The following is a 52,899-nucleotide window of genomic DNA, read 5'->3' as shown; positions in this document are numbered from 1 at the left end:
CCTCGCGGGTGTTCCGCCAGATCTCCATCGGGTCGTGCTCGACCCAGCCGGCCTTGGGGAAGATCTGCTCGTGCTCGAGCTGGCCCGTGGCCACGATCGAACCCTTCTTGTCGAAGATGATCGCGCGCGAGCTGGTGGTGCCCTGGTCGATCGCCAGGATGTAGTCGGCCATGTCGGATTCGTACCTCTCTGTACCGTTGCGGAGTCGTTCGGCGAAGCGGATGTCGCGCCGGTTCGGCGGACGGGGAAGCGCCGAGGGGCCGGTCGCCGACCGACCCCTCGACGAACTCAGAACTCGATCGGGAGCAGCGGGATCGCCGCCCAGCCGGCCAGGACGCCGCCGATGATCGGGCCCACGATCGGCACCCACGAGTAGGCCCAGTCCGAGCCGCCCTTGCCCCTGATCGGGAGGATCGCGTGGGCGATGCGCGGGCCGAGGTCGCGAGCCGGGTTGATCGCGTACCCGGTCGGGCCACCGAGCGAGGCGCCGATGCCGACGACCAGCAGCGCCACGGGCAGGGCGCCGAGGGCCGCCAGGCCCGAGGCGTCGCCGTTGCGGCCGAAGCCGATCACGACGAACACGAGCACGAACGTGCCGATGATCTCGGTCACGAGATTCCAGCCGTACGAGCGGATCGCCGGACCGGTCGAGAACACGCCGAGCTTGGCGGCGGGCTCCGGCTCGTCGTCGAAGTGCTGCTTGTACGCCAGCCAGCAGAACACGGCGCCGAGGATCGCGCCGACGAGCTGGCCGGCGATGTAGGTGAGTACGCTGATCGGCCCGACCTCGACCGTGGTGCCGACCGCAGCGTTGCCGAACTCCGTCACGCCGTTCGCGACGAGGCCGAGCGTCACCGCCGGGTTGATGTGCGCACCCGAGGCGAACGCGACGATCACACCAGCGAAGACCGCGAAGCCCCAGCCGAAGTTCACCAGCAGGAAGCCGCCGCCGAAGCCCTTCGTCTTCGCCAGGGCGACGTTGGCGACCACACCGCAACCGAGGAGCACGAGCATGGCCGTGCCGACCAGTTCGGCGAGGAACAACACACCGAGATTGTCCACGTTGACCTTCCATCCTTTCGCCGTGCCCCGATGGGCCGCGCCCAGGGGCGGATCTGCGCCCACCCTACCCGCGCGCCGGACAAGCGGGGAAGGGCTTCCGCCTTTTCCGCCGAAGCCCTTTCACGCGCGGTGTCGGCAGGGGTAGCTTGACGGGGGAGTGCTGCGTCGGCGCCGACGGGCGAGGGGCCCCGGCGTGCGCAGCCGAGGGGAAAGGGACGCTTCGTGAAGAAGATCATCAACGACCCGAAGCGCGTCGTCGACGAGTCCGTCGCCGGATTCGCGCTCGCGCACGCCGACCTGGTCACGGTCGCGACCGACCCGATCCACGTGGTGCGCGCCGACGCACCCGTGCAGGGCAAGGTCGGCATCGTCTCAGGCGGAGGCAGCGGCCACGAGCCGCTCCACGCGGGATACGTCGGCCACGGCATGCTCGACGCCGCGGTGCCGGGCGCGGTCTTCACCTCGCCGACGCCCGACCCGATCCTCAACGCGACCAAGGCGGTCGACGGCGGCAAGGGCGTCCTCCACATCGTGAAGAACTACACGGGCGACGTCCTGAACTTCGAGACGGCCGCCGACCTCGCGGCCGCCGACGGCATCGAGGTCCGCGCCGTGGTGACCAACGACGACGTCGCGGTGAAGGACTCGCTCTACACCGCCGGTCGGCGCGGCGTCGCCGGCACCGTGCTCGTCGAGAAGATCGCCGGCGCGGCCGCGGAGCGCGGCGACTCGCTCGACCAGGTCGCCGAGATCGCCGAGCGCGTGAACGCGAACGCCCGCTCGATGGGCATGGCGCTCACGCCCTGCACGGTTCCGCACGCGGGCGAGCCCAGCTTCACCCTCGCCGAGGACGAGGTGGAGATCGGCATCGGCATCCACGGCGAGCCGGGACGCGAGCGCATCAAGATCGAGCCGGCCGACTCGCTCGTCGACCGCCTCATCACGCCCGTGATCGAGGACCTGCCCTTCTCCTCGGGCGACCGGGTCCTCCTCTTCGTCAACGGCATGGGCGGGACGCCGCAGGTCGAGCTCTACCTCGCGTACCGCCGCGCGGCCGAGGTGCTCGAGGAACGCGGCATCCGCATCGAGCGCTCGCTGGTCGGCAACTACATCACCTCACTGGAGATGCAGGGGTTCTCGATCACGCTGCTCAAGCTCGACGACGAGATGATCGAACTCTGGGACGCGCCCGTGCACACCGCCGCACTGCGGTGGGGCCGCTAGGAGGCGCGGGGTGGGACTCGACATCACCTGGGCGGTCGACTGGGTCCGACGCAGCGCCGAATCCATGTCGGAGCACCGAGTGGAGCTCATCAACCTCGACCGCGAGATCGGCGACGGCGACCACGGCGAGAACATGGACCGAGGGTTCCAGGCCGTGCTGCCGAAGCTCGACGACCTCCCTGCCGGCTCGACGCCGTCCGACGTCCTGAAGCTCCTGGCGACGACGCTGATCTCCACGGTGGGCGGCGCCGCGGGCCCGCTCTACGGCACCGCCTATCTCAAGGCGTCGGGCGCGGTCGGCGGCGAGGTCTCGCTCGATGCGGAGGCGGTCGTGCGGATGCTCGAGGCGGCGCGCGACGGCATCGTGCTCCGGGGCAAGGCCGAGCTCGGTGACAAGACCATGGTCGACGCCTGGTCGCCCGCGGTCGAGGCGGCGCGCGGTGCCGCCGAATCGGGCGCGACCGCCGCGACGACCCTGCAGGCGGCAGCGGATGCCGCAGCGGAGGGCGCCGTCGCGACGGAACCCCTCGTGGCACGCAAGGGCCGGGCCAGCTACCTCGGCGAACGTTCGGCGGGACACCGGGATCCCGGTGCGCAGTCGACGGCCTATCTCCTCGCCGCCGGCGCGGCGGCGGCCTCGAACGGGACCAGTGCCTGAGCCGGCGGCCGACCGCGTGGGAGTGGTCTTCGTCTCGCACTCGGAGCGCCTCGCCGAGGGACTCGTCGAGCTCGCGCGCCAGATGGCGCCCACGGTGCGGCTCGAGGCGGCGGGCGGTACCGACGACGGACGGATCGGCACGAGCTTCGACAAGGTGACGGCGGCCATCTCGGCCGCGGACGCCGGCGCCGGCGCCGTGGTGCTCTGCGACCTCGGCTCGGCCATCATGACCGCCGAGACGGCACTGGAGTTCCTCGACGACGACCAGCGGGCGCGGGTCCGGATCGCCTCCGCGCCGCTCGTCGAGGGTGGCGTCGCGGCATCCGTCGCCGCCGAGTCGGGCGACGCGCTCGATGCGGTGGTCCGAGCCGCCGAGTCCGCCGGCGGCCCGGGGGAGACCGGCACCGAAGCCGGTGCGACCGCGGGGGAGGAGCCCGCTGCTGACGAGGGCGAGGCGACCCGCATCAGCCGGCGGGTGACGCTGACCAACGCCGACGGGCTCCACGCCCGTCCCGCGGCGGAGCTCGTCAAGCTCGCGAGCTCGTTCCCGCAGCGCGTGACCGTCAACGGCATCGACGCGAAGAGCCTGCTCTCGATCATGGGTCTCGGCCTGACCAAGGGCGCCGAGGTCGAGATCGCCTCGGACGACCCGGAGGGCGCCGCAGCGGTGGAGGCGATCGTCGCCCTCGCCGAGTCGGGCTTCGGCGAGCACTGAGACGGATGCCGCGACCGGCCCGGTCGCGGCATCCGCTCGTGTCACTCGTCGACGGCGTGGCTCAGGCGTCGGCGACGGATGCCGCGCAGGACCACCAGGGTCGCCGCGACGGCGGCGCCGGACCACAGGATGGCCGTCGTGCCCGCGATCGCGGCGCTCGGCGCGACGATCGACTCGCCCATGAGGGCCTGCACCGTGACGGTCGCCGTGGTCGCCGCCGCGAGGGCCGTGGCGATGGCGACGAGGCCGAACCGCACGCGAACGTCGGCGAGCACCGCGACACGCCTCGCCGCCCACTCGAGCGCCATCACGAAGAGCACCAGCGCCTGCAGCGCATGCATGCCGACGAAGTGCGGGATGCGGAGGTCGCCGGCCACCGTGCTCCACCCGAGCACCGGGATACCGGGCCCGCCGTCGGCGACGCCCACCGAGTGCGCACCGGCGATGCCGCGGAAGTCGGCGACCTGGGCTGCCGTCGGGCTCGTCATGAGGAACGCGAGGGCCATGCCGGCGAGGGCCAGGATCGACCCGGCGCGGATGGCGAGGCTGCGTGCCGGATCGCCGAGCGGTGCGCGGAACAGGGCGAACGCGACGACCAACGTGGCGATCCAGACGACCACGATGGAGCCCGCCATCACCGACCAGAGCACGGACGCAAGCGGCGTCGACACGTTGAAGTGACTGGTGGTGCCCGCGACGACGGCGCCGACGATGACGACCATCTCGATGACGAGCGCGACCGTGCTCACGGTTCCCGCCCACCAGGACACGCGTCGCAACCGGCCACGGGTCAGGGTGATGAGCCAGGCGAGCGTGACCGCGTAGATGGCGATGGACAGGGCGAACTTCAGGGGCTTCGCCCAGATGGGCTGGCCGAGCAGCGTCCGTTCGTCGACCAGGAGCCCGACGACGCTCGCGACGGCGAGCGCGACCATGGCGGCGGTCAGGACGAGCAGCGGGCGATGCCAGGTCCGGGCGCCCGTCGCGCCGCCGGGTGCCGGCCGGTCCGGCGTGGGGGTCGGGGCTTCCGTGGAGATGGTCTGGATGGTCATGGCGTGCTCCTCGCGCGTCGGATCTCGTCGGCACGCTCGGGCTCGTACCTGGTGGTGGAGACGTGCTCCTGGGCCGCACGGCGGAGCGCCGCGAACAGCGCGTCGCCGAGCGCCGTGCCCACGACGACGGTCTCGGCCTTCTCGTCGCGCGTGACACGCCGCTCGACCGTGTCGAGGTCGGCCTCCGCGACGATGAGCGCGGCCTCGACGTAGCGCCGTGACCAGTCGTCGGCGTTCCGCTGGCCGACCGCGTCGAATGCTTCGAGCACGGCGGCCGCGGCGATGCGTCCGGGGTTCTCGGGGTGGATCGCGAAGCCGTCGAGCAGGGCGTCGACCCGCTCGAGCGCCGCGGCGTCGACCGCCCGATCGTCGACGCGAACGGATGCCGCGCGCTGGGCCACGCCGAAGACGTGGGGGAGCGGCAGGTCGGAGTCGATCGCGGCGATCACCTCGCGCGCGGTGGCGACGTCGAGCCCGCCGGGTCCGAGCAGCGCTCGGATGAGACGGATGCGACGGACGTGCTCGTCGTCGTACTGGGCCTGGTTGGGGCTCGTACGCCGGCCGGGCGGCAGGAGCCCTTCGCGCAGGTAGTACTTGACCGTGGGGACGGGGGTCTCGGTGATCCGGCTGAGTTCCGACATCCGCATACGGATACTGTAACTATCGATAGTTCTACTGTCTATAGTGGAACTCGCCGCGACGGCGATTGCGGGAGTACCATCACGGCATGGCACGCGACGAAGCGGGCCCAGACACTCGCAACGCCTTCACGAGGTTCTTCGACCGGGTGGACCGGATCATGAGCCCGGCGTTCGAGTCGCCCAAGGTGGCCCAGGAAGAGCCCGCGGACAGCGGTCCGTCGGGGGAGAAGCCGTGTCCGATCTGCGGACACCCGATGTTCGAGCACTACATCGACGAGTCCACGTCGAACGTGCTGCTCGAATGCCCGACCGACGAACGCCTGCCCGAGCCGGCGGCCAGCGGTCCACTCAACGAATTCGGCATGCCGGCGAGCGACGAGCGCCTGGCGAGGATGCGACGGCGCGCGGAGAAGCGCGGATAGCACTGCATCGTGCACCCGCTCCATCGTGAAGCGGCTTCAGCGGTTCCGGCCGTGGTCGCGATGGGGCGGGGAGGCCGTGCCGTGTGATCGGACATAATGTGCATTATCGGCGACTCAGACTTCGCCGTGATCGGGCGGCATGGCGTCGCAACGCCCTGCCGTCGTCGGGGCGCGTCCGACTTCAGCGGACGGCCTTCTTCACGAGTTCGACGATCGTCTGCTCGGCGCGCGGCGTGAGTTCCGTCAACGCGAACGTCGTCGGCCACATCTCGCCGTCATCGAGGTTCGCGATGTCGTTGAACCCGAAGGTCGCGTATCGCGAGTCGAACTTGCCGGCCGCCTGGAAGAAGCAGAGCACCTTGCCGTCCTTCGCGTAGGCCGGCATGCCGTACCACGTCTTCGGTGCGAGCTCGGGCGCCGCCTCGGTGATGAGCGCGTGCAGCCGCTCGGCGATCGCTCGGTCGGCGTCGCCCATCTCGGAGATCTTCTCGAGCAGGTCCGCCGTGCCGTCCTTCTTCTTCCCGCGGACCTCTCGCGCGCGCTCCTTCATCGCGGCGCGCTCCTCGGCGGTGAAGCCCTCGACCTCCTCGTCGCGGGCGGCCTTCTTCGTCGCAGCCATGGCGGCTCCTTTCGGTTCGTGGTTCGGATCAGGGCGTGGGAACGCCGGTCAGGCGCCGACGTAGTCGGCCAGGTGCTGGCCGGTCAGGGTCGAACGGGCGGCGACGAGGTCGGCCGGCGTGCCCTCGAAGACGACCCGACCGCCGTCATGTCCGGCGCCGGGCCCGAGGTCGATGATCCAGTCGGCATGGGCCATGACCGCCTGGTGGTGCTCGATGACGATCACCGACCGACCGGAGTCGACGAGTCGATCGAGGAGCCCGAGCAGCTGCTCCACATCGGCGAGGTGCAGTCCCGTGGTGGGCTCGTCGAGCACGTACACCTGGCCCTGCTCCCCCATGTGCGACGCGAGCTTGAGGCGCTGCCGCTCGCCGCCCGAGAGCGTCGTGAGCGGTTGGCCCACGGCGACGTAGCCGAGACCCACGTCCACCAGCCGCTGCAGGATCGCGTGCGCGGCCGGGAGGCGCGCCTCGCCGGCCCCGAAGAACGCCTCGGCCTCGGCGACGGGCATCTCGAGCACCTGGCTGATGTCGCGTCCGCCGAGCCGGTAGTCGAGGACCGACGCGTCGAAGCGGCGTCCCTCGCAGACCTCGCACGTGCTCGCCACGCTCGCCATGGGACCGAGGTCGGTGTACACCACGCCGGCGCCGTTGCAGTTCGGGCACGCGCCCTCGGAGTTCGCGCTGAACAGCGCCGGCTTCACGCCGTTCGCCTTCGCGAACGCCTTGCGGATCGGCTCGAGCAGGCCGGTGTAGGTCGCGGGGTTGCTCCTGCGCGAGCCCCGGATCGCACCCTGGTCGATCGAGACCACGCCCTCGCGGCCGGCGACGGAACCGTGGATGAGCGAACTCTTGCCCGAACCGGCCACGCCCGTGACCACCGTCAATACGCCCAGCGGGATGTCGACGTCCACGTCACGCAGGTTGTTCTCGTTCGCACCGCGGACCTCGAGCGCGCCGGTGGCGGTCCGCGTGGAGGTCTTCAGCCGCGCCCGGTCGTCGAGGTGGCGACCGGTGAGGGTGCCACTCCCCCGCAGCCCGTCCACGGTGCCCTCGAAGACGACCTCGCCGCCGGCCGATCCGGCGCCCGGCCCGAGGTCGACGACGTGGTCGGCGATGGCGATCGCCTCCGGCTTGTGCTCGACGACGAGCACCGTGTTCCCCTTGTCGCGCAGTTGCACGAGCAGGCGGTTCATGCGCTGGATGTCGTGCGGGTGCAGGCCCACCGTGGGCTCGTCGAAGACGTACGTGACATCCGTCAACGACGAGCCGAGGTGCCGGATCATCTTCGTGCGCTGCGCCTCACCACCGGAGAGCGTGCCCGACGGGCGCTCCAGCGCGAGGTAGCCCAGGCCGATCTCGACGAACGAGTCGAGGATCTGGCCCAGGCTCGCCAGCAACGGGGCCACGGACGGCTCGTCGATGCCGCGGACCCACTCGGCGAGGTCGCTGATCTGCATGGCGCACGCGTCGGCGATGCTCAGGCCGCGGATCTTCGAGGATCGGGCGCCTTCGTTCAGGCGCGTTCCGCCGCATTCCGGGCACGGCGTGAAGGTGACGGCGCGCTCGACGAACGCGCGGATGTGCGGCTGCATCGCATCGCGATCCTTCGACAGGAAGGACTTCTGGATCTTCGGGATCAGTCCCTCGTAGGTCATGTTCATCGACTGCAGGCGGACCTTGGTCGGCTCCTTGTGGAGGAAATCGTGGAGCTCGGTCTCGGTGTAGTCGCGGATCGGCTTGCCGGGGTCGAGGAAGCCGGACTCGCTGAAGATCCGCACCATCCAGCCGTCGACGTTGTAGCCCGGCACGGTCAGGGCACCTGCGGCAAGGGATTTCCGGTCGTCGTACAGCTGCGTCACGTCGATGTCGGACACCGTGCCCATCCCCTCGCAGCGCGGGCACATGCCGCCGAGCTGGCTGAACTCGGCGGTCACCGACTTCCCGTCGCCGCGGTCGACGCTGATGGAGCCGCTCCCCCGCACCGTCGGGATGTTGAACGAGAACGCCTGCGGCGACCCGAGGTGCGGGCGTCCGAGCCGGCTGAACAGGATCCGCAGCATCGCGTTCGCATCGGTGACGGTGCCGACGGTGGAGCGGGCGTTCGCCCCCATTCGCTCCTGGTCGACGAGGATCGCCGTGGTGAGACCGTCGAGCACGTCGACGTCGGGGCGCGCCAGGCTGGGCATGAACCCCTGCACGAACGCGCTGTACGTCTCGTTGATCATGCGCTGCGACTCGGCCGCGATGGTGTCGAAGACCAGCGAGCTCTTGCCCGACCCGGACACGCCCGTGAAGACCGTGAGCCGGCGCTTCGGGATCTCGACGTCGACGTCCTTCAGGTTGTTCTCCCGCGCCCCCCTGACGCGGATCAGGTCGTGCCGGTCGGCAGGGTGCATGGCGGATGCCGCGCGGTCGGTCGACGCCGTGGTCATGTTCAGCTGGGCTCCTGGATGCGGACCATGTTGCCGGCGGGGTCGCGGAACGCGCAGTCGCGCACCCCGTACGGCTGGTCGATGGGTTCCTGCGCGACCTCGGCGCCGCTGGCCTGGACCTGCTCGAACACGCCGTCGACGTCGGTCGTCGCCAGGACGATGCTCGCGTAGGTGCCCTTGGCCATCATCTCGGCGATCGTCCGGCGCTCGTCCTCGGTCACTCCGGGGTCGGCGGCCGGCGGGTGCAGCACGACCGACGTGCCCGGCTGCCCGGCGGGCCCGACGGTGATCCACCGCATGCCGTCGTAGCCGACGTCGTTGCGCACTTCGAAGCCGAGGACGTCGCGATAGAACGCCAGTGAGGCGTCCGGGTCGCTGTGCGGGAGGAAGGTGTACTGAATCGTGATGTCCATGCGGGCCACGCTACTTCCGTGCCGCTCGCGCGGCTTCTCGATTCCTGACCGGTCTCACGACGCGCTTGGCGACCACGCTCGGTACGCCCTCCAGCGGATGCTGGGCGGTGCGCCGGTAGGTGCTCGGCGGCACCCCGACGAGCTCCGTGAAGCGCGTGCTGAACGTGCCCAGCGACGAGCACCCGACGGCGAAGCAGACGTCGGTCACGCTGAGGTCGCCGCGCTGCAGGAGCGCCATCGCGCGCTCGATCCGCCGGGTCATGAGGTAGGAGTACGGCGACTCGCCGTACGCGCGCCGGAATTCCCGGCTCAGGTGCCCGGCCGACATCCCCACCGATCGCGCCAGGGCGTCGACGTCGAGCGGCTGCGCGTAGTCGCGGTCCATCCGGTCGCGCACGCGCCGGAGTCGTGCGAGGTCTCGCAGGCGCTGCTCCTCGGTCGGACTGGTGGTCACGAGCGCGATGCTGCCACCTCGCCCCTGACCGTGTCCAGCAGCATGCTTGGATCCCCGATCAGGACGCGGTCAGCAGGTCCCCCTCGCGCACGGCCTCGAGCGAGAGCACGCGGTAGCCCTCCTCCTCGAAGAACACGGTGAGGCGGTCCGACTCGACGCTCATGACACGGCCGTCGCCCCACTCCCGGTGCCGGACGGACTGGTCGAGCCGGTACTCCCCGGCGACCTCCGGCTCGGCCTCCTCGAAGGCGGACCCGCGATCGCAGGTGTCGCAGTTCCCGCACGGTTCCGGCACCTCGGCGCCGAAGTACTCGACGACGAACGCCCGCCGGCACCGGCTGGTCTCCGCGTAGCGGCGGACCATCGCGCGCCGCGATTCGTCCACGCGCCGGCGGCGATCGACGGCCTCGTCGACGACGTCGACCGCGTGGCCCGGGTCGACGGGTCCGCGCAGGGTGAAGCCCTGATCGTCCGAGGTCGCGGCATCCGCTTCGACGAGGAGGTTCAGGATCATCGTGACCGACCGGGTGGGCAGGTCCAGCTCGTCCGCGAGCGTCCTCGCCGTGCGCCGGCCGTCGGCCGCGGCCAGGGCCGCCGCCACCGCGCGGACGCGCTCGGCCTTCGGTCGACCCGAGGCGAAGAAGGCCCGCAGGCCCAGGTCCTCGGCGCGGTAGTGCAGGGTCGCCGACGCCGGCCGGCCGTCACGACCGCTCCGGCCGACCTCCTGGACGTAGGCGTCGAGCGACTCGGTGATGTCGCCGTGGACGACGAACCGGACGTCGGGCTTGTCGACGCCCATGCCGAACGCGCTCGTCGCCACGACGACGTCCAGCTCGCCGGCGAGGAAGGCCTCGTGCACGTCCCGCCTCGCGCGCGCCCCGAGGCCGCCGTGGTACGCCGCCGCCCGGAGCCCCGACTGCCGCAGCTCCTCGGCGAACCGCTCGGTGTCCGCCCGCGTGGCCACGTACACGAGCCCGGGCTTCGCCGCGTCGAGGGTGGTCTCGACGACCGCGCGTCGCTTCGCGTCCGCATCCTCGTGTCGCACGACGGAGAGATGGATGTTCGGCCGATCGAACCCGCCGACCAGCACCCGGGGAGCACGCAGGCCCAGGCGCTCGACGATCTCATCGCGGACCGGCGCCGAGCCCGTCGCGGTCAGGGCGACCACGGGGGGCCGCCCCAGCGCGTCGATCGCGGCACCGAGCCGGAGGTAGTCCGGCCGGAAGTCGTGGCCCCAGGAGGACACGCAATGGGCCTCGTCCACCACGACGAGCCCGACGTCGAGCGCGGCGAGCTCGTCGACGACCTCCTGCCGGGCGAGCTGCTCCGGCGCGAGGAAGACGAACTCGGCGTCGCCGGCCGCGACGGATTCCCAGGCGCGCGCGTTCGCCCCGTCGCTGTGCGCCGAGTTCACGGCGACCGCGGTGCCTTCGCCGCCGGCGCGATCGAGGTGCCGCACCTGGTCGGCCTGCAACGCGATGAGCGGGGAGATCACCACGGTGGGCCCGTCGAGCAGGTGGGCGGCGACCTGGTAGACCGCCGACTTGCCGTAGCCGGTCGGCATCACGACCAGCACGTCGCGGCCGCCGACGAGCTCCTCGATCGCCTCCTCCTGCCCCGGCTTCAGCGTCGTCCAGCCGAACCGCTCCTCGGCGATCCGACGCATCCTGTCCCTCGTCCGGCCCACGCGACCCCTTCCTCACGAGCGTTCCAGTCTGGTCGAGGCGGCGAGTCCGCGCCGGGGGCTTGCGCCGACGGGCCGAGTGCGAGAATGCTGCCATGACCGCGAAGGTGGCGTTCGTGCTCGGCGGTGGCGGCGTCCTGGGCGCCGTGCAGGTGGGCATGCTCCGCGCGGTGCTCGAGCGCGGCATCCGGCCCGACCTCGTCGTGGGGACGTCGATCGGCGCGATCAACGGCGCGATCGTCGCCGCCGACCCCGACCGGTGCATCGACCGACTGGACCACGCCTGGACGTCGAGGGACGCCCGGGTCCTCACGACCGGGCTCGGGGTGCGGCCCGGCCGCGCGCACGTGATGTCGCGCGGGCCGCTCGTGCGGCTCCTCGAGGGTGCTCTCCCCCGCGTCCGCACGTTCGCCGACCTCGAGGTCGAATTCCGGTGCTGCGCAGCGAGCATCGAGCGGGCGGCCGAGCACTGGTTCGCCGAAGGGCCGCTCGTGCCCGCGGTCCTCGCCTCGGCGGCGCTGCCCGGCGTGTTCCCGGCCGTGCGCATCGGCGACGAGCACTTCGTCGACGGCGGCATCGTGAACTCGATCCCGATCAGCGAAGCCGCGGCCGCGGGAGCCACCGACATCTACGTGATGCAGGTGGGGCGGATCGAGCACCCGCTCTCGGCGCCCCGGAACCAGTTCGACAACGCCCGCGTCGCCTTCGAGATCTCGCGCCGCCATCGGTTCGCGCGCGACCGGGCCGCGCTGCCGCCCACGACGCGCCTGCACCTGCTTCCCACGGGCACCGCGAGCGAGCGCGACAACCGCATCGCCCGCAACCTCTCCCCCGTCGCCGTTCGCCGACGGATGGAGCGGGCCCATCAGGCGGCGTCCGATCACCTCGACACGGAGGCCGCGGCGCCCCACGCGAGCCGCCGGTCGTCGTCCTGACATGCGCGTCCCGCCGAGATGGGTCCGGCGTCTCGTCCTGGCGCCGGCGGTGGTCGTCGCCGCGATCGCGGTCACGGCGCTGCTCCCCCTCTGGCTCGTGGTCGCCGTCGCCGTCTCGTTGCTCCTCGAGACCAGGTTGCGGACGCCCCGGCTGCTGTGGATGGGCAACCTCTACCTGCTGTGGGATGCCGCGGCCCTGATCGGGCTGTTCGCACTCTGGGTCGCGTCCGGGTTCGGGCTTCGCATCCACTCACCCACCTTCCGGAGAGCGCACTATCGTTTCGTGGCTCGAATGCTCGAGTTCCTGTTCTGGAACGGACGATGGGTCCTCCGCCTGGACATCGACGTGCGCGTGCCGGCAGGATTCCACGACGACGACGGGCCGAGGGTCATCGCCAGCCGCCACGCCGGCCCGGGCGACTCGTTCATCCTCGTGCACGCGGTGTTCGACTGGTTCGAGCGATCGCCGCGGATCGTCCTAAAGGACACGATGCAGTGGGATCCGGCCATCGACGTGGTCCTCAACCGCCTGCCGAACCGGTTCCTGGCGCCGGAGCCGGCCCCGGATGCGCACCGCCCCGTCGACCACCTCCTCCTCGACCGGATCCGCGACCTCGCCACCGACATGGGGCCGCGCGACGCGCTCGTCATCTTCCCGGAGGGCGGGAACTTCACCGAACGGCGGCGCACCCGCGCGATCGAGCGGCTGCGCGCCGCGGGGCTCCACGCAGCCGCAGACCGGGCTGCGCGCCTGCAGAACGTCATGGCCCCGCGACCCGGCGGCTTCTTCGCCGCGCTGGACGCCGCGCCCGATGCCGACGTCTACTTCGTGGCCCACACCGGACTCGAACGGATCCGGACCATCACGGACGTCTGGCGCGAGCTCCCGACCGACAAGACCATCGTCATGCGGTTCTGGCGAGTGCCGCGGAACGAGATCCCGACCGCCCGCGAGGAACGGTTCGACTGGCTCCTCCAGGAGTGGGAGGACATCGACGACTGGATCGGCCAGCACCGGCGACAGGACCGCGACACGCCGGGGAGCACGCGGTTTCCTCCGCGCTCCGAAGGACCCGCGGGCATACGCTGAGCGCGAGCACGCAACCCCGCGCGTGCCGGAAGGAGTCGTCGTCATGTCGTCCCCGCAGTCCAGCAGCGGCTTCGCCGCATTCGCGTTCGATTCCGCCGACCTGACGAGATCGGCCGTCAGCACCATCCGCGTCGCCCTCGGCATCACCGGCGTCCTCGCGTTGATCGCCGGGATCTTCATCACGTTCTGGCCGAAGAACTCCGCGATCGTGCTCACGGTCCTGATCGGGATCTACTTCCTCATCGCCGGCCTCGCCTACGTCGGACTCGGCATCTTCTCGAAGGGACTCTCCGGCGGCGCGAGGGCGCTCGACATCATCCTCGGCGTGCTCTTCGTGATCGGCGGCATCCTCATGCTCACGAGCCCCAGCGAGAGCGCCGTGGTGCTGGGGATCTTCCTCGGCGTGCTCGTCGGCATCCTCTGGATCGTCGAAGGTGCGGTCGCCCTCGCCCAGGCCGGCAACTCGGCGTCCAAGGGCTGGTCGATCTTCTTCGGCCTGCTCAGCGTCATCGCCGGCATCGTGCTGCTCTTCTCGCCGCTGTGGGGCGCCGTCATCCTCTTCTGGGTGACCGGCATCTCGCTGATCATCCTCGGCATCATGCAGATCGTGCGGGCGTTCACGTTCGGTCGCGATCTCCAGTTGTCCGCCTGAGTCGGGGGGCTGCAGGGCGGACTGCGGGGCCGGTCGTCTCGGATTCGACCGGCCCCGCCTCTCCTGCTAGCGCTCGGGCGAGAAGCCGGAGACGTCGCCGACGTAGCGCGTGTGGTCGTCCGGGACCGGGTCGACGGCGGCGGCCGCGACCTCGGCGGCGAACTCCGCGACGTTGTACAGCTTGCCCGCGTCCTCCTTGCGCGCGGCGATGGCACCCGGGTTCGCGCGCTCGAGCAGCGTCGCGGTGATGGTGCCCTCGATCATGTCGCCGGAGACGACGACGAACTCGACGCCCTTCGCGTCGAGCTCCGGCAGCTTCGCCCGGAGTGCGTCCTCACCGGCTCGCTTCGAGAGTGCGACCGGCTCGTACTCCGGCATCGTCGGCGTCGTACGGATGAAGTGCGCCTGGTGGCTGGTGACGAACACGATCCGCGAGTGCTCGGCGAGGTGCGGCAGCGCGTTCTCGACGACATTGACCTGCGCGTCGCGGTTCAGGCGCATCGCGTAGTCCTCACCCATGCCGGACTCCATGCCGCCCGAGGCATTGAGCACGAGGAGGTTGATCGGCCCGAACTCGTCGACGGCGCGCTCGAACATCGCCCGGACCGACGCGGCATCCGTCAGGTCGGCGCCGACCGCGATCGCCCGACCGCCCGCGGCGGTGATCTCGCCGACGATCTTCTCGGCTCGCGGCGCCTTGCTGCGGTAGTTGATCACGACGGCGGCGCCCGCTTCGGCGAGATACCGTGCGGTGTCGGCGCCGATGCCGCGGGACGAGCCCGTGACGACGGCGACGCGACCGTCGAGCGATCCGGGGGCGAGCGGGTTGGTCACGTTGGGCTCCTCGATGCGGTGCGGGGATGGCTGGGCGCCACGCGGAGGCGCCGCCCCCGAGACTACCAACTCCCCCACCGGCGTCCCGCGCGCTGATAGGTTCGAGGTAGCCCGAAGGAGTCGAAGTGGATGTGCTGACGCAGTACGCGTGGATCGCCTGGCTGGTGCTGATCCTCGTGTTCGCGACCATCGAGGTGTTCACCCTCGAGATGACGTTCCTCATGCTCGCGCTCGGCAGCGTCGCGGGTCTGCTCTCCGGCCTCACCGGCATCCCCTGGTGGGCGCAGTTCATCGTGGCCGCCGTCGTCGCGGTCGCACTGCTGCTGACGCTGCGACCATCGCTGCTGCGGCTGCTGCGCCGCGGTGCGGATCCGGCGCGCAGCAACGTCGATGCGCTGATCGGCGCCGAGGGCAGCGTGGTGCGCACGGTCACCGCCGCCGGCGGCCAGGTCAAGCTGCACAACGGCGACGTCTGGACGGCGCGGCTCTCGCCCATCACCGAGCAGGCGGACGTCGCCGCGGGCGAGCGCGTGCTCGTCACCGGCATCGACGGCGCGACGGCGGTCGTCGTGCCCATTGAGAGGAGCGCCCCGGCGTGAACGACATCGGCCCCATCATCACCCTGGTCGTCGTCGCGGCGATCGCGATCTTCGCGATCGTGGTCATCGCGCGATCCATCCGGATCGTCCCGCAGGCGTACTCGGGCGTCGTCGAACGGCTCGGCCGGTACCACAAGACCCTCTCCCCCGGCCTGAACCTCCTCGTGCCCTTCATCGACCGGCTGCTGCCGCTCGTCGACATGCGCGAGCAGGTCGTCTCGTTCCCGCCGCAGCCGGTGATCACCGAGGACAACCTCGTCGTGTCGATCGACACGGTCGTCTACTTCCAGGTCACCGACGCCCGCGCGGCGACCTACGAGATCAACAACTACCTCGGCGCGGTCGAGCAGCTCACCACGACAACCCTCCGCAACGTGGTCGGCGGCCTGAACCTCGAAGAGGCGCTCACGAGCCGCGACAACATCAATGGCCAGCTCCGCATCGTGCTCGACGAGGCGACCGGCAAGTGGGGCATCCGCGTCTCCCGCGTCGAGCTCAAGGCGATCGATCCGCCCCTGTCCATCCAGGACTCGATGGAGAAGCAGATGCGCGCGGAGCGCGACCGCCGCGCCGCGATCCTCACCGCCGAGGGTACGAAGCAGTCCGCCATCCTCGAGGCCGAGGGTGCACGGCAGGCCTCGATCCTCAAGGCCGAGGGCGACGCCAAGGCCGCCGTACTCCGTGCACAGGGTGAGGCCGAGGCGATCCTCACGGTCTTCGACGCCATCCACAAGGGCGACCCCGACCCCAAGCTGCTCGGCTACCAGTACCTGCAGATGCTCCCTCAGCTCGCCGAGGGCGCGTCGAACAAGCTCTGGATCATCCCGAGCGAGCTCACCGAGGCCCTGAAGGGGATCGGCGGCGCGTTCACGCCGAAGGACGGCGCGACCGGCGCACCGGGCACCCGCACGGACCTGCCCGGCTGATCCTCCCGTGGGCTCGCCCTGGTTCGAACCGGCGGCGCCCCGCGTGCTCGCGCACCGCGGGCTGGCGCTCGACGCACCCGAGAACACGCTGCTCGCCTTCGAGCACGCCGTGCGCGCGGGTGCCGGTTACCTCGAGACCGACGTGCACCTCAGTGCCGACGGCGAGGCCGTGATCGCCCACGACCCCGAGCTCGGGCGCGTCGCACCCGGTCGGACCGAGCGGGTCGCCGACCTCACTGCGGACGCGCTGCGCCGGGTGGACCTCGGACACGGCCAGGGGTTCCCGACCCTCATCGAAGCACTGCACGCGTTCCCCGAGGCGCGATTCAACATCGACGTGAAGACGGATCCGGCGGTCGCCGCGACGTTGGAGGCCATCCGGGCTGCCGACGCCCGGGACCGGGTGCTGCTCACGGCGTTCTCCGACGCGCGGCGCCGCCGGCTCGCGGCGATGCTTCCGGGGGTCGTGACCTCGGCGGGGCGCGCGTCCGTGCTGCGGGCGCGGGCGGCATCCGTCATCGGGAACCCGGCCGTGCTGCGTCGGGCCGTGGCAGGTGCTGAGGTGCTCCAGATCCCCGAGCGCGTGGGGCGGGTCCCGCTGCTGACGCCCCGCCTGCTCGAACGTGCCCACGCGGCCGGCCTCGAAGTGCACGTGTGGACGGTCAACGCCGAGGCAGACATGCGACGGCTGCTGCGCCTCGGCGTCGACGGCATCGTCACCGACCGGGCCGACCTCGCGCTGCGGGTCGTCTCGGCAAGCTGAGAGTTCCCCGGCAAAACCCCAGCCCCCGGGAAGAATACGCCCAGCTTGATCGTCTATACCTGATTGACGATCGAGAGGAGTACGCCATGGCGGACCGGAGCCTTCGGGGCATGCGAATCGGCGCCCAGAGCCTGCAGAGCGAGGACGGCGTCGTGTTCGCCGACCGTGCCGACTACACGTACCAATGCGAGGCGTGCGGGCGCGACACGGTCATGACCTTCTCGACGGAGGCCGAGATCCCCGAGATGTGGGAATGCCGCCACTGCGGCAGCTCCGCGGTCCTCCTCGTGGACTCGAAGCCGGTCGAGATCGACCGGTCGGGCGAGAAGGTCGCCCGTACCCACTGGGACATGCTGCTCGAGCGCCGCACGCGCGCCGAGCTCGAGGAACTCCTTCAGGAGCGCCTCAACTACCTGCGGGCCCGACGCGGCCAGCAGAAGATCGGCGCCTAGACCGCCGATTCCCCGCCGTCGCCCCGCCCGGATCCCGTCCGGCGCGGGGCGTTCTGCGTCCGCCCACGCACCCCGACCGCGATGAGACCGCCGATCGCGGCGATCACCGTGAGCGTCGGGACGAATCCGCCCAACACGACCGCCGGCGTGAGTCCCCCGCGCAACTCGACGTCGGTGACCATGGCCCCGGCCTCGTACGCCGGGAGCTCGTCGACGGTGCGACCGGTGGGGTCGATGACCTGGCTGGTGCCGACCGTGGAGATGTTCACCACCGAGCGGCCGGTCTCGATCGCACGCAGCCGCGCGATCGCGAGCTGCTGCTGGTTCTCGTCGGTGCCGCGGAAGTCGGCGTTGTTGGTCTGCAGGAGGTAGACCTCCGCGCCGTCGCGCGCGCCCTCCCAGATGAGGCCGTCGTAGATGACGTCGAAGCAGATCGCGAGCCCGGCGACCGCGCCGCCCACGTCGAAGACGGGTGGTTCCGTGCCCGGCGAGTAGCCGCGCTGGATGAGGCCCGTGAGCTCGGGCACGAGGGCGTCGTAGAACCAGCGGTCGGGGATGTACTCGCCGAAGGGCACCGGGTTCCGCTTCGAGAACCGGTCGACCGCGCCGGCGCCGGACTCCCAGAGCAGCGAGGTGTTGTAGAACCGCTCCTCGTCGTCGACCGTGACCGTGTTCAGCACGACCGGCGCGCCGAGGCGTTCGCTCAGGTCGTCGAAGGTGCGTGCGGCCTCGGCGCTGCGGGTCGGGTCGACGTCCGAGCCGCCCTCGGGCCAGAGCAGCACGTCGATCCCGGGCTCGTCGAGGACCGGCTCGGTCGCGTCGAGCTGCGCTGCGAGGATGTCGCCGGGTTCGCGCTCGTCGAAGTAGCCCGACGGCCCGTTGCCCTGCACGCTCGCCACGCGGAGCTCCCCCGTCGGTGTCGTCGGCCAGGCGGGCATCGCCACGGCGACCACGAGGAGCGCGACGACCGGGACCGCGCTGCGAACGTCGCGCCACCCGCGCAACCGCACCCACTCGATGACACCGGCGGCGAGGGCGACCATGACGAGGCCCAGCCCGCTCGAGCCGACCCACGACACGACCTGCGCGAACGGGCTCTCGGACTGGCTGAGGGCCGCGCGCCCCCATGGGAATCCGCCGTAGGGGATGCTGCCCGTCGCAGTCTCGCGCACGATCCACAATCCGGCGACGAGGAGCGGCAGCAGCACGAGGCGAGCCCAGCGGGACGACGTCGCGCGCGGCAGCCACCGGTACGCCAGGGCGATGAGGACGGCTCCGCCGGCCACGAACAACGACTGGAGGATCGAGAGGGCGAGCCACGGCACGGGCCCGAGGTACAACGAGGTCCACGACACGTGCGTGAGGTAGAAGCCGAGCCCGAAGACGAGCCCGATGTGGAAGGCCGCCCAGGAGGAACGCCCGATCAGGGAGACGAGGGCCATGCCGATGCCGACGAACGCCAGCGGCCAGACGCTCGCTCCGGGGAACCCCAGGTCGTACACGACGCCGCCGAGCGCCGACACGAGCAGCGCGGCCCACAGCGGCATGACGGGCCGGGTGCGGTCAGCGGATGCCTCGGCTGCGGCATCCGTTCGCATCGGAGCGGTGCTCATGCGGCGGCACCGTACGCGACCACGCCGCGCCGGACGGCGTCGATCGCGGCGCGCGCGGTGGCGCCCAGCTCGGCGTCGGCCACGATCGAGATCTGGTCGAGGAGGTCGATGACCTGCTTGGACAGGCGCACGAAGTCGCCCGCGGCGAGCTCGGTCTCCGACAGGACGCTGCCGAGCGCCGCGCCGCGGGCCCAGGCGTGCATGGCCGCCGAGAGCGCCGGCGACGGCTGCTCGGTCCCCGGCAGGCGGTGGTCGCGCTCGACGTCGTCGAGTTCGCTCCACGCATCGGTCGTGCGATCGAACGCCGCGCGGAACGGTCCCTTCGGGAGGCGGAACTGCAGGCCGCGCTCGTCCCGACGCGGCTCGTACACGAGCGCGGCCGCCATCGCGGCGATGCCCGCGACGTCGAGGCCGGCCCACAGGTCGCGCCGGAGGGATTCGGCCACGAGCAGGTCGCGTTCGCCGTAGATGCGCTTCAGGGTGCGACCCGCCGCCGTGGAGACGAGCCCGCCCTGCCCGTCCGACTCGAGGTAGCCGAGCTGCACGAGCACCTCGGCGACCCGGTCGAACCGCTTGGCGACCTGGCCGGTCCGGGTCCGGATCTGGCGGCTGAGGTCGTCGTGGTCGCGCTTCAGGCGCCACCACCGCTCGGCCCAGCGGGCGTGCTGCTCGCGCTCGGCGCAACCGTGGCACGGGTGCGCCCGGAGGCGCTTGCGCTCGGAGGCCAGCTCCCGCTGCATCCGCTCGCGTTGGGCGTGGGTCGGGTTGCCCTTCGCCTGCTGCCGCTCGAGGTCGGCGATGCGCCGACGGATCCCCGCGTACTCGCCGAAGTCGCCCAGGTGGCACTGCATCGCGCGCTCGAAGCCGGCCATCGACTCCTCCTGCTTGCGCAGGGTCCGGGCGAGGTCGACGACCGCGCGGTCGGCCTGGAACTGCGCGAACGACAGCTCGAGCACCTGGCGGGTCCGCTCGCGGCCGAACTGGTCGACGAGGTTCACGGCCATGTTGTAGGTCGGCGAGAAGCTGGAGTTCAGCGGATAGCTGCGCCGGGACGCCAGCGAAGCCACCGCCTCGGGATCGAGCCCGTCGACCCACTGGATCACGGAATGGCCCTCGACGTCGATGCCACGCCGCCCCGCTCGACCGGTGAGCTGGGTGTACTCCCCCGGCGTGATGGGCACGCGCGCCTCGCCGTTGAACTTCTCGAGCTTCTCGAGCACGACCGAGCGAGCGGGCATGTTGACGCCGAGCGCCAGGGTCTCGGTGGCGAACACGACCTTCAGGAGCTTGCGCTGGAAGAGGTCCTCGACGATCTCCTTGAAGGTCGGCAGCATGCCCGCGTGGTGCGCCGCCACGCCTCGCTGCAGTCCCTCGAGCCACTCCCAGTAGCCGAGCACGGCCAGGTCGTCGTCGCGCAGCATCCGGGCGCGCTCCTCGACGATGGATCGGATCTCGTCGCGTTCGGCCGTGTCGGTGAGGCGGATGCCGCTGCGGAGCACCTGGCGGACCGCCTGGTCGCATCCGGCGCGCGAGAAGATGAACACGATCGCGGGCAGCAGGTGCTTGGAGTGCAGCAGGGCGACCACGTCCGGCCGGTCGATGCGCGAGGCACCATGCCCGCCCTGGTGGAACCGGCCGCGGTCGCTTCCGCGCCGCCCGCGTTCCGAACGGCCCCGGATCGACCGCCCGCCCGCGCGGGCGAGGCGCTGCAGCTCGGGATTCACCCGATGGGTGGCCGCCTGCCCCGATGAGTCGAAGAGGTCCACGAGCTTCCCGCCCGCGAGCACGTGCTGCTCGAGGGGCACCGGCCGCTGCTCGGAGACGATCACGTCCGTGTCGCCGCGCACGGCCTGGAGCCAGTCGCCGAATTCCTCGGCGTTGGACACCGTGGCACTCAGGGAGACCAGGCGCACCACCTCCGGGAGGTGGATGATGACCTCCTCCCACACCGCGCCGCGGAATCGGTCGGCGAGGTAGTGCACCTCGTCCATGACGACGTACGCGAGCCGGTCGAGCAGCGGCGAGTCGGCGTAGAGCATGTTGCGGAGGACCTCGGTGGTCATCACCACGATGCGAGCGCCGGAGTTGATGTTCGTGTCGCCGGTGAGCAGGCCGACGTTGCGGGCCCCCCAGGTGTCGACGAACTCCTGGTACTTCTGGTTCGAGAGCGCCTTGATCGGCGTCGTGTAGAACACCTTCTCGTCGCCCGACTCCATCGCGAGGTAGACCGCGTACTCCGCGACCACCGTCTTGCCCGCGCCGGTGGGTGCGGCGACCAGCACGCTCCGCCCTTCGTCGAGGGCGCCGCACGCGGCGCGCTGGAACGGGTCGAGGTCGAAGGACAGGTTCGCCGCGAACTCCTGCAGTCTCGGCTGGCGCCGTTGCTGCCGGGACAATGCGTAGCGTTCCGCCGGCGAGAGGCTCATCCCCCCAGCCTAGACAGGACTGCCGAACTCGAGCTGATTGCGCTTGGCGACGCGCTTGTCGTGCAGGTGCGCGATGCCCCACGCCGCGAAGTAGAGCCCGATCATCGGGATCGCGAGCATGAACATCGAGACGACGTCGGCCGACGGGGTGGCGATCGCGGTGAACAGCGTGATGACGAGGATGGCGACCCGCCAGCTCTTGATGATCGACGCCGCGCTGAGCACCCCGGCGAGGTTCAGCAGCACGATGAACACCGGCACGACGAACGCGATGCCGATCGCCAGGACCAGCTTCAGCACGAAGTCGTAGTACTCCTTCGCGAGGAGCAGCGACTCGCTGCCCTCCGGGACGAACCCGGTCATGAGCTTCACGATGTTCGGCAGCACGAACCACCCGGCGGCGCACCCGGCGAGGAAGAGCGGGATGGCGGAGGCCAGGAAGATGTAGGTGAAGCGGCGTTCGCGAGCGTTCAGCCCGGGGACCAGGAACGCGAAGATCTGGTACAGCCAGACCGGGCTCGAGATGACGATGCCCACCGTGAACGCGACCTGCAGCCGCAGGTCGAACGCGCTCGAGATGGTCGGGAAGATGATGCCCGACCCGTCGCCGCCGTGCGCCTCGGCGACGGCCTGGACCGGCGCCTGCAGGGCGTTCCACACGAACAGGTCGGTGAGGATCCACCCGGCGACCGCACCGACGACGATGGCGATCGCCGACGTGAAGAGGCGCTTGCGCAACTCGAGGAGGTGCGCGCCGAGCGACATCCGCTTCTCGCGGTTCGCGGTGCCGCGATCCTTCACGGCCGACACGGGCTAGGCGTTCGGGCCGGCGTCCGTGCGCTTCGCCGGATCACCGGTCGTCGACGACGCGGGCGGCGTGGTGGTCGATGCGTTCGACGCGGTCGACGTGCCCGTGACGGGCGCGTCGGTGGTCGTCGTGCCGTCGGACGCGTCGGTGCGCTCGTCGGAGTCCGACCGGACCTCGTTCTTCAGGATCTTCATCGACTGGCCCAGGCTCCGCGCGAGGGCGGGAAGCTTCGGCGCACCGAACAGCAGCAGGATCACCAGCAGGATGATCAGCGCGTGCCAACCGGTGAAGGCGTTTCCAAACATAGGTGCTCGTCCAATTCTGGCGGGATGGTCCGCTCAGTCTAACCGGTCGCCGGCGGCGTTCGCCTCACCCGTCGGCCGGCGTCGACGACGCACCGGGGTCGCCATCCGGGTAGCCGGCCAGGCCCGCCTCGGCCCACTCCGCGACCACCGCACGCGCCTCCTCCGGGGCGACGACGGTCACCAGTCCGGGCAGGCCCGCGACCAGGCGCTTGAGCCCGTGCACGTGGGCGAGGCGGAGGGTCACGCGGAGCCGCCCGCCGACCTCGGTCGTGGTCGAGTCGGCGAGGTAGTCCGCTAAAAGCGGCAGCGTCGCCGGGGCCACGTCGACGACGACCTCGAGATCGGTGTCGGACGCCTGGAAGAGCGTCTCGGGGATCGCCCGGTCGGAGTGGTCGGCGATCGGCTCGTCGGCGACCTCGAGCCCGCTCATCCGGTCGATGCGGAAGTTCCGGACCTCCTCGCGGAGGTGGTCGAATGCCTGCAGGTACCAGTCGGCGCCGAGCGAGGCGATGCGCAGGGGATCCACGCGCCGGCGTCGGCGCTCCCCTCGCGCGTTGAGGTAGTCGAACTCGAGCTGACGACCGGATGCCACGGCCCGCCGAACCACGGCGAGCGACGCATCGGCGGCCTCCTCGGCGACGGCGAGCCGGCTGGGAGCGGCGGATGCGCCCGCGCGGAGCTTCTCGGTGAGCGCGGCGAGCGAGGCGCTCCCTGCGTTCTCGGGCGACGCCGAGAGGTACTGGAGTCCGGCGATGAGCGCCGCCGCCTCGCGCGCCGACAGCCGGGGGGCGTCGTCGATCGCCACGTGGTGGACGATCACGATGACGTCGTCCTCCTCGAAGGAGTCCCAGTCGATGTCGAACAGGTCGTTCGGCTGGTAGGTCCCGGTCGCGCCCGGCAGGCCCGACGTGGCGATCAGCCGGACCGCGTCGCGGATCTCCTCCTCGCCCACCCCGAAGTGCGCGGTGGCCTCGGAGACGTCGACCACGCGCTGTTCGAGCAGGTACGGGACGAGGGCGAGCAGGAACACGAGCTTGTCGGGCCCGCGCATCCCGGCGGGCCGACGCGGCGACGCGCTCATCGATCGGCTCCCGGACGGTGGGCGGCCGCGACCGCGGCGAGCCGCTCGCGGACGGCGTCGCGCAGCGTCGAGGGCGAGAGCACACGGACCTCCGGGCCGTACGAGGCCAGTTCGTCGGCGAAGACGGCGGCATCCGTGTAGTGCAGCCGGATGACGCCCGCGTCGTCGTCGGCCTCCACCGCCCGCTTGCCGAGGCGCACCTCGGCGTCGGAGCCCGCGGTCACCGCGAGGTCGGCGATGTTGGCCTGCCGCAGCGCCCGCAGGTCGGCGAGCGCGCGGTCCTGCACGTCGGCGGGCGGCGGATCGAAGGGCCTGCCGGCCAGCGACTGCACGTCGCCGACGATGCGCGAGAGGAGGAACGTGCGCGGGGCGCCCGCCTCGACGTCACGGCCGTGCAGGTGCCAGCGACCCTCGTGGAGCACGACCGCGTGCGGTTCGACGGTGCGCAGCCTCGGCTCGCGCTCCCCCGGCTTGAGGTAGCGGAACCGGACGCGCTGCCGCTTGTCGAGCGCCTGCCGGATCGGCTCGAACGCGGCATCCCGCACCCGGAGCCGCGGCGCGTAGCCGATCACGGGCTCACGCGGCTCGATGCCGAGCGACCGGAGCTTCGTGAGCGCACGCTGCGAGTCGGAGGACAGCGAGGCCTCGCGCCAGACCTCGGCGGCGAGGCCGAGCAGGGCGAGCTCGTCGGGCGTGAACCGCACGTCGACCGGGAGGTCGTAGTCGCCCTTCGGGATCCGGTAGCGCAGCGCCTGGTTGTCGCCGGGTCGGTCGGGCGACTCGATCGTCTCGAGCGGGATGCCGAGGTCGCGGATCTCGTCCTTGTCGCGCTCGAACTGGCGCTCGAGGTTGGCGTTGCCGCCGCGATCGTCGTAGCGCTCGGCGTAGCCGCGCACCGTCGAGAGGATCTCGGACTTCAGCAGCCCGGTCTCGGTCGCGAGCAGCGCGAGGACGAGGCTGAAGAGCCGGTCCTCGACCGGGATCCTCGGCTCCCCCGAGCGCTTGGATGACGCCACGTCAGCGATCATACTGACCGGCGTGCGACGGGCGGACGACGCGCCCGCCGGTCACACCACGCCGAGGATGTCGATGACGAAGAACAGCGTCGAGCCGGCCGGGATGCCCGCCTGCTCGGCGTCGCCGTAGCCGTCCTCCGGGGCGATGACCACTCCGACCTGCGAGCCGACCTTCTGGCCGATGAGCGCCTCGGCGAACCCGGGCACGACCTGCGAGCCCTCGCCCTCGGCGACGACGAACGCCGTCGGGCCGTTGCGCTCCCAGGTGGAGTCGAAGACGGAGTTGTCGTCCCACAGCACGCCCGTGTAGTGCACGACGACCTGGTCGCCGTCCTCGACCACCGCGCCGGAGCCGGCCTTCAGCACCTCGACCTCGGTCGACTCGAAGGGCTCGGTGTCGGGCACGGTGATGCCCGGACGCCCGTCGGGCGCCGTCACCACGGCGGGGAACCCGTCGCGGGCGATCTGCGGCGCGCCGTTCGCCTTGAGCAGGAACGCGCGGTGCACGTCGAACACCATGACGAGGCTGTCGTCCGGCTCGATGCCGAGCTGGGCGTTGCCCTCCTCGCCGAAGGCGTCGGCGGGCGGGGCGACGATCACGACGCGCGAGCCCTCGCTGGCGCACGAGAGGCCCTTGCGAATGCCGGGGAGCCCGCCCTCGCTGAGGAGGATCGGCACGGGCTCCTGGTCGCCGAACCCGTTGACGTCGATCTCCTCGCCGGTCGTCCCGTTGTACACCGCGAGGCCGACGAGCGCCTGCTGGCCGGCCACGAGCCGGTCGCCTTCGCCCTCGATGATCTCGGTGCACTGCGTCTCGGCCGGGGAGACGGGCGTCGGGAAGTCGACCCGGGGCTCCTGGCCGAAGTCGCCCTCGACCTCGATGAGGTCGGACGACGCGCCGGCGGTCGCCTCGGGGTCGGGTGCCGCGGTGCAGCCGGTGAGCGTGACCGCGACGGCGGTCGCGGTGGCCAGAAGCGCGAGCGGGAGTCGCACGGGTCCTCGTTTCGTCTGGGTGGAACGGGCGCAGACAGCCTAGTCGGCGTCGGGCGCCTCGGTGTCGGGTCGGGAGTCGTCGTCGCCCCGCGAGCGGCGGGCCGCGGCATCCGCTGCGCGTGCGCGCTTGCGCAGCACCTTGTCGCTGACGTTGCGTTCGCCGAGCGCGCCGGGCGTCCACGCCTCGACGTCCTCGTCGCTGAACTCCGTCTTCGAGGGGCGGCGCTTGAGCTCGGGCAGCACGGTGCCGGGGGCGAGCCGGCGTGCGGTGAGCAGGAAGCCGGTGTGCGCGATCATGCGGTGGTCGGGCCGGACCGCGAGGCCCTGCACGTGCCATCCGCGGACCATCGTCTCGCTCGCCTGCGGCTCGGTGTACCGGCCGGTCGCACGGATCGCCTCGGCGACGCGCGAGAGCTGGGTGACCGTCGCGATGTAGCAGAGGAGCACGCCGCCTGGCTTGAGCGCGGTCGACACGGCGTCGATGCACTCCCACGGCGCGAGCATGTCGAGCACGACGCGGTCGACGGATGCCTCGGGCGCCTGCTCCGGCAGCGCCTCGGTGAGGTCGCCGAGGGTGATGGACCAGTTCTCGGGGTCCGCGCCGTGGAAGGTGGCCACGTTGCCGCGGGCGACGTCGGCGAACTCCTCGCGACGCTCGAACGACATCAGCCGGCCGTGCGCGCCGATCGCGCGGAGCAGCCACAGGGACAGCGCGCCGGAGCCCACGCCGGCCTCGACGACGGTCGCACCCGGGAAGACGTCGGCCTGCGCGAGGATCTGCGCCGCGTCCTTCGGGTACACGATCGCCGCGCCGCGCGGCATCGACATCACGAAGTCGCTGAGCAGCGGCCGGAGGGCCAGGTACTCGACACCCACCTGGTTGGCCACGACCGAGCCGTCGGGCAGGCCGATGAGGTCGTCGTGCGCGATCGCGCCCTTGTGCGAGTGGAACAGCTTGCCCGGCTCGAGGGTGATCGTGTGCAGGCGTCCCTTGGGGCCGGTCAGCTGCACGCGGTCGCCGGCGCGGAAGGGTCCGCTCGCCTCCCCGCGGCTCATGCGGTCTCCCTCGCGGATGCCACGACGCGGGCGATGTCGTCGACGGTGCGCCCGTCGAGCGAGTCCCAGATGACCTGCGCGGCGGCCGGGTCGAGGGGCACCATGTGCGGCACGCCGATCGCGACGGTGCCGGCGGATGCCGCGGAACGGAGCCCGGGCACCGAGTCCTCGATCGCGACGCAGTCGCCGATGGCCACGCCGAGCCGCTCGGCGGCCGTCAGGTACGGTTCGGGGTGGGGCTTCGGCTCGGCGACCTCGTCGCCCGTGACGAGCAGGTCGAACGCCTCGAACGGGATCGCCGCGACGATGTCCTCGGCCATCGACCGCACCGACATGGTCACGAGCGCCGTCGGGATGCCCGCGTCGCGGACGGACTTCAGCAGCGCCTGCGCGCCCGGCTGCCACGGCACGCCGTGCTGGGCGAGCTGCTCGCGAACGCGCGCGGTCAGGCGCGCGACGATCGTGTCGGCGTCGAGGTCGACCCCCGCGCGCTGGAACACGGCCGCGGCCTCCCAGAGGCCGGCGCCGACGACCTGCAGGGCGTCCTCGTCGGTCCAGCTGCCGCCGAACTCGCGGACGAGCTCGCCTTCGGCTCGCATCCAGTAGGGCTCGGTGTCGACGAGAGTGCCGTCCATGTCCCACAGGACGGCGGCGGGGAGGGCTGGGGTCACAACCGGCGATTCTATCCGCACGGCCTATTGTGGAGGTGAGCCCGGAGGTCCCGGGTTCGGGAAGCGGGGCGAACCGAGTGCAGCAGCCGACCGGGTTCCAGGGCGGACGACTCCTCATCGTCGCATTCGAGGGGTGGAACGACGCGGGCGAGGCGGCCACCGGCGCCGCCCGGCTCCTCGCGGAGCGGCTCCGCCTCGTCGAGGTCGCGGCCGTCGATCCCGAGCTCTACTTCGACTACCAGTTCACGCGCCCGACGATCCAGTCCGAGCCGGACGGCTCGCGACGGCTCTCCTGGCCCGGCGCAGCGATCCTCGGCCCGAGCGGGATCCCCGTCGAGCCCGACGAGGAGGGCGTCACCGGACCGGGCGCCGACGCGCTCCACGTGCTCCTCGGCGCCGAGCCCGCGCGCACGTGGAAGGGCTTCGCCGCCGAGCTCGTCGACGCCGCGCTGTCGGCCGACATCGAGGGCATCGTGCTGCTCGGCGCGATGCTCGCGGATGCGCCCCACACGCGCCCGCTGGCGGTCTTCGCCTCGAGCGAGAACCCCGAGGTGCGCGCCGCGCTCGGCGTCGAGCGATCGACCTACGAGGGCCCCGTCGGGATCCTCAGCGTGATCGCCGACCAGGCCGAGCGGGTCGGGATCCCGACCGTCTCGCTCTGGGCGTCCGTGCCCCACTACGTGCACAACGCGCCCTCCCCCAAGGCCGTCCTCGCGCTGCTCGGCAAGGTCGAGGAGCTCACCGGCCTCAGCATCCCGCGCGGCTCCCTCGAGGACGAGGCCCAGGCCTGGGAGGCGAGCGTGGACGCCCTCGCCTCCGATGACGACGAGATGGCCGGCTACATCCAGCAGCTCGAGCAGGCCCGCGACGCCGCCGACGCCCCCGAGGCCTCCGGCGAGGCGATCGCGCAGGAGTTCGAGCGGTACCTGCGCCGCCGCGGCGACCAGCCCGGCGGCAGCGGCCCCTGGCGCCCGCGCGACGGGGCCTGAGCGCCGGACCCCGACCGGCCGGGGCGGAAGCCGGCATGCCGCGTGCACGCCCGCGGCGCGGCATCCGCTCGCCTAGGGCTGCAGCACCCCCGTGCCGAGCAGGACGAAGATCGTGAGCCCCAGCGCGATGCGGTAGATCACGAACGGCAGGAAGCTGCGCTTCGAGATGTAGCTCATGAAGAACGCGATCACGAGGATGGCGACGACGAACGCGACCGCGGTCGCCACGGCCGTCTCGAGCGGGCCGTAGACGGCCGGCTCGCCCCAGCTCTTGAACAGCTGGTAGAAGCCCGAGCCGAACACCGCGGGGATCGCCAGCAGGAACGCGTACCGCGCCGCCGCGGCCCGCTCGTAGCCGAGCAGGAGCCCCATCGTGATCGTGCCGCCCGAGCGCGAGACGCCGGGGATCAGCGCCAGCGACTGCGCCAGCCCGAAGTAGAGGCCGTGCGGCACGGTGAGCTCGTCGAGCTTGCGGCGCTTGGCGCCTGCCCAGTCGGCGAGGCCGAGCACGATGCCGAACACGATGAGCATCGTCGCCACCACGTAGAGCGAGCGGAAGACCGTCTCGATCTGGTCCTGGAAGAGCAGGCCGAGCACCACGATCGGGATCGAGCCGACGATGATCAGCCAGCCCATGCGCGCGTCCGGGTCGTTCCGCGGCACGCGGCCGGCGAGCGAGGCGAACCAGTTGCGCACGATGCGGACGATGTCGCGCCAGAAGAAGACGACGACCGCGGCCTCGGTGCCGAGCTGCGTGATCGCGGTGAAGGCCGCACCGGGGTCGGCCGCGTTCGGCAGGAACTCGCCGAGGATCCGCAGGTGCGCGCTTGAGGAGATCGGCAGGAACTCGGTCAGGCCCTGCACGAGGCCGAGGATGATCGCTTCGATCAACTGGATGTCGCCCTTCCGCCCTCCGGACGGCGGAGGGCACGGGACCGTCGTGGTCGGAGTGTGTCGGAGCGCGCTTCGGTACGAGGACGTCAGTACGCGAGGAGCAGGTCGCGCAGGACCCGCCTACCGAAGACTAGTGCGTCGAGCGGCACGCGCTCGTCGACGCCGTGGAACATCGCCGGGAAGTCGAGTCCGTCGGGCAGGCGGAGCGGCGCGAACCCGTAGCCGGCGATGCCGAGTCGCGACAGCGACTTGTTGTCGGTGCCGCCGCTCAGCAGGTACGGGAACACGGTCGCCTCCGGATCGTGCGCGTGCAGGGCGCTCGTGACCGCATCGACGAGCGGTCCGTGCGTGGGCGCCTCGAGTCCGACGTCGCGGTGCACGGTCTGGATCTCGATGTCGGGGCCGATGAGCTCGCGGATCTCGGCGAGGACCGCCTCCTCCTCACCCGGCAGCGTCCGGATGTCGACGAGGGCCTCGGCGCGGTCGGGGATGACGTTGTGCTTGTACCCGGCGTCGAGCAGCGTCGGGTTCGACGTCGTGCGGAGCGTCGCGGTGATGAAGCCGGAGGCGGATCCGGTGGCGAGCGCCAGCTCGTCGGGCGAGACCTGCTCGGGGTCGGCGCCGATGGCCGCCGCGATCGCCGCGAGCAGTTCGCGCGTCGTGTCGGTGAGTCGCAGGGGCCATTCGCGGCGGCCGATACGGGCGATCGCCTCGGCGAGCTTCGTGACGGCGTTGTCGCCCACCAGGCGCGAACCGTGCGCGGCCGTGCCGTGCGCGACGAGGCGCACCCAGACGAGCGACTTCTCCCCCGTCTGGAGCAGGTAGGCGCGCTGCCCGCCGACCGTGATCGAGTAGCCGCCGACCTCGCTGATGGCCTCGGTGGCGCCGGCGAACAGCTCGGGGTGCTCGTCGACGAGCCAGCCCGCGCCGTAGAGGCCGCCGGCCTCCTCGTCGGCGAAGAACCCGAGCACGAGCTCGCGCTCGGGCAGTCGGCCCTCGGCGAGGATGTCGCCGACCGCCGTGAGGATCATCGCGTCCATGTCCTTCATGTCGACCGCACCGCGGCCCCAGAGCATGCCGTCGCGGATCTCGCCCGCGAACGGGTCGACGCTCCAGTTCCGCGGGTCGGCCGGCACCACGTCGAGGTGGCCGTGGAGCACCAGGGCGGGCTTGTCCGGGTTCGCGCCCGGAACCCGCGCCACGACGCTCGCGCGGCCGGGCGCGGACTCGTACACGGCCGGCTCGAGGCCCATGGCCCGCAACCGCGCCTCGACGTACTCGGCGGCCTCGCGCTCGCCGTTCGACCGGCCCTCGCCGTGGTTGGTCGTGTCGAACCGGATGAGGTCGCGGGCGATCAGCGCGGTCTCGTCGAGGCCGTCCGGAAGGCCGGCTGCGGCGCCTCCGATGGTCGGGCGGGCGTCGGTCGGGGTGGTCTCGGCCATGCGGTCCACGCTAGCGCCGGGCCGTGTTCAGTGGGCCTCGAAAACCGTGCTAATGTCTTCTACGGCCGCTGAGCGATCAGGGCCGAGACAACGCGCGGGTGGCGGAATTGGCAGACGCGCTAGCTTGAGGTGCTAGTGCCCGTATAGGGCGTGGGGGTTCAAGTCCCCCCTCGCGCACGCGTTGTCGAGAAGGCCGGATCTTCGGATCCGGCCTTCTCGCGTTTCCGGGGGTTTCGAACCCGTTTTCAGGAGTCCCCCCGGCGGGTCGCCGTCCGGCACGGCGTGTCGTCCTGAGGAACGTGCGATCCGGCCGAGATCTCCTGAGAACGGCATCCCCCGCGTCCAGGCAGCAAGGCGTCGAGGCAACCAGGTGTCGATGCATCCAGGTGTCGAGGCATCCACGTGTCGCGGCATCCCGGTGTCCGGTGTCGCGGCGTCGAGCGCCGCGGTCGGCGGGTGCGAGCGGATGCCGCGGGGTGCCGCCGCGGTCGGCGACCCCTGCACGGGGGCGCGGACGCGTGGCATCCGGGACTTGCCGTATTCGAACATGTGTTCGAACATTGAGTGGTGACGATGACCGCTCCCCGATCCGTGCCGACCGCCTCCGTCGCGGCCGCGGGCCGGGTCGAGCGGGTGGAGGAGCTCCAGGCGCGTATCCGGGGAATGCAGGCCACGCGGCTCGATTCGCGGGCGGTGCCGACGCATCCGGCGCTCGCCGCGGTGCTGCCCGGCGGCGCCCTGCGCGAGGGCGCGGTGGTGCAGGTCGAGGGATCGATCACGCTGCTCATGGCGGCGCTCGCTGGCCCGTCGCGGAGCGGGCGCTGGGTCGCGGTCTCGGGCATCCCCGAGTTCGGCGTCGAGGCGGCCTCGCGGTTCGGCATCGACCTCGAGCGGCTCGTGCTCGTGCCCGATCCCGGCCGGCAGTGGCTCACGGTCGCGGCGGCGCTCGCCGACGTCATCCCGGTGGTGGCCGTGCGCCCGGCGGGGCGCCTGGCGCCCGCCGAGGCGTCGCGGTTCGCGGCGCGGCTCCGCCAGCGCGGCGCCCTGCTGCTGGTCGACGGCGACTGGCCCGGCAGCGATGCGCGCCTCGAACTCGAGCAGAGCGACTGGACCGGGCTCGACCGCGGTCACGGGCACCTCGCAGAGCGCGAGGTCGTGGTCCGGGTCACGGGTCGCGGCGAGGTCGGCCGGGGCAGCCGACGGCGCCTGCGGCTGCCCGCGGGCGACCTCGGATTCGCGGCGGTCGACGCGACGCCCGACGCGGTCGGCCCGGGGGCGGCATCCGTCGTGCATCGCCCCGACTTCGGCGCGAGGGCGTCATGAGCGCGGCGGTGCGCACCATCGTGCTGTGGTGTCCCGACTGGCCCGTGCTCGCCGCGTGCCGCGAGCACGGCGTCGACCCCGCCCTCCCGGTGGCGCTCACCGAGAAGGGGCTCGTGCACTCGTGCTCGGCGGCCGCCCGGCGCGACGGCGTGACGCGCGGGCTGAAGCTCCGCGAGGCGCAGTACCGCTCGACCGCCCTCACGGTGCTCGAGTACGACGCCGCGCTCGACCATCGTGCGTTCGAGCCGGTGGTGCGCGGCATCGAGGCCATCGTGCCGGGCGTGCAGGTGCTGCGACCGGGCACGCTCGCGATGCGCGCCCGCGGCCCGGCACGGTACTACGGCGGCGAGGAGGCGGCGGCTCGGGCGCTGCTCGACGCGGCCGCCGGGCTCGGCGTGGTCGGCGCCCGGGTCGGGGTCGCCGACGGACCGTTCGCGGCCGAGCAGGCGGCGCGTGCGGCCTCCCGTGCCGGTTCGCGATCGCCCGTGCACCTGGTGGCGACGGGCGGGGCGGCCGCGTTCCTCGCCCCGCTGCCCGTGTCGCTCGTCGTCGACGCGCGCACGGCGACGCTGCTGCACCGGCTCGGCGTGCGCACGCTCGGCGAGTTCGCCGCGCTGCCCGACGACGACGTGCGACGGCGCTTCGGCGCGGCCGGGGCGTTCGCCCACGACCGTGCCGCAGGCCGTGAGCAGTCGCGGGTGGCTCCCCGCACTCCTCCGCCCGACTTCGAGATCGAGCAGCACTTCGAGCCGCCGCTCGACCGCATCGACCAGCTCGCGTTCGCGTTCCGCGTGCGGGCCGACGAGTTCATCGAGCGCATGCGGGCGGTCCGGCTCGTGTGCACGGGCATCCGCGTCGAGCTCGACGACGAGCGCGGCGGGCACTCGAGCCGAAGCTGGCTGCATCCGCACTGGTTCACGCCCGCCGACGTGGTCGACCGGGTGCGGTGGCAGTTGCAGGGCGCGGGTACCGCCGACACCGGGCTCGACTCCCCGATCGTGCGGCTGCGCGTCGTACCCGAGCGCGTCGACTCGACGGGCAACCACGAGGCCGGCCTGTGGGGCGGCGGGCCCGACGAGCGCGTGCACCACGGGCTCACCCGCGTGCAGAGCATGCTCGGGCACGAGGGCGTCGTGACGGCGGCGGTCGGCGGCGGCCGCATGCTCGCCGACCGGCAGGTGCTCGTACCGTGGGGCGACCGCGCACCGGAGCGCGCCACGGCTGCGGCGCCGTGGCCCGGCAGCCTCCCGGCGCTCGCCCCCGCGAGCGTGTTCCGCGAACGGATGCCGGTGACGCTCGTCGACGACGGCGGCTCGCCCGTCGCCGTCGACGCCCGCGGGGCGATCTCGGCGGCACCCGTGTCGTTCGCGGCGGGCGCCGCACGGCCCGCGCCGGTCCGGGCGTGGGCGGGGCCGTGGCCGGTCGTCGAGCGCTGGTGGGATGCGGAGCGCGCGCGGCGCGTCCACCGCTTCCAGGTCGTCGACCACGACGGCTGCGCGTGGCTGCTCGTGCGCGACGCCGAGGGCTGGTGGGCCGAGGCGAGGTACGACTGATGGGCTGGAACAACCCCGAGATCCCGTGGTCCGAGCTCGAACGCCGGCTCTCCGACCGGCAGCGGCCGAGCGGTTCCAAGGTCGTCGCCGACGGCGGCGACAGCCCGGGATGGAGCCGGAAGCGGCATCCGTACCGCCCCTCGGGCGACGTCGAGGAACGACCGGCCGGCCCCATCGTGCCGTACGCCGAGCTGCACGCGCATTCGACGTTCAGCTTCCTCGACGGCGCGTCGGGGCCGGAACGGCTGGTCGAGGAGGCGCACCGGCTCGGCCTCAGCGGCATCGCCATCACCGACCACGACGGCTTCTACGGCGTCGTGCGCTTCGCCGAGGCCGCCGAGGCGTACCCCGAGCTCGACACGGTCTTCGGCGCCGAGCTGTCGTTCGGCCTCACCGAACCGCAGATGGGCGCCGCCGACCCCGAGGGCGACCACCTGCTCGTGCTCGCCGGGCGCGAGGAGGGCTACCACCGGTTGGCGTCGGCGATCACCGCGGGCCAGCTCGCGGGCGGCGAGAAGGGCCGCCCGGTGTACGACCTCGACGACCTGGCCGAACGCAGCGGCGGGCACTGGGTCGTCTCCACGGGGTGCCGCAAGGGCGCGGTGCGACGTGCGCTCGCGGGTGAGGGCGGGGCGGATGCCGCGTGGCGCGAACTCGACCGGCTCGTCGCCCTGTTCGGCCGCGACCACGTCGTCGTCGAGCTCACCGACCACGGCGACCCGCTCGACCAGGTCCGCAACGACGCGCTCGCCGGGCTCGCCGCCCGAGCGCACCTGCCCGTGCTCGCGACGAACGCCGTGCACTACGCGACCCCCGGCGAGCACCGGCTGGCGTCGGCGCTCGCGGCGGTGCGGGCGCGGCGCAGCCTCGACGAGCTCGACGGGTGGCTCCCGGCGACCGACGGACTCCACCTGCGTTCCGGCGCCGAGATGCTCGCGCGGTTCGACCGCTACCCGGGTGCCGTCGCCCACTCGGCGACCCTCGCGCGCGACCTGTCGTTCCGGCTGCGCAGCGCCCGGCCGAAGCTGCCCCGACAGGAGGTGCCCGCGGGGCACACGCCCATGTCGTGGCTCCGCGAACTCGTGTGGCGCGGCGCCGAGCGACGCTATCCGGGACTCCCCGACCACGTGCGCGACCGGCTCGCGAAGGAGCTCGACGTGATCGAGCAGAAGGACTTCCCCGGCTACTTCCTGATCGTGCACGATCTCGTGCAGGAGGCTCGACGCCGCGGCATCCTGTGCCAGGGTCGCGGTTCGGCGGCGAACTCAGCGGTCTGCTACGTGCTCGACATCACCGGGGTCGACTCGATCTTCTACGAACTGCCGTTCGAGCGCTTCCTGTCGTCGCTGCGCGACGAGGAGCCCGACATCGACGTCGACTTCGACTCCGACCGACGGGAGGAGATCATCCAGTACGTCTACGGCAAGTACGGCCGGCAGAACGCCGCGCAGGTGGCGAACGTGATCAGCTACCGCCCGAAGGGCGCGGTGCGCGACATGGCGAAGGCGCTCGGCTACTCAACGGGCCAGCAGGATGCGTGGTCGCGCCAGGTGGAGCGGTGGGGCGCCGTGGTCGAGACGGAGGACCACGACATCCCCGACGCGGTCGTCGAACTCGCCGAGCAGTTGCTCACCTTCCCGCGGCACCTCGGCATCCACTCGGGCGGCATGGTGCTCACCGACCGGCCCGTGGGCGAGGTGTGCCCCATCGAGCACGCCCGCATGGAGAACCGCACGGTGCTGCAATGGGACAAGGACGACTGCGCGTGGATGGGACTCGTGAAGTTCGACCTGCTCGGTCTCGGCATGCTCGCGGCGCTGCAGTACACGTTCGACCTCGTGCGCGAGTGCACCGGCGAGGAGTGGGAACTCGCGACGATCCCGAAGGAGGAGCCGGCCGTCTACGACATGCTGTGCCGGGCCGACTCGATCGGGGTGTTCCAGGTCGAGTCGCGTGCGCAGATGGGCACCCTCCCCCGCCTGAAGCCCCGCTGCTTCTACGATCTCGTCGTCGAGATCGCGCTCATCCGCCCCGGGCCGGTGCAGGGCGGCGCGGTGCACCCGTACATCCGCCGGCGCACGGGCGAGGAGCCGATCAGCTACCTGCACCCGAAGCTCGTGCCCGTGCTGCGGCGCACCCTCGGGGTGCCGCTGTTCCAGGAGCAGCTCATGCAGATGGCCGTCGCGGTGGGCGACTGCGACGCGGCCGACGCCGACCTGCTGCGGCGTGCCATGGGTTCCAAGCGCGGCGTCGAGAAGATCGAGCGGCTGCGCGCGAAGCTCTACGACGGCATGGCCCGCAACGGCATCGAGCCCGATGTGGCCGACTCCATCTACGAGAAGATCGAGGCGTTCGCGAACTTCGGCTTCGCCGAGAGCCACGCCATCAGCTTCGGGCTGCTGGTCTACGCGAGCTCGTGGCTGAAGCTGCACTACCCGGCGGCGTTCCTCGCCGCCCTGCTCCGCGCCCAGCCGATGGGCTTCTACTCGCCGCACACGCTCACGTCCGACGCGCGCCGGCACGGCGTCGAGCTGCGGCGGCCCGATCTCGCGCGCTCGGGCGTGCACGCGGGGCTCGAGCCGGTCGACGGCGACGGCCGCGATGAGCCGGCGACGGATGCCGCGGCGGGGGCACGCGGCATCCGTCGCCCCACGGGCATGCCCGAGTGCGCCCACCCGACCCAGCCGCCCGTCGGCGACTTCGACCGGGCGGCGCCCGACCGCTCGGCGGAGCACCGCCGCGACGGCGCGTTCGCCGTGCGGCTTGGCCTCGCCGACGTCACCTCGATCGGCGAGAAGGTCGCCGAGCGCATCGTCGCCGAGCGCGAGCTGCACGGGCCGTACCGCGACATGGCCGACCTCTCCCGGCGCGCGGGCCTCGACGCGACGCAGCTCGAGGCGCTCGCCGCGGCCGGCGCGTTCGAGTGCTTCGACCTGCAGCCGCGCCAGGCGCTGTGGCTCGCCGGCGAAGCGGCGCAGGACCGCGCCGACTACCTGCCCGGCGCGGTCGTCGTGGTGCAGCCGCCGCTGCTGCCCATGCTGAACGACGCCGAGCAGGTGGTGTACGACCTGTGGGCGACGGGCATCTCCCCCGACGACCACCCGATCCGCCACGTGCGCGACCGGCTCGACGAGCGCGGCGTGGTCCGCATCGACCGCCTGCAGCGGGCCGAGTCGGGGCGCCGCATCGAGGTCGGCGGCGTGGTCACGCACCGGCAGCGGCCGGCGACCGCGAGCGGCATCACGTTCATGAACCTCGAGGACGAGTCCGGCACGCTCAACGTGATCGCGAGCGTCGGGGTGTGGAGCCGGTACCGGCGGATCGCCCGGGAGGCGCCCGCGATGGTCGTTCGCGGCATCTTGGAGCGCTCGCCCGAGGGGGTCGTGAACCTCGTCGCCGACCGGTTCGAGCCGCTCACCGTGTCGACCACGAACCGGTCGCGGGACTTCCGTTAATCTCGTGCGGTGCCTCCCTTCGACGCATCCGGACCCGACCGATACGGCACCGACGTGCTCGCCGGCGACTGGCGTGCCGCCGGCCGCCGCACCATCCGCGAGGTGGCCGCGGAGCGGGACCTCGTCGTCGAACTCGCCGCCGACGGCTACTGCGGTGCCGTGGTGCGCGTCGAGAAGCAGACGGTGACGCTCGAGGACCGCCACGGGCGGACCCGCATGTTCCCCCTCGGGCACGGCTTCCTCGTCGACGGCGAGCCCGTGAAGCTCGTCGCCCCGACGCCGTCCGCGCCCCGGGGCCGGCTCCGAACGGCGTCGGGTTCGTTCGCGGTCGAGTCGGGGCCTGCGAAGGTGGCGCTGCCGAGCCGGATCTTCGTCGAGGGCCGCCACGACGCCGAGCTCGTGGAGAAGATCTGGGGCGCCGACCTCCGGGTCGAGGGTGTCGTGGTCGAGTACCTCGAGGGCGTCGACGTCCTCGACGACGTGCTCGACGAGTTCCGGCCGGGCCCCGGACGCCGCGTGGGCGTGCTGGTCGACCACCTCGTGCCCGGCTCGAAGGAGCAGCGCATCGCCGACGCGGTGATGCGCGGCCGGCACCGAGGTGACGTGCTCGTCGTCGGCCACCCCTACGTCGACATCTGGCAGGCCGTGAAGCCCGCCCGCCTCGGGAAGGACGCCTGGCCGACGATCCCCCGCGGCACGTCGTGGAAGCACGGCGTGTGCGCGGCCTTCGGCTGGGCGCACGCCGACCAGGCCGACATCGCCCGTGCCTGGCAGCACATCCTCGGCCGCGTCCGCGGGTACGGCGACCTCGAGCCGGCCCTGCTCGGCCGCGTGGAGGAGCTCATCGACTTCGTCACCGCACCCTCGTGATCCTCGGGCGGGCGGCCGCCACCGGTCGGCGCCGGCGTCTCAGATGGAGAAGCCGCCGTCGGTGGTGATCAGCTGGCCCGTCACCCAGGCCGCGTCGGGCGAGACCAGGAAGCGGACGAGGCGGGCGACGTCGTGCGGCGTACCGAGGCGTCCCGTCGGCTGTCGCGCGACCAGCGCGGCGCGGGTGGCGTCGTCCATCCATCCGGTGTCCACGGGACCCGGGTTCACCGAGTTCGCCGTGATGCCCCGAGCCGCGAGCTCGCCGGCGGCGGCCAGGACGACGCGGTCGAGTGCCCCCTTGCTCACGCCGTAGGCGAGGTTGCCCACGACGTGGTCGCTCGTGAGCGCCACGATCCGGGCGCCGTCGGCGCGCACGTGCTCGGCGAGGGAGCGGATCAGCAGCCAGGCGGCTCGCGCGTTCACGGCGAGGTGCCGGTCGAAGGCGTCGACGGAGGTGTCGAGGATGCCGCTGTCGACGCTCTCCGAATGCGCGAGCACGAGTGCGCGCACCGGGCCGAGCTCGTCGCGCACCGCGCGGACGATCCGGTCCGGGGTCTCGGGGTCGGCGAGGTCCGCCTCGATCGCGAGCGCCCGGGCCCCGGCGGCCTCGAGTTCGCGGGTGAGGCTCGCCGGGTCCGCCTCCGGGTCGCCGCCGAGGGACATCCGGTGCTCGTAGGCGCGCCAGTAGGTGAACGCGACGTCCCAGCCGTCGGCGGCGAGGTCCGACGCGATGGCGTAGGCGATCCCGTTGCGTCGACCGGCTCCGGTGACGAGGGCGACGGGTCGGGCCATGGTCGCTCCTAACCGAGGGTGGTGCCGAATGCGAGGCCGAGCAGGTAGGTGACCGCGGCGGCGCCGAGGCCGATGGCGAGCTGCCGGAGCGCGCGCTTCAGCGGCGACGCCCCGGAGAGCAGGCCCACGGTGGCGCCCGTGAGGAGCAGTGCGAGGCTGACGAGCACCGTCGCGGTGACGATCGCCGCCGTGCCGGACATGCCGAAGATCCACGGCAGCACCGGGATCAGCGCGCCCGACGCGAAGAAGAGGAAGCTCGAGACGGCCGCGCTCATCCCCGTCCCGACGGCCTCGTCGTCGTGCTCGACGACGCCGATCGCGTCGGTCGGGGCGGGCGTGCGACCGGCCGCCTGGACGCGTGCGACGACGAGGGCCGCCTGCTCGACGGCGTCCTGCTCGGCCATGCCTCGCGCGCGGTAGACGAGCGCGAGCTCGTTGGCGTCGATGTCGAGGTCGACGAGGGCCTCGCGCGCGCCGGGGTCGGGGGCGGATGCCTCGAGCAGTTCACGCTGCGACCGGACCGAAACGTATTCGCCGGCGCCCATCGAGAGGGCTCCCGCGAGGAGGCCGGCGATGCCGGTGAACAGCACGACGGGCGCGGGGACGCCCGTGGCGCCGATGCCGAGGACGAGCGCGAGGTTGGAGACGAGCCCGTCGTTCGCGCCGAAGACCGCGGCGCGGAACGTGCCCGCGAGACGGCGGCGCCCCCGCGCGGCGAGCCCGCGGACGACCTCGCCGTGGATGCGCTCATCGGCGGCCATCGCGGCGGTCGCGTGCGGGTCGGTCGAGTACGGCGACCGCGCCTCGGCGCGCTGTGCGAGCGCGAGGACGAAGATGGAGCCGAATCGGCGGGCGAGCCCTGCGAGCAGGCGGGTTCGCAGGTCGGCGCGCGGGATCCCCCCGTCGTCGCCGTCGAGCAGCGCGAGCCAGTGCGCCTCGTGGCGTCCTTCGGCGGCGGCCAGGGCGAGGAGGATCTCGCGCTCCTCGCCGTCGCGGCGAGCCGCGAGTTCGCGGTAGACGGCGGCCTCGGCGCGCTCGTCGGCGAGGTAGCGCTTCCAGCGCGCGCGGTCGGCGGGGGTCCCCTGCGGTTCGTGGGCGGTCATCGTGCTCCATCCGGTCGCGGGCGACGGTCGCGACCTGGGCGGTCCGGCGCCCGCCTCGTCGCGTGTCGGCCCCGCGGGGCCTCCGAAAGGCTAGCGGGGCGGATGGCGTCCGAGCGGCCCGGCGTGAGGAATTGGCAGCATTTCGGATCGCCGAACCGGGGGCCCGCCCTGCAGCCCCGCGTGAGCGGATGCCGCGGGCCTCAGCCGACGAGCGACTGCCAGCCGTCGCCGTCGGCGTACTCGAAGATGAGGTTCGTCTCGGTGTGCGCGACGGCCGGATGACCGGTGAGGTGTGCGAGCACGAACTGGCGGAGCTCCTCGGCGTCGCGCGCGGCGACGTGCAGCAGGTAGTCCTCGGCGCCGGCGACGTGGAAGACGCCGAGCACGCCGGGCAGGTGCGGCACGGCGTTGCGGAAGGCGTCGATCTCGCTGCGGTCGTGCTTGACGAGTCGGATCGCGATGAGGGCCTGGAGCGAGACGCCGAGCGAGGCGAGGTCGACGTCGACGCGGTATCCCTTCACCGTGCCGAGGCTCTGCAGACGGCGGAGCCGGAGCGACACCGTGGACTCGGCGACGCCCACCTCGGCCGCGAGCGCCGCACCGGAGGCGCGGGCGTTCTTCGACAGCGCCGCCAGCAGCGCTCGGTCGACCCGATCCAGTTCGGCTTTCTGCGGCATGATGCGGATCCTCTCAGTCCATGTCAGAAGATTCTGCGCCCATCGAGGCCAAAATGCAAGCATCTTCGGCCAAGGTCCGGCGCAACCACAGATTCTGTAGCCTGCTGTCATGTTGACACCGTCGTCGAATCTTGAGACCCGCGCCGTCCACGCCGGCATGGAGGGCGTCCGCGAGCAGGGCTCCCACGTTCCCACGATCGATCTTTCCACGACCAACCCGCTCGGCGACGTCGAGACCGGCGGACTGTCCTACGAGGAGCTCGCCGCGGGCGGCTGCCTCACCGAGGGCCGGTCGGCCGTCTACCAGCGGCTGTGGCATCCGGGTGTCGCCCGATTCGAGACGGCCCTCGCCGACCTCGAGGGCGCCGAGGGTTCGGTCGCGTTCGGCACCGGAATGGCCGCGCTCGCCGCGACGCTCATCGCCACCGTCTCCGACGGTCGCCCGCACGTCGTGGCTGTGCGTCCGCTCTACGGCGGCTCCGACCACGTCCTGGAGAGCGGCCTGCTCGGCACCCGGGTGACCTGGACGGACGTCGACGGCATCGCCGACGCGGTCCGCCCCGACACCGGGCTGGTCATCGTCGAGACGCCCGCGAACCCCACCCTCGAACTCATCGACCTGCGACGTGCCGCGGATGCCGCAGGCGACGTGCCGCTCCTCGTCGACAACACCTTCGCCACCCCCGTGCTGCAGCGCCCCATCGAGCACGGGGCGACCCTCGTGCTGCACAGCGCGACGAAGTACCTCGGCGGCCACGGTGACGCGATGGGCGGCGTGGTCGCCGGCCCCATCGAGTGGGTCGAGAAGCTCCGGCGCGTCCGTGCGCTCACCGGCGGGCTCCTGCACCCGATGGGCGCGTACCTCCTGCACCGCGGCATCCGGACCCTCCCGGTGCGCGTCCGCGCGCAGCAGGAGACGGCCGCCGAGCTGGCGCGCCGCCTCGAGACGCACCCCGCCGTCGCGAGCGTGCGTTACCCGGGTCTGGCGGGCCAGGACCCGCAGGGCCTCGTCGGCCGCCAGATGGCCGGTCCCGGTTCGATCATCGCGATCGAGCTCGCCGGCGGCTTCGACGCCGCCTGTCGGTTCACCGAGGCGTGCGAGCTGGTGACGCACGCCGTCTCGCTCGGCGGCGTCGATTCGCTCGTGCAGCACCCCGCCTCGCTCACGCACCGTCCCGTCGCTGCGCACGCCAAGCCGAACGCCGGCGTCGTGCGGCTCTCGATCGGCCTCGAGCACGTCGACGACCTGACCGCCGACCTCATGGCCGCGCTGGATGCGGCGGCGGTGCCTCAGGACCTGGGGCGCTCGTCGGCGCCCGCCGTCCCGGAGGCCGGCGTCGCCGGCTGATCGCCCTCGTCTGCGGGCGGCGCGGGGTTGCGGATGCCGATCCACGACACCGCCCCGCCCACGACGAGCAGCAGGGCGGTCGCGATCGCGACCCGGTGGTACCCGTCGACATCGAGCCGCCCGGCCACGATGACGCCGATCGAGGCGATCGCGACGAGTCCGGCGATGCGGGCGACGGCGTTGTTCACGGCCGACCCGATCCCGGCGCGCGCCGGGTCGACCGCGCCGAGGATCGCCGCCGTGAGCGGCGCCACGGTCATCGCCATGCCGAGTCCGGCGACGACCATGCCGGGGAACACCTGCCACCAGTAGTCCACCGGCAGGTCGAGGGCGAGGGTCAGCAGCCAGCCGAGCGCGACGATCATCGGCCCCAGCGCCATGAACAGCCGCGGCCCGTACCGACCGCCCAGTCCGCCGAACCACGATCCGAGCAGGACCAGCATCACGGTCGGCGGCAGGGTCGCGAGTCCCGCGAGGGTCGCCGGGAATCCGCCGGACTCCTGCAGGAAGATCGGCAGCGCGAACAGTCCGAGCGAGAACGCGGCGTAGATGAACAGGGTGGCGAGGTTGCCCGCGGCGAAGTTCCGGGCACGGAACAGCGTGAGCGGCAGCATGGGAGCCGGCGCCCGGCGCTCCCAGGCCACGAACGCGACGAGCGACACGAGTCCGACCGTCATGGGCACGAACACGAGCGGGTCGGCCCAGCCGAGTCGCCCCTGCTCGATCAGGGCGAAGACGGTGCCGCCGAGGCCGACCACCCCCAACGCCGCGCCCAGCCAGTCGACGCGTGCCCGATCGGGGTTCGGCTCGTCGCGACCGAGCGGGCGCAGCATCACGAGGGCGGCCGCGATCGGCAGCACGTTGATCGCGAACACGAGCCGCCAGGACACGAGGTCCACGAGCGCACCGCCGAGCAGCGGCCCGACGAGGAACGCGCTCGTCGTCCAGGCGGTCCACCGGCCGATCGCGCGACCCTGCTCGCTGCGCGGGAAGGTCGCGATGATCAGCGCGAGCGAGCTCGGCACGAGCAGGGCGCCGGCCGCACCCTGCAGCGCGCGGGCGACGACGAGGATCGTGCCGTCCGTCGCGATGGCGCAGACGACCGAGGTGAGCCCGAAGCCGTACAGTCCGATCCGCAGGATGCGCAGCCGCCCGAACGAGTCGGACAGCGAGCCTGCGAGCAGGATGAGCGATCCGAGGGTCAGCAGGTACGCGTCGACCGCCCACTGCTGCAGCGCGAGTCCGCCCCCGAGGTCGGCTTCGATCGCCGGGAGCGCGATGTTGATGACCGCACCGTCGAGGAAGGCGATGAACGCGACGACGATCGCGATGACGAGCACGCGAGCGCGGGGATCCATGCGCGCCATGCTACGTCGTCCCGGTGACGCGCCCCGGGTGGACCGGGGCCGCGGCGCCGGCCTCACCGACCGGAGAGCCGTTTGCGCAGCAGCTCGATGCGTGCCTGCAACTGCGTGACGGTCGCCTGGGCGACCTCGGGGCCGCCGCAGGCGCGGCGCAGTTCGGCGTGCACGAGCGAGTGCGCCTGGCCTGTCTGCCTCGCGTACAGCCCCACCAGGCTGTTCAGCAGCGAGCGCTGCTCCTTGAGCGTGCGGTAGAGGGCCACCGGCTCGGCGTGCGCGGTCTCGTCCTCGTCGGCGGATGCCGCGTGCTTGCGGCGCTCGGACGCGCGCCGCGCCTGGCGCGCCTGCCGGTGCCGCAGCAGCTCGGCGACCTGGTCGGGTTCGAGGATGCCGGGAAGGCCGATGAAGTCGAGTTCCTCATCACTGCCGGGCTCGGCGAACGTGCCGAAGTCGGTGCCGTCGTACACGACGCGGTCGAACGTGGCATCCGATGCGAGCGCCTGCCAGGTGAACTCGTCCTGCAGCTCGTCGGACGCCTTCTCGTCGCGGTTGGCCGACTCGAGCAGTCCGTCGTCGAGCCCGGGGTCGTCGTCGTCGCCCGAACGCCGGTCGAGCGCGTGGTCCCGCTGCCGCTCGAGCTCGCCGGCGAGGGCCATCAGCACGGGCACATTGGGCAGGAACACCGATGCGGTCTCACCACGACGGCGCGCGCGCACGAAGCGGCCGATGGCCTGCGCGAAGAACAGCGGCGTCGACGAACTGGTCGCGTAGACGCCGACGGCCAGGCGCGGCACGTCCACGCCCTCCGAGACCATGCGCACCGCGACCATCCAGCGGCTCGTGCCGTTCGAGAACTCCTCGATCCGGCCGGACGCCTCCTTCTCGTCGGAGAGCACGACGGTGACCTTCTCGCCGCACACCTGCTCGAGGATCTCGGCGTAGGCGCGGGCCATGGACTGGTCGGTCGCGATGACGAGGCCACCGGCGTCGGGGATCGCGTGGCGCACCTCGGTGAGCCGTCGGTCTGCCGCCTGCAGCACCGCGGGGATCCACTCACCCGTGGGCTCGAGGGCCGTTCGCCATGCGGCCGAGTGGATGTCCTTGGTGGCGTCCTCGCCGAGCCGGGCCTCCATCTCGTCGCCGGCCTTGGTGCGCCAGCGCATGCTGCCGGCGTAGACCATGAACAGCACGGGGCGGACGACGCCGTCCTGCAGGGCCCGCCCGTAGCCGTAGTCGTAGTCGGTCTTCGAGACGCGGATCCCCTGCGCATCGGGCTCGTAGTGCACGAACGGGATCGGGGCGGTGTCACTGCGGAACGGCGTCCCGGTGAGCGACAGCCGCCGTGTCGCGGGCTCGAACGCCTCGCGGATCGCATCGCCCCACGAGAGCGTGTCGCCGCCGTGGTGCACCTCGTCGAGGATCACGAGCGTGCGGCCCGACAGCGTGAGCTCGCGGTGCAGCGCGGGCCGCACCGCGACCTGCGCATATGTGACCGCGACGCCGTGGTAGTGCCGCGCCGACCGGCCGTGCGCGTTGCGGAACCCGGGGTCGAGCCGGATCCCCACGCGCGCCGCGGCATCCGCCCACTGGCGCTTCAGGTGATCGGTCGGCGCGACGACCGTGATGCGGTCGATCGTGCGGCGGGCGCGGAGTTCGGCCGCGAGGCGCAGCGCGAAGGTCGTCTTGCCGGCGCCGGGCGTCGCGGCGGCGAGGAAGTCGCGCGGCTCGGTCTCGAAGTAGAGGTCGAGTGCTTCGGCCTGCCAGGCGCGGAGCTTCGACGCGGTGCCCCACGGTGCACGCGCGGGGAAGGAGGGTGAGAGGTGCTCGGCGGCCGAGGTGCCCGGCAGGTGATGGCCGGAGGGGGTCGCGTTGCTCACTCTGCAGCACTCTAGTCGAGGCGCCCGACAGACCGGCCGCATCGCGCACACACGTGCAGGACCGATGGCCCGCGCGTGCCGCGCGCGCTGTGCAGAATGGAGGGATGGTCACCCAGCAGCATCCCTGGTCGAGATATGTCGCGATCGGCGATTCGTTCACCGAGGGCATCGGCGACCCCGAGCCCGGCGTGCCGGGCGGTCACCGCGGTTGGGCCGACCGCGTCGCCGAGGTGCTCTCGCGGGGCACCGAGGACTTCGCCTACGCCAACCTCGCGATCCGCGGGCGACTCATCCAGCAGATCATCGACGAGCAGGTCGAACCCGCGCTCGAACTCCGCCCGGACCTCATCACCATCTCGGCCGGCGGCAACGACGTGATCCGCCCGCGGACCGATCCGGACGAGATCTCGGCGCGGTTCGAGTACGCCATCGAGCGCCTCGGCCGCGACCGCGCCACGATCGTGATCTTCACCGGCGTCGACGTCGGCTTCTCCCCCGTGTTCCGCGGCATCCGCGGCAAGGTCGCGATCTACAACGAGAACCTCCGCGCGATCGCCCAGAAGCACGACTGCATCGTCGCCGACCAGTGGGCCCTCGCCGAGATCCAGGACCAGCGGATGTGGGATCGCGACCGGCTGCACCTGAACGCGCTCGGCCACCACGAGGTGGCGCGGATGGTGCTGCGCGCGCTCAACGTCGAGAACGACCTCGAGCCCATGAAGCCCGAGCCCCTGCCCGACCGGTCGTGGCGGCAGGCCCGCACGCAGGACCTCTCCTGGGCGCGCGAGTACCTCGTGCCCTGGGTCGTCCGGCGCATCCGCCACCAGTCGTCGGGCGACTTCATCACCGCGAAGCGACCGGATGCCGGTCCGTACGCCCTGCCCACGGCGGAGGCGGCGGAGGCCGGCGTGCACGGTGCGGACGCGTCCCGACCGCTGCGCGGCTAGTCCAGCCCGCCCGGGTTCGTCAGGCGCCACCAGGTGCCGGGGTCGTCGAGCGTGCCGTCGAGCTCGAGCGGCACCTCGACGCGCTGCGAGCCTGCGGTGACGACGGCGGTGCCCGCGGGCGAACCGTCGGCGGCGAGGGTCACCGGCTCGGCGCTCACGGCGACGTCGACGGGCGTGTCGGACCACACGACGACGGTCGCGCTCTCGGTCGCGCGGGCGGTGGCGGTGTCGCCCCACGCGGTCTCGTAGGTCGCGAGGGTGCTGCCGTCCTCGACGGCGACGACCTCGTGGAAGCCGGGCGCGATGGTCTCGATCATGTCGGCGATCCCCTCGCGCACCTGCGGGTGGTTCGCGCCGCCGAGAAGGACCCCGACGAGCGTGACCGAACCGGAGCCCACCGGGACGTCGGCCGAGAAGAGCAGGTTCGCCGCGTCATCCGTCGTGCCGGTCTTGATGCCGTCGACCCCGTGCGCGCCGAGGAGCTTGTTCGAGTTCTCGAGGGTGCCGAGCCCGGGGATCTCGACCTGCTTCGTCGCGACGATCTCGGCGAGGGTCGGGTCCTGCAGGGCGAGCTGTCCGAGCGTGACGAGGTCGGCCGCGGTGCTGGTGTTCTCGAGCGAGAGACCGCTCGTGTCGGCGATCACCGTGTTCGCGAGGCCATGCTCGGCGACCCAGGCCCGCGCGCGCTCGAGGTAGGCGTCCACCGAGCCGAACGCCCATTGCGCGAGGGAGATGCTGTAGTTGTTGCCCGACGGCAGCATCATCGCCTCGAGGCTCTGGCGGAGGCTCAGCGTCGTGCCCGCCGCCACCGGGGCCACCGAGCCGTTCTGCGCCACCATGTCCCAGTAGAGGTCGATGTCGGCGTCGGTGTAGGCGATGCCCGGCCCGCCCTCGCCCGCCGGGATCGGGTGCGCCTCGAGGATCACGAGCGCCGTCACGACCTTCGCGATGCTCGCCATCGGCATGGGCGTGTCCTGGCCGCCGGCGGCGAGGAGCCCGTCGAAGCCGACCGCGCCGACCGCCCACGTGCCGAAGCCCGGCTGCGCGATGGCCTGCGCCGTCGCCGCGATCGGAGCCGGGTCGACGACGACGGGCGCGTGTTCCGGCACGGGCGCGGTGAGCGTCGTGGTCGCATACGCACCCCCGCCGATGAGCGTCGCGAGGAGCACGCCGAGCGTGCCGAACACGGCGATGCGGCGTCGACGGTACACCCGCGGCGAGGGACGGGCGGGGGTCGCGGGAACCGCGGGCGGGGCCGGATCGAGCGTGCGTGACATCCGTTGCAGGATACCGACCCGGGCTAGGCGAGCGCGTACAGCGCGACGGCCGCGGCGGCGGCGACGTTCAGGGAGTCCACGCCGTGCGCCATCGGGATGGTGACCACCGTGTCCGCCGCCGCGAGCGCCTGGCGCGAGAGCCCGTCCCCTTCGGCGCCGAAGACGAGCGCGAGGCGCTCGGGCGGATCGGCCGCGAGCCGGCGCAGCGTGACCGCCTCGTCGGCGAGGGCGAGCGCCGCCACCGTGAAGCCGTGCGCCGTGAGCACCTCGCGCGCCTCCCCCCACTCGGGCAGCCGGGTCCACGGCACCTGGAACACGGTGCCCATGCTCACGCGGACGCTCCGGCGGTAGAGCGGGTCGGCGCACCGGGGCGTCACGAGCACGGCATCGGCCCCGAGGGCGGCGACGGAGCGGATGATGGCGCCGACGTTCGTGTGGTCGACGATGTCCTCGAGGATCACGACCCGTCGGGATGCGGCCAGCAGCGTCCCCGGATCCGGCAGCGCGGGGCGCTCGAACGCGGCGAGCGCGCCGCGGTGCACGCGATACCCGGTGATGGCCTCGAGCTCGGCCGGCTCGGCGAGGTGCACGGGGATGTCGAACGGCTCGAGCGCATCGCGCAGCCCGGGCAGCCACTTCTCCTCCATGAGCACCGACCGCGGCGTGTGCCCGGCGTCGATGGCGCGACGGATCACCTTGGCCGATTCGGCGATGAAGACGCCGCGTTCGGGTTCGGTGATCGATCGCAGTGCGACATCCGTCAACCGGGCGTAGTCGGCGACGGTGTCGGATGCCGCGTCGCGGACTCGTTCGATGCGCATGGACCCTCCGAGGACAGCCTGCCAGTCGGCGGAAACATTCCGATAACGCGCGGTGTTTAGACTCTGGGAACCGCAAGCACCGTCGAAGGGAGCCGTGTGGTCACTGGCATCGAGGCGCCCACGTCGCCGGGCGCGCTGTTCGACGAGGCGATCGACCTCATGCGCGGCTCGCGCGTGGCCGTGCTGACGGGCGCTGGCGTGAGCACGGACTCCGGCATCCCGGACTACCGCGGCGAGGGCGCGCCGGTGCGCAACCCGATGACCGTGCAGACGTTCCTGTCGTCCGAGACCGCTCGGAAGCGCTATTGGGCGGGCAGCCACCTCGGGTGGCGCGCGTTCGCGTCGGCGCAGCCGAACGACGGGCACCGGGCGCTCGCCGGCCTGGAGTCGGCGGGCGTCGTCTCGGGGGTCGTCACGCAGAACGTCGACGGCCTGCACCGCAAGGCGGGCAGTTCGCACGTGGTCGAGTTGCACGGTGCATCGGACCGGGTCGCCTGCCTCGCGTGCGGGCAGATGTTCGCGAGGCAGTCGGTGGCCGACCGGCTCGAGCTGCTGAACCCGCACATCGACCTGTCGAAGCCCGCGCGGATCAACCCCGACGGCGATGCGGAGGTCGACGACGTCGAGTCGATGGTGCTGCCCGAGTGCACGGTCTGCGGCGGCGTGCTGAAGCCCGACGTCGTGTTCTTCGGCGAGTTCGTGCCGACGCCGGTCTACCGTCAGGCGGCGGCGCTCGTGCAGCGTGCCGACGTGCTGCTCGTGGCGGGGTCGTCGCTCGTGGTGAATTCGGGTGTCCGGCTGCTGGAGATCGCGCGTCGCCGGCGGATCCCCATCGTCGTCGTGAACCGCGGCGTCACGAAGGGCGACAACCGCGCGACCGTGAAGCTCGACGCGGGCGCGTCGGAGACGCTGACCGCGATGGCGGAGACGCTCGGCGCATGACCGTGCGCCTCTGGGGGCCGGGAGTCGCCGTGCCCGTCGTCGGCGCGGCGCCCGCGACGACGATCGCGCTCGTTCGCCACGGCGAGACCGACTGGAACCGCGAGCGCCGCATCCAGGGGGCGACCGACATCCCGATGAACGACCGGGGCCGGGCGCAGTCGCGGGCGACGGCCGAACGCCTCGCCGGCGGGTGCTGGGATGCGGTCGTCACGAGTCCGCTGTCGCGCTCGGCCGAGACCGCCACGATCATCGCCGATCGCCTGGGGCTTGCCGAGCCGGACCTCCTGCCGGCCCTCGCGGAGCGCCGTCACGGCACGCTCGAGGGGCTCACGACCGCCGAGCGGCGTCGGCTCGAGGCCGAGGCGGTGCCGATCGAGGGGTTGGAGTCGCGCGTGTCCGTGGTGTCGCGTGCCGTGCCCGCGCTGCTCTGGCTGGCGACCCGTCACCCCGGTGGCGCGGTGGTCGCGGTCACGCACGGCGGCGTGATCCAGTCGGTGCTGCTGCATCTGTGGGAGCGCGCGTCCCTGCCGAGCGGATCCGTCACCAACGGTTCGGTGCACGAGCTGCGCGTGTCGGCCTCGGGCCTCGAGCTGGTGGCCTCCGACGCGGTCGCGCCCGTGGAGGCGACCGGGAGCTAGCGGGCGCGGCGCGCGGCGACCTCGCGAAGCAGGTCGAGTAGGCGATCGGCCGATGCCGCCCACGTGAATCGCGCCGCGGCGTCGACGGATGCCGCGGAGCGGCGTTCCCACTCCCCCGGCCGCTCGAGCGCGCCGATCGCCTGGGCGAGGGCGGCGGGGTCGTCGACGGGGAAGAACAGTGCGGCGTCGCCGCCGATCTCGCGGAAGATCGGGATGTCGCTCACGACCACCGGGGTGCCGAGACGCATGGCCTCCACGAGCGGGATCCCGAACCCCTCGGCCTTGGACGCGGTGACGAGCGCCGTGGCGCCCGCGAGCACGTCGGCGTACTCGGCGTCGGTCGCTCCGTCGTGGAAGACCAGCCGGGCCTGCGGTGCGAGCTGCTCGAGCCGGCGGCGCTCCTCGGGGCGGACCCGGCTCATGAGGTGCAGTTCGTGGTCGGGCAGCAGGGCGGCCGCGCGTACCAGCGTGTCGACGCCCTTGTACGGCATGAACGATCCCATGTACACGAGCCGTGGCCGCTCGGGCCGGGTGCGCGGCAGGTGGGGTGTACCGAGCTCGTCGGCGGCGTTCGGCACGACGGTGACCGGGCGTCGCGTGAGTCGGTGCGAGCGGATGAGGCCCGCGGTGGTGTCGGACACGGTCACGATCGCGTCGGCCCGGTTCAGCAGCATCCGCTGCGGCCACCACGCCAGGTGGTACAGGCGCCACAGGCCGCGGACGAACGCCGGCAGGTCGCGCGGCGGGGTGCGGTTCTCGTAGTAGATGAGGTCGTGCAGCGTCAGGACGAGCGCGTAGTCGCGGCCCCACGAGCCCATGGTCTGCATGGGCGAGAAGACGACGTCGGGCCGCAGCTTGCGCACCTGCCGGGCGACCCACGGCTCGCGGACGCTCGTCGGGCTGCTGACGAGTTCCCACGGCAGCGCCGGCAGCTTCTCGAGCTGGCGGTGGTCGCTGATCAGCATGGTGAGCGGATGCCGCTCCGCGAGCTCGCGCACGAGGCCGGCGGTGAACCGGCTGATGCCGTCGTGGTGCCCGACGCGCACGTAGCGGCAGTCGACGACGAGCCTCACGCGCGCTCCCCCTCGATGAACACGCGGATGTGCGCGGCCGCCTCGGCGGGCGTCTCGTAGTGGATGAGGTGGCCGACCCCGTCGATGACCGCGATGGTGCCGTCGGCGAACAGCGGCGCGAGGCGGTGCTGGGCGGCGAGCGGGGTGATGTCGTCCTTCTCGGCCACCACGAGGAGGACCGGCACCTGGATGGCGGGCGCGTACTCGCGCACGTCGTGGCTCACCGACGCGCGGAACGCGGCGAGCACCGCGTCGCGGTCGCTGAACGCGGAGAAGTAGCGGTCGTGCTGGTCGTGGATGAACCGGCGGAGGGCGGGTTCCTCGGTCTTGGCCATGGTGACGCTCATGACGCGGACGATCGCCCGGTTGCGCAGCAGCGCGAAGCCGAGCCTCTCGGGGAGCGCGGCGGCGGCGCGGTAGTAGCCGATCGCGAGACGGGTCATGATCGCGCGGGGTCCGTCAAGCGCGGGCGCGCCGATCGGGTTCACCAGCACGAGCCGGTCGGGCTCGAGGCCCCCGGCGACCGCCGCAGAGACGATGATCGAGCCGAAGGAGTGGCCGAGCAGCGTGTAGCCGCCGGCGGCTCGGGCGGCGGCACCCGTCGCGCCGGACGCGGCGACGAACGCCGTGAGCCAGGCCGCGTAGCCGTCGATGTCGTGCTCGGCGCCGGCGAACGTCGACGACGCCCCGAAGCCGGGCAGGTCGGGCACGATCACGCGGTAGCCGGGCAGCTTCGCGACGATGGGCTCGAGCCCGTGGTGGTCGCCGCGGAAGCCGTGCACCATCACGATGGCGGGGGCGTCGCGGTCGCCGTACTCCCACCACGCGGTGTCGCTGCCCGCGACGAGGGCACGGTGTTCGCGGACCGGGATGCGCGCGAGGTCGTCGGCGTACGGAGAGGCGATCATCCCGGCCATCCTACGGCGCGGCTGCCGAGCGCTGTCGGAGGGCGTGGATACCGTGACGGGCATGGAGCACTCCCCCGCCGCATCCTGGGCCGACACCCTCGCGGTCTTCGACCTCGAGACGACCGGCATCGACATCGACACCTGCCGCATCGTCACCGCCCACGTGGGCGTGATCGGCCCCTCGGGCGAGGTGCTCGAGCAGCGGCAGTGGATCGTCGACCCGGGCGTCGAGATCCCGACCGCGGCCACGCTCATCCACGGGGTGACCACCGAGCGCGCGCGGCTCGAGGGGGTGCCGGCCGTGCAGGGCGTGGCCGAGATCATCGAGGCGCTGACGGATGCCGCGGCGCGGGGCCTGCCGATCGTGGCGTACAACGCCGCCTACGACCTCTCGGTCCTGCACCGCGAGGCCGAGCGGTACGGACACGAGGCGTTCTGCGGGCCGGCGCACGTGGTCGACCCCCTCGTCATCGACAAGGCCGCCGACCGCTTCCGCCGGGGCAAGCGCACGCTCACCGCCGCGTGCGAGCACTACGGCGTCGAGCTGACCGCGGCGCACGACGCCGGCGCCGACGCGATCGCCGCGGGGCGGGTGGCGCAGGCGATCGCCCGGGCGTTCCCCGAGCTCGCCGCGATTGCGGTCGCCGAACTGCACGCACGCCAGGTCGACTGGTGCCGGGAGCAGGCCGAGAGCTATCAGCAGTGGCGGCGGGCGAACGGCGAGCCGGAGTTCACGACGTCGGGGGCGTGGCCGCTGCGCTGAGCCGCGGCGCGGCTGCGGTCGTCGTGGCCGGACGGGACGAACGGCCGTCGCGCGGATCGCGTTGGTCTGCGACGCTGGACCCATGACGAGCCCGCTCGAGGACCGACCGGCAGTTGACGCGTTCACGGAGGCGAGCGCCCTGTGGCTCGTGGGCGACAGCCCTCCGTCCTTCCTCATCGACGCCGCCGTCGAGGCGGTCGTCGCGGGACTCGACGCTCCCGCGCTGCACGAACTCGCGGGCCTGTCGGA

The 52,899-nt window shown here is 72.3% G+C and carries 52 protein-coding genes and 1 tRNA gene (1 of these 53 running past the window's edge); 23 read left to right on the top strand and 30 right to left on the bottom strand.

Annotated features, from left to right (window positions below):
* Together RH861_RS09725 and RH861_RS09720 are read right to left on the bottom strand one after the other, a co-directional pair.
* The coding region (locus RH861_RS09725; RefSeq protein ID WP_310520827.1) for an FGGY family carbohydrate kinase at positions 1–172 on the bottom strand (172 nt) is incomplete at its 3' end.
* Between the two features lie 116 nt (positions 173–288).
* Entirely contained in the window at positions 289–1,014 is a 726-nt protein-coding gene (locus RH861_RS09720) for an MIP/aquaporin family protein (RefSeq protein WP_374760970.1), read from the bottom strand.
* 270 nt (positions 1,015–1,284) lie between these two features.
* On the opposite strand from RH861_RS09720, the gene dhaK reads away from it, so the two are divergent.
* From dhaK to dhaM, 3 genes are read left to right on the top strand one after another with little or no spacing between them, the layout of a single operon-like run.
* Positions 1,285–2,286 carry a dihydroxyacetone kinase subunit DhaK gene (dhaK, locus tag RH861_RS09715; protein WP_067946942.1) on the top strand — a complete coding sequence of 334 codons (1,002 nt, stop codon included), beginning with the start codon at positions 1,285–1,287 and terminating at the stop codon, positions 2,284–2,286.
* Between the two features lie 10 nt (positions 2,287–2,296).
* On the top strand, positions 2,297–2,944 hold the full coding sequence (gene dhaL / locus RH861_RS09710) for a dihydroxyacetone kinase subunit DhaL (protein WP_310520800.1): 648 nt from the start codon (positions 2,297–2,299) through the stop codon (positions 2,942–2,944).
* Positions 2,937–3,659: a dihydroxyacetone kinase phosphoryl donor subunit DhaM gene (dhaM, locus tag RH861_RS09705; RefSeq protein WP_310520799.1), complete on the top strand. Its 723-nt coding sequence runs from the start codon at positions 2,937–2,939 to the stop codon at positions 3,657–3,659. The genes dhaL and dhaM overlap by 8 nt, the downstream gene beginning before the upstream one ends.
* 41 nt (positions 3,660–3,700) lie before the next feature.
* On the opposite strand, the gene RH861_RS09700 is transcribed toward dhaM, so the two are convergent.
* Together RH861_RS09700 and RH861_RS09695 are read right to left on the bottom strand one after the other, a co-directional pair.
* Positions 3,701–4,711, bottom strand: a complete 1,011-nt coding sequence (locus RH861_RS09700; protein WP_310520798.1) for a hypothetical protein — start codon at positions 4,709–4,711, stop codon at positions 3,701–3,703.
* Complete coding sequence (locus tag RH861_RS09695) at positions 4,708–5,352, bottom strand: MerR family transcriptional regulator (protein WP_310520797.1); 645 nt, start codon at positions 5,350–5,352, stop codon at positions 4,708–4,710. Before RH861_RS09695 ends, RH861_RS09700 begins: the two co-directional genes overlap by 4 nt.
* Positions 5,353–5,438: 86 nt before the next feature.
* Between RH861_RS09695 and RH861_RS09690 the strand changes: the two genes are divergently transcribed.
* Positions 5,439–5,774: a hypothetical protein gene (locus RH861_RS09690; RefSeq protein ID WP_067946936.1), complete on the top strand. Its 336-nt coding sequence runs from the start codon at positions 5,439–5,441 to the stop codon at positions 5,772–5,774.
* Between the two features lie 181 nt (positions 5,775–5,955).
* On the opposite strand, the gene RH861_RS09685 is transcribed toward RH861_RS09690, so the two are convergent.
* The 5 genes from RH861_RS09685 to RH861_RS09665 are packed head-to-tail and all read right to left on the bottom strand — an operon-like array spanning position 5,956 to position 11,359.
* Positions 5,956–6,393: an iron chaperone gene (locus tag RH861_RS09685; protein ID WP_248598826.1), complete on the bottom strand. Its 438-nt coding sequence runs from the start codon at positions 6,391–6,393 to the stop codon at positions 5,956–5,958.
* A gap of 48 nt (positions 6,394–6,441) precedes the next feature.
* A complete protein-coding gene (locus tag RH861_RS09680; RefSeq protein ID WP_310520796.1) occupies positions 6,442–8,826 on the bottom strand; it encodes an ATP-binding cassette domain-containing protein in 2,385 nt (794 codons plus the stop codon).
* A 2-nt stretch (positions 8,827–8,828) separates the two neighbouring features.
* Positions 8,829–9,239, bottom strand: coding sequence for a VOC family protein (locus tag RH861_RS09675; RefSeq protein ID WP_067946932.1), 411 nt, complete (start codon positions 9,237–9,239; stop codon positions 8,829–8,831).
* 10 nt (positions 9,240–9,249) lie between these two features.
* Positions 9,250–9,693, bottom strand: coding sequence for a helix-turn-helix transcriptional regulator (locus tag RH861_RS09670; protein WP_310520795.1), 444 nt, complete (start codon positions 9,691–9,693; stop codon positions 9,250–9,252).
* 58 nt (positions 9,694–9,751) lie between these two features.
* On the bottom strand, positions 9,752–11,359 hold the full coding sequence (locus RH861_RS09665; protein ID WP_310520794.1) for a RecQ family ATP-dependent DNA helicase: 1,608 nt from the start codon (positions 11,357–11,359) through the stop codon (positions 9,752–9,754).
* A gap of 113 nt (positions 11,360–11,472) precedes the next feature.
* Here RH861_RS09665 and RH861_RS09660 point away from each other — a divergent pair, with 113 nt between their 5' ends.
* From RH861_RS09660 to RH861_RS09650, 3 genes are read left to right on the top strand one after another with little or no spacing between them, the layout of a single operon-like run.
* Entirely contained in the window at positions 11,473–12,312 is an 840-nt protein-coding gene (locus tag RH861_RS09660; protein WP_067946926.1) for a patatin-like phospholipase family protein, read from the top strand.
* Between the two features lie 49 nt (positions 12,313–12,361).
* Positions 12,362–13,402 carry a 1-acyl-sn-glycerol-3-phosphate acyltransferase gene (locus tag RH861_RS09655; protein WP_310520793.1) on the top strand — a complete coding sequence of 347 codons (1,041 nt, stop codon included), beginning with the start codon at positions 12,362–12,364 and terminating at the stop codon, positions 13,400–13,402.
* A 43-nt stretch (positions 13,403–13,445) separates the two neighbouring features.
* Positions 13,446–14,054, top strand: coding sequence for an HdeD family acid-resistance protein (locus tag RH861_RS09650; protein ID WP_310520792.1), 609 nt, complete (start codon positions 13,446–13,448; stop codon positions 14,052–14,054).
* Between the two features lie 66 nt (positions 14,055–14,120).
* Here RH861_RS09650 and RH861_RS09645 read toward each other — a convergent pair whose 3' ends face one another.
* A complete protein-coding gene (locus RH861_RS09645; RefSeq protein ID WP_310520791.1) occupies positions 14,121–14,888 on the bottom strand; it encodes an SDR family oxidoreductase in 768 nt (255 codons plus the stop codon).
* A 125-nt stretch (positions 14,889–15,013) separates the two neighbouring features.
* On the opposite strand from RH861_RS09645, the gene RH861_RS09640 reads away from it, so the two are divergent.
* From RH861_RS09640 to RH861_RS09625, 4 genes are all read left to right on the top strand, one after another.
* A complete protein-coding gene (locus tag RH861_RS09640; protein ID WP_310520790.1) occupies positions 15,014–15,487 on the top strand; it encodes an NfeD family protein in 474 nt (157 codons plus the stop codon).
* Between the two features lie 14 nt (positions 15,488–15,501).
* Complete coding sequence (locus tag RH861_RS09635) at positions 15,502–16,413, top strand: SPFH domain-containing protein (protein WP_369798131.1); 912 nt, start codon at positions 15,502–15,504, stop codon at positions 16,411–16,413.
* 7 nt (positions 16,414–16,420) lie between these two features.
* The gene (locus tag RH861_RS09630; protein ID WP_310520789.1) at positions 16,421–17,176 is read left to right on the top strand and encodes a glycerophosphodiester phosphodiesterase family protein; all 756 of its coding nucleotides are present in this window, start codon (positions 16,421–16,423) and stop codon (positions 17,174–17,176) included.
* Between the two features lie 86 nt (positions 17,177–17,262).
* The gene (locus tag RH861_RS09625) at positions 17,263–17,628 is read left to right on the top strand and encodes an RNA polymerase-binding protein RbpA (RefSeq protein WP_310520788.1); all 366 of its coding nucleotides are present in this window, start codon (positions 17,263–17,265) and stop codon (positions 17,626–17,628) included.
* On the opposite strand, the gene lnt is transcribed toward RH861_RS09625, so the two are convergent.
* The 9 genes from lnt to RH861_RS09580 form a co-directional block, all read right to left on the bottom strand.
* A complete protein-coding gene (lnt, locus tag RH861_RS09620; protein ID WP_310520787.1) occupies positions 17,625–19,241 on the bottom strand; it encodes an apolipoprotein N-acyltransferase in 1,617 nt (538 codons plus the stop codon). The genes RH861_RS09625 and lnt overlap by 4 nt on opposite strands.
* Positions 19,238–21,667 (bottom strand): DEAD/DEAH box helicase, encoded by a 2,430-nt coding sequence (locus RH861_RS09615; RefSeq protein WP_067946910.1) that lies wholly within the window; start codon positions 21,665–21,667, stop codon positions 19,238–19,240. Before RH861_RS09615 ends, lnt begins: the two co-directional genes overlap by 4 nt.
* Positions 21,668–21,676: 9 nt before the next feature.
* Entirely contained in the window at positions 21,677–22,432 is a 756-nt protein-coding gene (gene tatC / locus RH861_RS09610; RefSeq protein WP_067946997.1) for a twin-arginine translocase subunit TatC, read from the bottom strand.
* Positions 22,433–22,480: 48 nt separating this feature from the next.
* Positions 22,481–22,780, bottom strand: coding sequence for a twin-arginine translocase TatA/TatE family subunit (gene tatA / locus RH861_RS09605; protein ID WP_067946908.1), 300 nt, complete (start codon positions 22,778–22,780; stop codon positions 22,481–22,483).
* A 64-nt stretch (positions 22,781–22,844) separates the two neighbouring features.
* Positions 22,845–23,861, bottom strand: coding sequence for a helix-turn-helix transcriptional regulator (locus RH861_RS09600; RefSeq protein WP_310520785.1), 1,017 nt, complete (start codon positions 23,859–23,861; stop codon positions 22,845–22,847).
* Positions 23,858–24,877 carry a helix-turn-helix transcriptional regulator gene (locus RH861_RS09595; protein ID WP_310520784.1) on the bottom strand — a complete coding sequence of 340 codons (1,020 nt, stop codon included), beginning with the start codon at positions 24,875–24,877 and terminating at the stop codon, positions 23,858–23,860. Before RH861_RS09595 ends, RH861_RS09600 begins: the two co-directional genes overlap by 4 nt.
* 51 nt (positions 24,878–24,928) lie before the next feature.
* Positions 24,929–25,870 carry an FKBP-type peptidyl-prolyl cis-trans isomerase gene (locus tag RH861_RS09590; RefSeq protein ID WP_310520783.1) on the bottom strand — a complete coding sequence of 314 codons (942 nt, stop codon included), beginning with the start codon at positions 25,868–25,870 and terminating at the stop codon, positions 24,929–24,931.
* 39 nt (positions 25,871–25,909) lie between these two features.
* On the bottom strand, positions 25,910–26,926 hold the full coding sequence (locus RH861_RS09585) for a tRNA (adenine-N1)-methyltransferase (RefSeq protein WP_310520782.1): 1,017 nt from the start codon (positions 26,924–26,926) through the stop codon (positions 25,910–25,912).
* Entirely contained in the window at positions 26,923–27,597 is a 675-nt protein-coding gene (locus RH861_RS09580) for an HAD family hydrolase (RefSeq protein ID WP_310520781.1), read from the bottom strand. Before RH861_RS09580 ends, RH861_RS09585 begins: the two co-directional genes overlap by 4 nt.
* Positions 27,598–27,674: 77 nt before the next feature.
* On the opposite strand from RH861_RS09580, the gene RH861_RS09575 reads away from it, so the two are divergent.
* Positions 27,675–28,586: a PAC2 family protein gene (locus tag RH861_RS09575; RefSeq protein ID WP_310520780.1), complete on the top strand. Its 912-nt coding sequence runs from the start codon at positions 27,675–27,677 to the stop codon at positions 28,584–28,586.
* 72 nt (positions 28,587–28,658) lie between these two features.
* Here RH861_RS09575 and RH861_RS09570 read toward each other — a convergent pair whose 3' ends face one another.
* Positions 28,659–29,483: an undecaprenyl-diphosphate phosphatase gene (locus RH861_RS09570; RefSeq protein WP_310520826.1), complete on the bottom strand. Its 825-nt coding sequence runs from the start codon at positions 29,481–29,483 to the stop codon at positions 28,659–28,661.
* An 83-nt stretch (positions 29,484–29,566) separates the two neighbouring features.
* Positions 29,567–30,922 (bottom strand): M20/M25/M40 family metallo-hydrolase, encoded by a 1,356-nt coding sequence (locus RH861_RS09565; RefSeq protein ID WP_310520779.1) that lies wholly within the window; start codon positions 30,920–30,922, stop codon positions 29,567–29,569.
* A 92-nt stretch (positions 30,923–31,014) separates the two neighbouring features.
* Here RH861_RS09565 and RH861_RS09560 point away from each other — a divergent pair.
* From RH861_RS09560 to RH861_RS09540, 5 genes are all read left to right on the top strand, one after another.
* A tRNA-Leu gene (locus tag RH861_RS09560) sits at positions 31,015–31,099 on the top strand.
* Positions 31,100–31,495: 396 nt separating this feature from the next.
* Positions 31,496–32,245 (top strand): DnaE2-dependent mutagenesis accessory factor ImuA', encoded by a 750-nt coding sequence (gene imuA', locus RH861_RS09555; RefSeq protein WP_197466964.1) that lies wholly within the window; start codon positions 31,496–31,498, stop codon positions 32,243–32,245.
* Complete coding sequence (locus RH861_RS09550; protein WP_310520778.1) at positions 32,242–33,798, top strand: DNA polymerase Y family protein; 1,557 nt, start codon at positions 32,242–32,244, stop codon at positions 33,796–33,798. The genes imuA' and RH861_RS09550 overlap by 4 nt, the downstream gene beginning before the upstream one ends.
* A complete protein-coding gene (locus tag RH861_RS09545; protein ID WP_310520777.1) occupies positions 33,798–37,253 on the top strand; it encodes an error-prone DNA polymerase in 3,456 nt (1,151 codons plus the stop codon). Before RH861_RS09550 ends, RH861_RS09545 begins: the two co-directional genes overlap by 1 nt.
* A gap of 9 nt (positions 37,254–37,262) precedes the next feature.
* Positions 37,263–38,123, top strand: a complete 861-nt coding sequence (locus RH861_RS09540; protein ID WP_310520776.1) for a DUF3097 domain-containing protein — start codon at positions 37,263–37,265, stop codon at positions 38,121–38,123.
* 39 nt (positions 38,124–38,162) lie between these two features.
* Here the strand turns inward: RH861_RS09540 and RH861_RS09535 are convergent, their stop codons facing one another.
* The 3 genes from RH861_RS09535 to RH861_RS09525 all read right to left on the bottom strand — a co-directional run bounded on the left by RH861_RS09535 (position 38,163) and on the right by RH861_RS09525 (position 40,695).
* On the bottom strand, positions 38,163–38,915 hold the full coding sequence (locus RH861_RS09535) for an SDR family oxidoreductase (protein ID WP_310520775.1): 753 nt from the start codon (positions 38,913–38,915) through the stop codon (positions 38,163–38,165).
* An 8-nt stretch (positions 38,916–38,923) separates the two neighbouring features.
* A complete protein-coding gene (locus tag RH861_RS09530; protein WP_067946879.1) occupies positions 38,924–40,018 on the bottom strand; it encodes a VIT1/CCC1 transporter family protein in 1,095 nt (364 codons plus the stop codon).
* A gap of 200 nt (positions 40,019–40,218) precedes the next feature.
* The gene (locus tag RH861_RS09525) at positions 40,219–40,695 is read right to left on the bottom strand and encodes an Lrp/AsnC family transcriptional regulator (protein WP_067946877.1); all 477 of its coding nucleotides are present in this window, start codon (positions 40,693–40,695) and stop codon (positions 40,219–40,221) included.
* 109 nt (positions 40,696–40,804) lie between these two features.
* Here RH861_RS09525 and RH861_RS09520 point away from each other — a divergent pair, with 109 nt between their 5' ends.
* Complete coding sequence (locus tag RH861_RS09520; protein ID WP_310520774.1) at positions 40,805–42,043, top strand: trans-sulfuration enzyme family protein; 1,239 nt, start codon at positions 40,805–40,807, stop codon at positions 42,041–42,043.
* Here the strand turns inward: RH861_RS09520 and RH861_RS09515 are convergent.
* Both RH861_RS09515 and RH861_RS09510 read right to left on the bottom strand, forming a co-directional pair.
* On the bottom strand, positions 41,986–43,401 hold the full coding sequence (locus RH861_RS09515) for an MFS transporter (RefSeq protein ID WP_310520773.1): 1,416 nt from the start codon (positions 43,399–43,401) through the stop codon (positions 41,986–41,988). The genes RH861_RS09520 and RH861_RS09515 overlap by 58 nt on opposite strands.
* Before the next feature lie 62 nt (positions 43,402–43,463).
* Entirely contained in the window at positions 43,464–45,281 is a 1,818-nt protein-coding gene (locus RH861_RS09510) for a DEAD/DEAH box helicase (protein WP_310520772.1), read from the bottom strand.
* 104 nt (positions 45,282–45,385) lie between these two features.
* On the opposite strand from RH861_RS09510, the gene RH861_RS09505 reads away from it, so the two are divergent.
* The gene (locus RH861_RS09505) at positions 45,386–46,228 is read left to right on the top strand and encodes an SGNH/GDSL hydrolase family protein (protein ID WP_310520771.1); all 843 of its coding nucleotides are present in this window, start codon (positions 45,386–45,388) and stop codon (positions 46,226–46,228) included.
* On the opposite strand, the gene RH861_RS09500 is transcribed toward RH861_RS09505, so the two are convergent.
* Both RH861_RS09500 and RH861_RS09495 read right to left on the bottom strand, forming a co-directional pair.
* Positions 46,225–47,505, bottom strand: coding sequence for a D-alanyl-D-alanine carboxypeptidase family protein (locus RH861_RS09500; protein ID WP_310520770.1), 1,281 nt, complete (start codon positions 47,503–47,505; stop codon positions 46,225–46,227). The two genes, RH861_RS09505 and RH861_RS09500, sit on opposite strands and share 4 nt — an antisense overlap.
* Positions 47,506–47,528: 23 nt before the next feature.
* Positions 47,529–48,326, bottom strand: a complete 798-nt coding sequence (locus RH861_RS09495; RefSeq protein WP_310520769.1) for a TrmH family RNA methyltransferase — start codon at positions 48,324–48,326, stop codon at positions 47,529–47,531.
* 159 nt (positions 48,327–48,485) lie between these two features.
* Between RH861_RS09495 and RH861_RS09490 the strand changes: the two genes are divergently transcribed.
* On the top strand, positions 48,486–49,268 hold the full coding sequence (locus RH861_RS09490) for a Sir2 family NAD-dependent protein deacetylase (RefSeq protein WP_310520825.1): 783 nt from the start codon (positions 48,486–48,488) through the stop codon (positions 49,266–49,268).
* Positions 49,265–49,906, top strand: coding sequence for a histidine phosphatase family protein (locus RH861_RS09485; RefSeq protein ID WP_310520768.1), 642 nt, complete (start codon positions 49,265–49,267; stop codon positions 49,904–49,906). Before RH861_RS09490 ends, RH861_RS09485 begins: the two co-directional genes overlap by 4 nt.
* Here RH861_RS09485 and RH861_RS09480 read toward each other — a convergent pair.
* Together RH861_RS09480 and RH861_RS09475 are read right to left on the bottom strand one after the other, a co-directional pair.
* On the bottom strand, positions 49,903–50,979 hold the full coding sequence (locus tag RH861_RS09480) for a glycosyltransferase family 4 protein (RefSeq protein ID WP_310520767.1): 1,077 nt from the start codon (positions 50,977–50,979) through the stop codon (positions 49,903–49,905). The two genes, RH861_RS09485 and RH861_RS09480, sit on opposite strands and share 4 nt — an antisense overlap.
* Positions 50,976–51,887, bottom strand: coding sequence for an alpha/beta fold hydrolase (locus RH861_RS09475; RefSeq protein ID WP_310520766.1), 912 nt, complete (start codon positions 51,885–51,887; stop codon positions 50,976–50,978). The genes RH861_RS09480 and RH861_RS09475 overlap by 4 nt, the downstream gene beginning before the upstream one ends.
* Before the next feature lie 61 nt (positions 51,888–51,948).
* Here RH861_RS09475 and RH861_RS09470 point away from each other — a divergent pair, with 61 nt between their 5' ends.
* Entirely contained in the window at positions 51,949–52,650 is a 702-nt protein-coding gene (locus tag RH861_RS09470; protein WP_310520765.1) for an exonuclease domain-containing protein, read from the top strand.
* A gap of 82 nt (positions 52,651–52,732) precedes the next feature.
* Positions 52,733–52,899 carry the beginning of a hypothetical protein gene (locus RH861_RS09465; protein WP_310520764.1) on the top strand. It continues 325 nt past the right edge of the window, so the window shows 167 of its 492 coding nt (coding positions 1–167); the start codon lies at positions 52,733–52,735; its stop codon lies beyond the right edge, outside the window.

Source organism: Agromyces indicus (genome assembly GCF_031432295.1).
GTDB classification, from domain to species: Bacteria; Actinomycetota; Actinomycetes; order Actinomycetales; family Microbacteriaceae; genus Agromyces; species Agromyces indicus.
The sequence above is the reverse complement of the archived record's forward strand: the minus strand, read 5'-3'. Positions and strand labels throughout refer to the sequence as shown.

What these genes read in the sequence shown, in the direction of transcription:
- tatA (WP_067946908.1), bottom strand. Translation starts at nt 22,780, where the DNA reads ATGTTTGGAAACGCCTTCACCGGTTGGCACGCGCTGATCATCCTGCTG.
- RH861_RS09650 (WP_310520792.1), top strand. Translation starts at nt 13,446, where the DNA reads ATGTCGTCCCCGCAGTCCAGCAGCGGCTTCGCCGCATTCGCGTTCGAT.
- RH861_RS09585 (WP_310520782.1), bottom strand. Translation starts at nt 26,926, where the DNA reads ATGAGCCGCGGGGAGGCGAGCGGACCCTTCCGCGCCGGCGACCGCGTG.
- RH861_RS09675 (WP_067946932.1), bottom strand. Translation starts at nt 9,239, where the DNA reads ATGGACATCACGATTCAGTACACCTTCCTCCCGCACAGCGACCCGGAC.
- lnt (WP_310520787.1), bottom strand. Translation starts at nt 19,241, where the DNA reads ATGAGCACCGCTCCGATGCGAACGGATGCCGCAGCCGAGGCATCCGCT.
- RH861_RS09720 (WP_374760970.1), bottom strand. Translation starts at nt 1,014, where the DNA reads ATGCTCGTGCTCCTCGGTTGCGGTGTGGTCGCCAACGTCGCCCTGGCG.
- RH861_RS09625 (WP_310520788.1), top strand. Translation starts at nt 17,263, where the DNA reads ATGGCGGACCGGAGCCTTCGGGGCATGCGAATCGGCGCCCAGAGCCTG.
- RH861_RS09690 (WP_067946936.1), top strand. Translation starts at nt 5,439, where the DNA reads ATGGCACGCGACGAAGCGGGCCCAGACACTCGCAACGCCTTCACGAGG.
- RH861_RS09490 (WP_310520825.1), top strand. Translation starts at nt 48,486, where the DNA reads ATGCGCGGCTCGCGCGTGGCCGTGCTGACGGGCGCTGGCGTGAGCACG.
- RH861_RS09515 (WP_310520773.1), bottom strand. Translation starts at nt 43,401, where the DNA reads ATGGATCCCCGCGCTCGCGTGCTCGTCATCGCGATCGTCGTCGCGTTC.
- RH861_RS09600 (WP_310520785.1), bottom strand. Translation starts at nt 23,861, where the DNA reads ATGAGCGCGTCGCCGCGTCGGCCCGCCGGGATGCGCGGGCCCGACAAG.
- imuA' (WP_197466964.1), top strand. Translation starts at nt 31,496, where the DNA reads ATGACCGCTCCCCGATCCGTGCCGACCGCCTCCGTCGCGGCCGCGGGC.
- RH861_RS09550 (WP_310520778.1), top strand. Translation starts at nt 32,242, where the DNA reads ATGAGCGCGGCGGTGCGCACCATCGTGCTGTGGTGTCCCGACTGGCCC.
- RH861_RS09530 (WP_067946879.1), bottom strand. Translation starts at nt 40,018, where the DNA reads ATGACCGCCCACGAACCGCAGGGGACCCCCGCCGACCGCGCGCGCTGG.
- RH861_RS09665 (WP_310520794.1), bottom strand. Translation starts at nt 11,359, where the DNA reads ATGCGTCGGATCGCCGAGGAGCGGTTCGGCTGGACGACGCTGAAGCCG.
- RH861_RS09525 (WP_067946877.1), bottom strand. Translation starts at nt 40,695, where the DNA reads ATGCCGCAGAAAGCCGAACTGGATCGGGTCGACCGAGCGCTGCTGGCG.
- RH861_RS09485 (WP_310520768.1), top strand. Translation starts at nt 49,265, where the DNA reads ATGACCGTGCGCCTCTGGGGGCCGGGAGTCGCCGTGCCCGTCGTCGGC.
- RH861_RS09535 (WP_310520775.1), bottom strand. Translation starts at nt 38,915, where the DNA reads ATGGCCCGACCCGTCGCCCTCGTCACCGGAGCCGGTCGACGCAACGGG.
- RH861_RS09685 (WP_248598826.1), bottom strand. Translation starts at nt 6,393, where the DNA reads ATGGCTGCGACGAAGAAGGCCGCCCGCGACGAGGAGGTCGAGGGCTTC.
- RH861_RS09545 (WP_310520777.1), top strand. Translation starts at nt 33,798, where the DNA reads ATGGGCTGGAACAACCCCGAGATCCCGTGGTCCGAGCTCGAACGCCGG.
- RH861_RS09695 (WP_310520797.1), bottom strand. Translation starts at nt 5,352, where the DNA reads ATGTCGGAACTCAGCCGGATCACCGAGACCCCCGTCCCCACGGTCAAG.
- RH861_RS09680 (WP_310520796.1), bottom strand. Translation starts at nt 8,826, where the DNA reads ATGACCACGGCGTCGACCGACCGCGCGGCATCCGCCATGCACCCTGCC.
- RH861_RS09475 (WP_310520766.1), bottom strand. Translation starts at nt 51,887, where the DNA reads ATGATCGCCTCTCCGTACGCCGACGACCTCGCGCGCATCCCGGTCCGC.
- RH861_RS09520 (WP_310520774.1), top strand. Translation starts at nt 40,805, where the DNA reads ATGTTGACACCGTCGTCGAATCTTGAGACCCGCGCCGTCCACGCCGGC.
- RH861_RS09660 (WP_067946926.1), top strand. Translation starts at nt 11,473, where the DNA reads ATGACCGCGAAGGTGGCGTTCGTGCTCGGCGGTGGCGGCGTCCTGGGC.
- tatC (WP_067946997.1), bottom strand. Translation starts at nt 22,432, where the DNA reads ATGTCGCTCGGCGCGCACCTCCTCGAGTTGCGCAAGCGCCTCTTCACG.
- RH861_RS09470 (WP_310520765.1), top strand. Translation starts at nt 51,949, where the DNA reads ATGGAGCACTCCCCCGCCGCATCCTGGGCCGACACCCTCGCGGTCTTC.
- RH861_RS09495 (WP_310520769.1), bottom strand. Translation starts at nt 48,326, where the DNA reads ATGCGCATCGAACGAGTCCGCGACGCGGCATCCGACACCGTCGCCGAC.
- RH861_RS09505 (WP_310520771.1), top strand. Translation starts at nt 45,386, where the DNA reads ATGGTCACCCAGCAGCATCCCTGGTCGAGATATGTCGCGATCGGCGAT.
- RH861_RS09700 (WP_310520798.1), bottom strand. Translation starts at nt 4,711, where the DNA reads ATGACCATCCAGACCATCTCCACGGAAGCCCCGACCCCCACGCCGGAC.
- RH861_RS09565 (WP_310520779.1), bottom strand. Translation starts at nt 30,922, where the DNA reads ATGGCCGAGACCACCCCGACCGACGCCCGCCCGACCATCGGAGGCGCC.
- RH861_RS09615 (WP_067946910.1), bottom strand. Translation starts at nt 21,667, where the DNA reads ATGAGCCTCTCGCCGGCGGAACGCTACGCATTGTCCCGGCAGCAACGG.
- RH861_RS09500 (WP_310520770.1), bottom strand. Translation starts at nt 47,505, where the DNA reads ATGTCACGCACGCTCGATCCGGCCCCGCCCGCGGTTCCCGCGACCCCC.